Below are 57,671 nucleotides of genomic sequence, written 5' to 3'. Positions count from 1 at the left end.
CAAAGTCACCGACTTCTAAGCCTGATGAGAAGACTTTATAGTTATCCAACTCATTAGCTTGTTTTAAATAATAGTTAGCATATACATTATCAACCAATAAGGCATCAATACGACCATTTTCTAAATCGAGAAAAGCTTGGGTAAAGGTGTCATAAAGCACGGCATCATTATCTTTAACGATATCCTGCAATACTTCTGGTTTATTAACAAATTCGTCATAACCAGATGATCCAGCCTGAACACCAAGAACTTTCTCCTTCATATCAGGTGTTTTTGTAATCCCAGAATCGTTTTTGGTTACTAAAACTTGCTCACTTAGCATGTAAGGATTTGTAAAGAGAACTTTCTTTGCACGCTCTTCAGACATCGTATATCCATTCCAAATGAGGTCAATATTGCCACTATTGAGTTCATTTTCCTTCATTTCCCAGCTGATTGGCTGCCAGTTAACTTTAATGTCGTATTTTTCAAAAACAGCATTGGCAAGATCAATGTCGAAACCTGTGTTTTCACCTTTATCATCTTCAAAGCCCATTGGCACAAAGGTATTGTCAAACCCAATGGTAATTGATTTATCAGCAACATAAGTGTCCCACTTGTCACCTTCAGAAGCTGTTTTTGTGCTATTTGAGCTACATGCAGCCAATAGCAAAGCTGCTGATGCTGCTGCTACAAAACTTGTCATTAGTTTATTCAATTTCATAATATGATACCCCAAAATCTAAGTTTCTATACAGAAGTCTTAAATCTTGTCCTTTCTAACTCTAGTATCTTCTAACATTCCTTGTAAAGCGACTATTATCGCACTACTTTGGATTAACTCTTAAAATGTGATCCGAAATCGTCTCTGCAAAAGCTAGGTCATGCGTCACAACAATTTGTGTCATACCAGCTTCACGATTTTGTAAGATTAATTTTTCCACTTCTTGTCGAAGCTCTGGGTCAAGAGCTGATGTCGGTTCATCATAGCCAATAATCTGCGGATCGATCATCATGGCACGAGCCAGCGCCACACGCTGTTTTTGACCACCAGATAAAGAATGTGGGTAGGCTTTGGCATGGTCTTTTAGCCCTAAGCGTCCCAATAAATCATAAGCTTTTTGCTCTGCTTTTTCCCTAGAAACACCCATTGTCTTAATAGGAGACAGCGTCAAATTTTCTAAAACACTAAGATGTGGGAAAAGCTGAAAATCTTGAAAGACAAAGCCCAATAAATTCAAGGTCTCAAGGTGATCAATAGCAACAGATTGCCCGTTGTAAATAATCTCTCCTGAATCAATGCTCTCAAGACCAGCTAGCATGCGAAGAAGCGTTGTTTTCCCACCGCCTGATGGACCCACGAGTGAGAGAACTTTACCATCTTCTATGGTAAGGTTAAACTGATAAAATATTTTTTTACTTCCAAAACTTTTTGAAATATTTTTTAGTTCAAGCATCATTAACCTCCTATTTGTAATAGCCAAAATATTTTTCAGCCTGTTTAGACAAGAGGGTCGCAAGCCCAACCATAATCAGGTAAATAGCCCCCGCGTAAAACATAGGCATGAGACTTGCTTCACGGTTAGTTGCTGTTTGACTGACACGAAAAAGCTCTGTAATGCCGACAACATGGACTAAAGAAGTATCCTTGACCAAGGTAATCACTTCATTGAAAACACTCGGTAAAACAATCTTAGTCACTTGAGGCAGTATGATATAACGAATGGTCTGGAAAGGTTTTAATTTCAAGACCTTAGCTGCCTCATACTGACCTTTTGGAATAGAAGCTATACCACCACGGAATATTTCCGCAAAATAGGCAGCATAGTTAACCGTAAACGCCAAAATTGCAGAAGGAATTCTATCTAGTTTAATCCCGATATTAGGAAGGACAAAAAAGAAGAAAATCAACTGTAACAAGAGCGGGGTTCCACGCATTATCCAGATGTATAGATGGAGGAACCACTCCAAAGGTTTAAACTTAACTTGCATTAAAAATGCGACAATGATTCCTAAAGGAATCGACAACACTAAGACGACAGCAAAAATTTGTAAGGTAACTTGTGCACCTTCCCAAAGTCTTGGTAAGAGCGTCAAAAAATCGGACATGGTTTCCTCCTTCTATGTATTATGATTTCCAATCTCAATAATCAAAGTCAAAATACCATCATACGTCCACCATTAACCTGTTAAACGCATTAAGGAACTTCTCCTATCAATTAAAAATGGACCAAGAAAATAAAAATCAGTAACATTTCCATATACTATTAATAAATATTAAAAAAATGTTGATTTACTGATCATTTGTAAAATGACTGTTTTATACTTTTATTTTAGTATAAATACAATGCTTTTATTCTATTTTCTTCACTATTTCTATTAACCACTCATAAAAATAGTATGTGTATGATTATAACAAATTTTATAAATTATTGAAACAAATTTAACAAAAAAACTTGGATTCCTCCAAGTTCTAATCTGATTAAAGTTTTTTAACAAATTCAGATTTTAATTTCATCGCACCGAAACCATCAATCTTACAATCAATATTGTGATCTCCCTCAACAAGTCGAATCCCTTTAACACGAGTACCTTGTTTGATATCTTTAGGAGCTCCTTTTACTTTTAGGTCTTTGATTACTGTTACAGTGTCACCATCAGCTAATCGTGTGCCATTGCTATCCAAGACAACCAAGCCATCTTCTTCGACTTCATTTGGATCCCACTCATAGGCACATTCTGGACATACTAGAAGTACTCCATCTTCATAGACATATTCAGAGTTACATTTTGGACAATTTGGTAAATTCATCATTATTCCCTTTCTTTTATAGCATTTTAATTTATGTTTAGTAACATCCCCACCTGATGTGGTTACACGTCACTACGTCATCGCTCATCATTTTGAAATAAACGCTTTAGCGATAATCCTTATAAACTAAAAGACAATTGCTATTTCATTGTACCTTAAAATAGCAAAGCTGACAAGTCAAGGAAAAAGCACATCACCATTTCTAGTCATGTGCTTTTAAAAAATCTAAGTTTTGAGGGAATGAAACTGTTTTTTAGTGAGCTACGATTTCTTGTGCCACATCGTGACCAGTCATACCTGCTGGATAGTATGTTGGCCAGTTTTCAAGCTCGTTCAACAAGTCTTCTTGACTGCTTCCACCAAAGTAAATATGGAAGTGGCCTGCTTCAGTTGGTGCAATACTATGGTCACTGAATTGAACATATTTGAAGTTTCCTGCATTGGCATCATCAGTTTCAAAGAGGAAGCGAACGCCTCGATTTCCTTTTTTGTAGTTCAACACTTTGTAACCAACGTATTTGTAAGTGAAAGTTTGGCTCTTGCCGTTTTGAGTGAACGTCATTGTCTTTTTATCACCGTCAATGGTAATCGCTTCAACATCTGTCTTATAACCGATTGTATAGTAATCCTTATACTCCTTAGCGCTCATTTGACCTTGAGATTTTTTAGCCTTATAATCCCAAATTTCATCAAAAGTACCATCAACTAAGTAAGGGTAAACAGATTGCCATTCACCTGACCAGTCTGTTAAGAGACGATCTTTGATAGCAGAATCTTCAAAATAACCTGCGTAAACTGTTTTTTCTGGCGCTACTTCTGGTTGGATGGTAGCTCCTTCTTTTTCTGTGGTCAATTGCAAAGCTTCTAAGTTAGCTTCCATAACTGAGAAGTAATCTTCACCAGCTTCCATTTGCTTCTTAGTTAAACTTTCCAATGGATTTAAAACAGCTGTTTTAACACCCGCTTCTTTTGCTAGTGTTTCAGAAACGACCGCAGACGCATTTTCTTCAAAGTAAATGTAATTAATACCTTGAGCTTTGACATAAGATGTTAATTCAGCCAATCGTTGCGCTGTTGGTTCACTTTCAGCAGAGACACCTGTAATCGAAATTTGATTCAATCCATAATCTAGAGCCAAGTAGTTGAAAGCTGCGTGTTGTGTTACAAATGATTTTTGTTTAGCTGTTGATAAAACATCACTATATTTAGCATCAAGTGCTTTTAATTTTTCAATATAAGCGTCAGCATTTTTTTCAAAAATCTTAGCTTTGTCAGGATAAGCTGCGCTCAACTCTTTGCTAATGTTTTCAACTAAACGAAGGGCACGGTAAGGAGACACCCAAACATGAGGGTCAAACGCATGGTGATGCCCTTCCTCGCCGTGACCATGGTCATGATCGTGGTCATCACTACCAGCTAGAAGAAGCATGTCTCCTGTCATTTTAATCACTTTTACCTTATCGGTATCAATAGCCTTAGCTAAATTTGGTGCCCAAGTCTCCATGTTGTCATCTGCGTAGACAAACACATCTGACTCTTGGATGGTTGTTAAATTTTTAGTTGACGGTTCAAAACCATGAACTTCTGTTCCTGCTTTGATGAGCAAGTCTACCTCTCCCTCATCACCTAAAACGGCTTTGGTGAACTCATAGACAGGATAGAAAGTCGCTACTGCCTGGATTTTATCTGAAGATTTTTCAGATTTATTTTGTAAGGTAAAAAAAGCTGTCGCAGCAACGATAAGCGCTACCAGACCAACTAAAAGTCCCATTTTTTTGGTATTCATGTTATCTCCTTTTCTTAACCAGTTTAATGTTTACTGGTTAAGTATATCAGAATATATTTTTTTTGCAAGAGTTTTAGCTTATTTTTTTATTTATTATTTCGAAAAGTAAAAAAGTAAAAAAGAGGTTAGATGACCTCTTTTCAGTTTGAAGAAAAAGTCTTTTTTGATACTTTCCTTTGTATCTTTTATCGCTTTCTAATTTCTAAGCTCAAACTTAAAACTGTCCACTGGACAGTTTTAAAGTCAATTAGTTTTTATTTAGTATTTTTGTTAGCACTTCTCCTAATGTGGTGTGGGGCGCTCAAAAGGCCTTTTGAGGTGGGGAATAAGGCGAACGAAGTTCGTCTCAATCGTTAAGGTCTGGGAGACCTTTTGAGGTGGGAAATGAAGCTGACGAAGTTAGTGTCAGAACCTCCCCTCCTACAGAGTTCCATTCCTTCTTGGCAAAGCTAGGTTTCCTTCGCTCCCAGGTTTCTAAGCTCAGGCTGAAACTGTCCACTGGACAATTTCACCCCTACGAGGCTGGGACATAAATATCTCAACCTTCTATTCTTAATGGTATTAACAGATTGACGCAGTGGTTGATTGGAAGTCCTAAACCCTTGCTACGCAATCGTTAGCGACCATCCTAATCAACTGTGCGGAGGTGGGACGACAAAATCGAAATCGTCATTTTTTGACGATTTAACGATTTTTGTCCCACTCTCTATCACCACTGCGGAAAGTGCTAGTTGTGGCGACTTCGTCGCTCGTAATGATTGCAGAAAATACCAACAATAAGATATTATTAAAAAACCATATGTTGACGGGGAATTCATTGTGACTGAGACAGTCTATCTTAAACGAATTTACTATTTTAAAGCTAAAACACGATAACAGACACAAACAGACTTCCTACGGGTATTTGACACAGGCTGTAGCCTGCTTTATTTCCAACCTCAAATAGTCCACTGGACTATTTGAGGTTGACTAATGTTTGAGCCTAATTCAAGATACAAAGCCGTTAAGCAATGCAAAGAATTTTAGGGAGCTTGACGACGATACGATAAGCATTTAGAAAAGTGAGTCTAAATTAATAGCATTGTAGGCGTGTTCAATTAGTCTCAAATATTCCGAGTGTCAGAAATATTGAATTTTATCCATTTCTGAAACTTTCATCACGGCGGAAGTATCTTTTATTTGCTCGCTATCGCTCGTAAAAATAGGAAGCTGATTTAAAATCCGCTAAACCTCTGCGCCTATTCATTATGGATAAATAGATTTACCTTCAATATGAAATCTATTTCTTAATAGTCTCTCTATCTCAGTTAGATTTCTTCTGCTATTTTGTTGATTTTTCTTAGGCGGTGGTTAACACCACTTTTTGTGAGTGGGGGCTCTAAGCTATCGGCTAATTGTTGGATAGTAAAATCGGGATTATTCACGCGGAGTGTTGCGATTTCCTGAAGTTCAACTGGTAAACTCTCTAGTCCTATCGTCCCCATAATTTTAACAATGTTATTGATGGTTTTGACACTGGCATTGACTGTTCTAGCAATATTGGCTGTTTCGGCGTTATTCGCACGATTGATGTCGTTACGTGCTTCTCGCATCACCTTGACTTCTTCAAAGACCTGCTTGGCTGTCATGGCACCGATGACTATCAAGAAATCCATAATGTCCTCTGCCTTTTGCAAATAGGTCACTGCACCGCTTTTCCGCTCAATCACCTTGGCATCTAGCATGAATTTTTGCATGAGAGCGGCTAAATCCTCTGCGTGATCAAGGTAAACAGAGGCGATTTCTAATTGGTATTTTCCTGATTCGGGATTTCGGATGGAACCTGTCGCTAAAAAAGCTCCTCGCAAATAGCTGCGCCCCGCTTCATCATCTTCCAAAACAGAACTTTCAATCCCAGTTTCAAAACCAAAAACAGAATCGGCTAGTTGTAAATCAGAGAGCATGTCATTGACATTTTCTGTAACCACAACGGTGTAAACACGATTTTTACGCAAATTAGCTTTTTGATGATGTCGAATCTCTGGCGTAACAGAATAAAGATTTTCCAAAAGGTTGTAAATATGTCGCGCCATTTTGGCATTTTCTGTGATAATTGAGAGCGTTAAGCCTTGACCTGTTAATCCCAAACTCCCAGACATTTTAATGAGGGCAGATAGTTCATTTTTGTCTAGAAGGGCTTGGCTAAGCAGCTCTTCTTTTGTTTTTGTGGTAAAACTCATTCTTTCACCCCTCTTAATAAGGTAAGGAGTTCCTCAACCACTAAGTCGCCATCGTGGAAAGCTCCGCCATTTTCCAAACGTAAAAAGTTTGAAGAAATCACGCGTTTCGAGAGTTCTGAAAGTCCTTTAAAATCGTGCTCAACCTGAACCAAATACTCGTCAAAATGGTTGCGATTCATGTAACTTTGGGGGACAGGCTCAATATTGACGAGAACCGTATCAATAACATCTGTCCCTAGGTGACGATTTAGTACTGCCACATGATCCGCATCCGTAAAATGCTCTGTTTCACCGTACTGGGTCATGATGTTGCAGACATAGACCACCTGAGCCTTGGTCGCAAGAAGTGCTTCACGAATTTCTGGAATCACCAAATTTGGCAAAATAGAGGTAAAGAGCGACCCTGGTCCAAGGACAATCATATTGCTCTCCATAATCGTCTCAACCACCTTGCGGCTAGCTGTCGGCTCCTCATCGTTATAGGTATTGGTGACAAAAACATGGTCAATCATGCCTTGATAATCTGCTATATGGCTTTCACCAACAACTTCGTGACCATCTTGAAAAACAGCGTGGAGAGTCAAAGCTTGCTCGCTAGAGGGGTAAATTTTCCCTGTGGTATGGAAAAATTTGGTTAAAATCTGCATGGCATTGTAGGTAGAACCTTGCATTTCTGAAATACCAGCGATGATTAGATTTCCCAACGGGTGCCCTGATAAGGGACCATCAGAGTCTTTAAATCGATATTGGAAAATCTGCTCATAGAACTTTGGCATATCAGACATAGCAACCAAAACATTTCTCAAATCACCTGGAGGAGTCAACTGCATGGCTGTGCGCAACTCTCCTGAAGAACCACCATCATCTGCAACCGTCACAATCGCTCTCAGATCCACCTCTTCACGGCGGAGACTATTTAAGATAACAGGAATTCCTGTCCCACCGCCAATAACAGTTATAATGGGTTTTCTCATGAGCGGTTCACCGTTTCCTTACGGCGGTCTTTGTCACGGTGACTTTCATTGACAACCCAATCTTTCTGTAAGTCTTGCGCTAGACGGTGGGCAAAAGCAGTGCTTCTATGCTGACCACCTGTACAGCCTACTGCAATCGTGAGAACTGATTTTCCTTCTTTTTGATAGCCTGGCAAAATAGAAGTCATCAAATGAAGCCATTTCTCGTAGAAGCCATTACTCTCATCAAAGCTCATCACGTAGTCATAAACTGCTTTGTCTAGCCCAGTCTTTTCACGAAGTTCTGGAACATAGTGAGGGTTTGGTAAAAAACGCACATCAAAAACCAAGTCTGCATCCAGTGGCAATCCGTATTTAAATCCAAAAGAGACGACTTCAATACGAAAACCAACTTGACTGTCCTGCGAAGAGAACTGTTCTGATATAGTTTGACGCAGTTGACGAGGCGTTAATTCACTGGTATCAACCACATTTTGACTCATGCTCTTAAGAGGAGACAAGAGTTCACGTTCTAACTTGATACCGTCCAACACGCGCCCATCTGCTGCTAAAGGATGGCTACGGCGTGTTTCCTTGTAGCGTGACACCAGCTCACCATCAGTGGCATCCAAAAATAAAATCTTGAAGTCAAGATCTTCCGCATTTTCCAAATTATCCAAAATACCACTGATTTCTAAAAAGAAGGAACGGCTACGCATATCAATCACTAGCGCAACCTTATCATTATCCTCAGTGTGCATGACTAATTCCAAAAATTTTGGAAGAAGTGCCGGTGGCATATTATCAATGGTAAAATATCCTAAATCTTCAAAAGACTGGATAGCGACTGTTTTTCCTGCACCGCTCATACCAGTCACAATTACAAGGTTAATTTTTTTTGTCATTCTAAATTCTCCTAAGCGTTAACGTCACAAGAAATGTATCGCATCATTCTCATACCCAACGCTCTTCACTTTCTATTTTGATAATGACTAAACACTCTATTCTTCCTAGAGCCACGAAATGCTTATCTGATAAGTCGCTAAAGCATCTTCAGATTCCGCATGTGGTAACAACTCATAAGACAAGGTTAACACATCCTGACTTAATTCAAAGTGATGGGTCTTTGTCACCATTTTTTGCGTTCCCATTGGAGTTGGAATGGAACAAAGAGCTAGCTCATTTGCCACAAAACGCATCAACGACTGCGGTTTTGAAAAACGTGTCATCAAGAGTTCATCCAATTTAAACTTCAGAACAACCTTTTCAGCTTCTTCATTCTGATAAACCAAGTAATGGTAATCCCCTTTTATGGTTAATTCACCCTGATGCTCTTCATGAATTAGTTCTGTCTCACTTCCCATTTGAATCTTATTTTTTATCGTAATTTTCATATACCTCTTCACAAACGGTCATAAGAGTGTTCTTATGCCTGTTTATGGCTTTAACATCCCTTCTTTCGATTACTATAGCCATTTTACCAATTTCTGACAAAATGCACAATTTTTGCTACAATAAATTTGTATCAACTCAAGGGAGCACGGTCATGGACAAGATTTTTAGAGACCCCGTTCATAATGACATTCACATTAATCATCACATCATCTATGATTTAACCAATACTGCTGAATTTCAGCGCTTGCGTCGCATCAAACAGGTACCTACTACCAGTTTTACCTTTCATGGTGCTGAGCACAATCGTTTTTCACACTGCCTCGGTGTTTACGATATTGCAAGACGTATCACTGAGCATTTTGAAACCCATTATTCAAACCTTTGGAATTCAGAAGAATCCCTCTTGACAATGGCTGCTGCGCTGTTGCATGATATTGGTCACGGGGCTTATTCCCATACCTTCGAACTTCTTTTCGAGACGGACCATGAAGCCATGGGACAGGAGATTATCACCAGTCCACAAACGGAAATCAATGCCGTATTACGTCGCGTGTCTCCTGACTTTCCAGACAAGGTCGCTAGTGTCATCAATCATACTTATCCTAATAAACAAGTCGTGCAGCTCATTTCCAGCCAAATTGACTGTGACCGCATGGACTATTTGCTTAGAGATTCTTATTATACAGGAACTAATTATGGGCAATTTGATTTAACGAGAATTTTAACCAGCATGCGACCTAACCCAGATGGTATTGTATTTGATATCACGGGTATGCACGCCGTTGAAGACTATCTTGTCAGTCGTTATCAAATGTATATGCAAGTTTATTTCCATCCTGCCAGCCGTGCCATTGAAGTCCTTTTACAAAATCTTCTCAAGAGAGCTCGCCGTCTCTATACTCAGGAGCCTAGTTTCTTCGCAAAAACATCGCCACTACTTTTACCTTTTTTTGAAGAAACAGCAACACTCTCAGACTACTTGCTTCTTGATGACGGTGTTCTTAACACCTATTTTCAGGCATGGATGACCAGTGAAGATAAGATTTTAGCAGATCTTGCCAGCCGATTTATTAGACGTCAATTATTTGCTTCAGTTACTTTTGACAAAGCTAGCGCAGAGCAGCTTGATTTATTGAGGGAGTTAGTAACAGCTGTTGGTTTTGATTCAGACTACTACACAGCAGAGCACCACAATTTTGACCTTCCTTACGACATTTATCGACCAGAAAGTAAAAAACCTCGAACACAAATTGAAATTCTCCAAAAAAATGGGAAACTTGCCGAACTCTCTAGCCTATCACCACTTGTTTCTGCACTTTCTGGGTCAACATTTGGCGACCAACGTTTCTATTTCCCAAAAGATATGATGATAAAAGACGACCTTTTTATTGCTGACAAAGAAGTTTTTCTCTCCTGTATTTCAGACGGACATTTTTCAAGTTTAAAAATTTCAGATTAAATATCTTTCAGTTAAATCTTAATCGGCTATAAAAACTCCTAAAACCATTCTTTCATTGATATGGTTTTAGGAGTTTTCTATTTATTATCACTGGCGATTCGGCAACATTATTCAATGACAAATATTCTCATTTTTAGTAAAATAGTAAGTTGAAAATATGCTATGTTTATAAGAAGAGGAAATATTATGACAATTCAATTGGTCGCTGTCGACATTGACGGAACATTAATTACTGATGACCGTAAAATCACTCCAGAAGTTTTTGAAGCTGTGCAAGAAGCTAAAAAACAAGGCGTAAAAGTCGTTATCACAACGGGACGCCCAATTGCCGGTGTTCAAGACTTGCTAACCGAACTCAATCTCAAAGATGAGGGAGACTATGTCATTACTTTTAACGGTGCCCTCGTTCAAGATACAGCAACAGGACAAGACATCGTGAAAGATGCTCTGATTTATGAGGACTATTTAGAAATTGAATACCTCAGTCGTCAACTAGGGGTCCACATGCACGCCATTACTAAGGAAGGTATTTACACAGCTAACCGAAATATTGGTAAATACACCATTCATGAAGCGACACTTGTTGGAATGCCAGTCTTTTACCGCACGCCTGAGGAGATGACTGATAAAGAGATTGTCAAAATCATGATGATTGACGAACCTGAAATTCTAGATGCTGCTATTGCTAAAATCCCTCAAACCTTTTACGACAAATACACCATTGTCAAATCTAAACCGTTTTATCTTGAAATTATCAATAAAACTGCCAGCAAGGGCTCTGCTATTATTCACCTCGCTGAAAAATTGGGCATTTCAATGGAAGAAACAATGGCCATCGGCGACGAAGAAAACGATCGTGCCATGCTTGAAGTTGTTGGCATACCTGTTGTCATGGAAAATGGAGTTGACAGTGTAAAAGCTCTCGCTAAACACATCACCAAATCAAATAATGAAAGTGGAGTAGCCTACGCTATTCGTGAGTGGGTGTTGAAATCATGTTAACCTATAAAATTGGCATTTCTGCCCAAGAACATGACGATTTTGTCAAATCAAGTCATCAAGCGAATTTATTGCAGAGTTCAAACTGGGCAAAAATAAAAGATAACTGGGATAACGAGCGTATTGGTTTTTATCGAAATGGAGAATTGGTTGCGTCAGCCAGTATCCTCATCAAGCCACTTCCACTAGGCTTTACCATGCTTTATATTCCTCGTGGTCCTGTTATGGATTACTCAGACAAAGAACTCGTTAGCTTTGTTATGTCATCTCTAAAGGCATTTGGTAAGAAAAAGCGTGCGCTCTTTATCAAGTTTGACCCTAACATCCATCTTCAAGCCTTTCAAGATGACAATAGCCGCCATGACAATATTGACAGTTTAGCCATTGTACAACTTCTGCAAAACCTTGGTGCTGATTGGGGTGGCAGAACTCAAGATATTGCTGAGAATATCCAGCCACGCTTTCAGGCTAATGTTTACGCTAAAAACTTCTCTCTAGATAGTCTTCCTAAACGAACTAAGCAAGAAATTAGAACTGCACGAAATAAGGGACTAGAAGTCATATTTGGTGGTGCTGAATTGCTCCCTACATTTGCAGAACTAATGAAAAAAACAGAGAGCCGTAAGCAGATTAATTTACGTAATCTTACTTATTATGAGAAATTGATTGATACCTATCCAGAAGATTCATTTATTACCCTAGTACAAATTGATGTTTCTAAAAAAATAGAACTTCTTCACACTCAGCTCACTAAAGCTCAAGTAGATTTTTCTAGATTTAGCGAAAAAACATCCCCAGGAAAACTAAAGGAAAATCAAGAGAACCAAAAACGTCTCGAAAAGGAACTTGATTTCTTCCAAAGCTTCTATGAAAAGGGACAAACAACTCTTCCATTAGCAGCAACCCTTTCACTCAATTTCGGGAGCACATCTGAAAATTTATACGCTGGTATGGACGACACCTTTAAACAATTCAACGCTCCTGTTCTCACTTGGTATGAAACCATGAACCATGCCTTTGAATTGGGAATATCTAGCCAAAATATGGGGGGAATTGAAAACCAACTTGAAGGTGGTCTCTATCACTTTAAATCAAAATTCAATCCTACTATTGAGGAATTTATCGGAGAGTTCAACCTTCCTGTTAACACTCTCTTATATCACCTCTCAAATCTTGCCTACAAACTACGTAAGCAATTACGTCGCGGAGGTTAAAAAAGAACCCAAATGCACCAAAATAGGCCTTCACTTATGCTTAGTGAGGGCTTATTTTGCTATATCATATAAAGTCAGTTCTAGCTAGTCTACGACACGTTAGATAAAACTACGGTCACATATCAGTTTTGGGGCACTAAAAAGAAGAGCCTGACCGTTTGGTCAAGCGATTCTTTTTTACTCAAGCTTCCTTTTCTGAGAACTGACTCATATAAAGGTCATGGTAGAAACCTTTATCAGCAAGCAAGCTGTCATGGTTTCCTTGCTCAATAATTTGTCCATCTTTAAGGACCAGAATTTTATCTGCCTCTTGAATGGTAGATAAGCGGTGGGCAATGACAAAGCTGGTGCGACCTTGCATCAAGCGTTTCATGGCTTTTTGAATCAATAATTCCAAGCGTGTGTCTACTGATGATGTGGCTTCATCCAAAATCAAAATTTTCGGATCAGCTAAAAGCGCACGCGCAATGGTCAAGAGTTGTTTTTGTCCAAGTGAAATATTTGATGACTCTTGGTTCATTTCCATATTGTAACCGCCTGGTAGGGTACGGATGAAATGATCCACGTTAGCTGCTTTGGCTGCTTCAATGATTTCCTCGTCAGTTGCTTCAAGATTACCAAAGCGAAGGTTTTCTTTGATACTTCCTTCATAAAGCCAAGCGTCTTGAAGAACCATCCCAAATTGCTGGCGATATTCTTGTCGTGACAGGTTACGAATATCATGTCCATCAACGGTAATCGCACCATCTGTCACATCATAGAAACGCATGAGAAGATTGATCAAAGTAGTCTTACCTGCTCCAGTAGGTCCGACAATAGCGACCATTTCACCAGGCTTAACTTCTAGGTTAAAGTCACGGATGAGAGGTTTGTTTTCAACATATTGGAAGTTAACGTTTTTAAAGCTCACTTGACCTGTCAAGTCCTTAGTCAAGTGCTCGGAAACGGTACTTGCTTCATCAGCTTCATCCAAGACTTCAAAAATACGTTCTAAAGAAGATTTGGCTGATTGGAGAATACCTGCTAGCTGGGTTAAGGTTTGAATCGGTTGTCCGAGTTGGAAGGTATATTGAACAAAGGCTTGAATATTACCAATTGCCATTTTACCAGCCATTACCTGAAGCCCACCAAGGACTGCTACAATCAGATATGCCATATCTGAGATAGCATGAAGGACAGGCATCATGATTCCAGACATGAAACTAGCTTTGAAGCCAACATCCTGTAATTCATCGGTGATTCTTGCAAATTCTGCTGCAGATGCTTCTTCACGCCCGTAAAGTTTTAAGACATTAAAACCTGTCAAATTTTCCTGAACAAATCCGTTCATATCCCCCAAAACCTTGGCCTGTCGCTTGAAATAAGGCTGAGATTTTTTGAGAATGGCTTGCGCAGTCACATAAGTCAAAGGAATGCTAAGGATAACCACAATCGCTAATTGAGCATTGAGGTAAAGCACCATCGCCACAACAAGTGTGATGGAAATCATCGCATTGACAATCTGTAAGAAAGATTGTTGCAAGGCATTTGACACTGTCTCAACATCTGATGTAAAGCGTCCTAGCATGTCTCCAAATTGGTGCTTGTCAAAATAAGAAACAGGAATACGATTGATTTTTTCACTCAAATCATTGCGAAGATCTTTGATACTATTTTGTACCGTTCGAGTGATGTAATAGTTAGAACCGTAGGCACCAATCTCATAGAAAAAGGCACGAATAGCATAGATAACCAGAACCCAGAAAATGTAGGTCGTGTTAATAGCTGCCCCTTCCACACCAGCACTCATATCTAAAAGATTTTGTGTTAATTCTGTAATAACCAGTCCCAATACAAAAGGTTCCAAAACATTCATCACCGCAGCCATGATTTTAAGGAAGACAGCTAGGAAGAGTGAGGTTTTATAAACCTTTAAGTAGCTCCACAAACGTAAAAATACGGATTGATTTTTAGGTGTTTTCATCTTATCCCTCCTCCGTCAATGATTGATTATTCAGCTGTGAATTGGCAATTTCACGGTAGATGTCATTGGTCTGCATGAGCTCATCATGGGTACCACGTCCCACAATCTCACCTTTATCAAGGACAATAATTTGATCGGCATCCATAATGGTTCCGACACGCTGTGCCACGATAAGCACTGTCGCATCTTCGGTCACCTCTTTGAGGCGGCGACGAAGTTCGGCATCCGTCTTATAGTCAAGGGCTGAGAAGGAGTCATCAAAGATATAGATATCTGGCTTTTTAACCACGGCACGTGCGATTGATAAGCGCTGCTTTTGCCCTCCAGATAAGTTACTTCCCCCCTCTGCAAGATGGGTTTCGTAACCTTCTTCACGACTCTCAATAAATTCCTTTGCCTGAGAGACGCTGGTCGCTTCATCAAGTTCAGAAACCGTGGCATCTTGCTTACCGTATTTTAAGTTTTCTTCGATGGTTCCGGTAAATAGCAGAGCTTTTTGAGGGATAAAACCTACTTTCTGACGAAGAGCCTTTAGATTGTAATCCTTAACATTCACTCCATCTACTAAAATTTTCCCTAGTGTTACATCATAAAAACGTGGAATGAGGTTCACCAAACTTGATTTTCCAGAACCCGTTGACCCGATAAAGGCAATGGTTTCACCTGGTTTTGTCTTGAAGGAGATATTGTGTAGCACAGGACTTTCAGTTTCACCTGGATAGGCAAAGGTCACATTATCAAATTCCAAATAACCTTTGGTCTCAGTCTGAGTAACCCCATTAGGATTTTCTGAGATTGAGATTGGCATGTCCATCACTTCTTGAATACGACTCGCTGACACCGCCATACGAGGGTACATGGTAAAGAGGTTAGCAAACATCAAGAATGAAAAGAGGGCATGGAAGGCGTACTCGATAAAGGCAACTAAATCTCCAATTTGTAGCTCTGCCTTTGCCAAAGGAGCCAAAGCAAACCAAACAATCGCTACAATCATGGCAATAATAATCTGCACAAAGAGAGGCTCTGTCAAACCAGTCAGGGTGAATAGCTTTTTAGAAATGGTCGCATATTCGTCATTTTGACCAGCAAAACGCTCCTCTTGAAATTCCTCACGTGAGAAGGCACGAATCACGCGCAAACCCATTAAATTTTCACGAACATACTGATTGATTTTATCTAGTGTCTGTTGCTGCTGTTTAGAAAGCGGGCGAGTTTTAACAGCCACATAAGTCACAACTGCGACTAAAAATGGCAGAAAGACCGCTACCGTCCAAGCCAGACTAGGACTTGTCATCAAAATCATGACAACCGAGAAAATCATCATCATAGGTGTCACGACACCCATTCGCAAGGACATCTCTGCAAACTGCATCAAAACATAAGCATCACTGGTCATACGCGTCACAAGTGATGACACCCCAATCCTTTCATATTCATTGTGGGAATAGCTCTGCAATTTTGCATACATGTCTGTACGCAATTCTTTAATCATCGTCGTGGTGAGTTTTCCAGCCGCATAGGCAAGAATCACACGACCAATAATCCCAAGAACAATAATCACAAACATGACAATCGCCCAGTAGGTGAGCTGATCAGGATTGTTTTTCGTAATCCCATCATCAATCATGCGAGCGAGAATAGTTGGCATTCCCAAGTTAACAACAACAAAAAGGAAGCCTCCTAGCAAATCCAGAGCCAACCACTTGTATTTTGATTTGAGATAAGACCAAATTAACTGCATTCTTATATTACCTATCAAACTTGAACCGATAAGTGCAATATCACAAACTGATTTAAACCATTAGATAGCCCATCACAGTTAGTCACTGGCACTTCCAAAGTTCGTGTTTTTTCCTTTCCTTAAATTATAGTTGTTTAAATATAACTTTTTGTTAGCACTTATCCTAATGTGGTGGGGGCGCTTCAAAGGTCTGGGAGACCTTTGAAGGTGGGAAATGAAGCTGGCCAAGTCAGCATCAAAACCTCCTCCGGAGTTCCATTCCTTTTGGGCAAGTCTAGGTCTCCTTCGCTTCCTAATTTCTAAGCTTAGGCTGAAATTGTCCACTGGACATTTTCACCCCCTTCACACCAACACTTAAAAGTTTTTGTGTTTTCACCACTGCGGAAAGTACTAGATGGGCGACTTCGTCGTCCTACTAATTATTATTTCATATAGCTATACTGTTCAAGAGACACTTATATGATAAACCTAAATAGCTCAGATATTACTAACATGTTATCTTCAAATAATTCTATTATTTGTAAAGTAAATCTATTGAAATAAATTTAACTAGCACAACAGATAAATAACTATAATCTCCTAAATCGTAGACAAGAAAAAGCACAGATTGTGCTTTAATGCTCATTATTATACCAGAAAATTGGGGCTATTTCTAGCTTAAAACATGCCAGTTTGGGTAATGACTAGCCTCAAGATCCGGAGCGAGAATCTTGAGTATCAAAGGCGAAGCATTACTCTCTGTCAGTTCTGAAAGCTTTACCCAAACAATCCCTGCGGAGTCATTTTTATCTCCATCATCAATGGTTTCAGCAATAGTAATAGCAGAGCTGTCATCAAGTTCAACATCATAAACCGCAAAAATATGGTGGGTCACATTTTCTTCTCCCTCAGGCTGTACAAAGGTATCAAAGATACGGTTATTAACAGCAGATAACACCTGAAAACCAGTCTCTTCTAGCATCTCACGTTTTAGAGTATCAAGTAAACTTTCTCCACTATCTTGGCTTCCTCCTGGCAAGTCATATCGCCCCGTATAGGGACCTCGATTTTTACGCACACAGAGTAACTTTCCCTCACGAATACAAATGCCATAAACACCAAAATGTTTTAAATGTACCATTTCTTCTCCTACAAACTTTTTAGCATCCAAATATCCATTGCCGTGTGCCCTGCCTCATTTGGGAGAGGCTTTTCTAAGCGTTTAAATCCAAAATGTTCATAGACGGCAACGGCTGCCGATAATTCATTGGCGGTTTCTAGGTATAGTTTCTGATAACCTTCTTTTTTCGCTTCTGCAAAAATTTTTTTGAGAATACGGCTAGAAATCCCTTTGCCTCTTTGGTTTGAAGCAACATATAATTTCTGAAGCTCTGCGATGTCCCTAGAAATAGGAGCAAAACCTCCCGAACCAACGATTTCTCCAGATTCTTCTATCACAAAATAAGCCGCACGGTCAAGATGAGCATAGTAGGCGCTAAGATTATCCAGCTGTGGATCACAATAAGCCGTTCCAGGTTTATCAAGACCAAACTCTTCAAGGGAGGTACGGATAAGCTGAGCCACCGCAGGGTTATCTTGCACCTCAATCGCTCTTAATACCAGCATTTTATCCCTCCAAGTCGCTTAAATACTCATACCTCTCATATTTTTCAAGCAACTGGTCATTCTTGGCATCCAGTTCCTTTTGCAAATCGCTAAGCCTTGTAAAATCACTGCCACAAGTCTGCATCTCCTCTGAAATCTCCGCAATCCGATTTTCCAAAGCCTCAATCTCAGCCTCAATCCCAGCCCACTCCTGCTTCTCAAAGTAGGACATCCGCTTTTTCTCAGCCTTTGGCTTCTCTTCTTTGATGACTTCTTTCTTTTGGGAAATGGCAGAGCTTTCTTGCTCAAAAGCCTTCTCATCGAGATAATCTGTATAGTTCCCAAAAAATTCTCTAATAGAACCATTTTCAAATGCCAAAATCTTATTGGCCACCTTATCCAAGAAATAACGGTCGTGGCTAACGGTGATAACGGGACCAGCAAATCCAGCTAGGAAACCTTCTAAGACAGTCAAGGTTGCAATGTCTAAATCGTTGGTCGGCTCGTCTAGAAGTAAGACATTTGGTTTCTCAATCAAGATTTTAAGGAGATAGAGACGTTTTTTCTCACCGCCTGACAGCTTAGCAATCTGCGTGCCATGTGTCGAACGTGGGAAAAGAAACTGCTCTAGCAATTCAGAAATACTAGTTGTCCCAACCGTTGTCTTAACTTCATCAGCAACCTCTTGCAAATAAGAAATGACACGCTTGCTTTCATCCATATCCTTAAGATTTTGTGAAAAATAGCCGACACGGATGGTCTCACCAATATCTAATTTCCCAGATGTTGGCAGCAAGTCACCGTTAATCAAATTAAGAAGAGTCGATTTCCCAACACCATTATCTCCAATAATACCGATGCGGTCACGGTTTTGAATAATCAGGTTAAAATCAGTTAAAATCGGTTTGTTTGGATATGAAAAGCTCACATCTTCAAAGTTAACCACCTTTTTACCGATACGACTGGTTTCAAAGGTAATTTCCAAATCCTCAGCACTTGTGCCTTGATGTACCTCTTTTTTCAAATCATGGAAACGATTGATACGAGCTTGTTGCTTGGTCGCACGGGCTTGAGGTTGACGTCGCATCCACTCTAATTCTTGTTTGTAGAGTTGCTTTTTCTTATGAAGAGTTGCACTGTCACGCTCGTCCTGTTCAGCACGCAATCGGACATAGTCCTGATAATTTCCTTGGTACTCTGTCAATTGACTATCAGCCAATTCAAAAATACGGGTCGCCACATTGTCCAAGAAATAGCGGTCGTGGGTGATAAAGAGTACCGTTTTTTTACTATTCTTCAAGAAATTGGTCAACCAAGCAATGGTGTCAATATCCAGATGGTTGGTCGGCTCATCCAATAATAACAAATCAGCATCACCAAGGAGAACCTGTGCCAGTTGAACACGGCGTCTCAAGCCACCCGAAAGGTCTCCAACCTTTGTGGTTAAATCCATAATGCCAAGTTTTGAAAGAACCGTCTTAACTTCGCTCTCAATGGTCCAAGCATCAAGACTATCCATTTCTGCCATAACCTTTTCCAAACGGGCTTGGTTTTCCTCAGAATAAGCCAGCATCAGCTGCTCGTATTCACGAATCAGAGCCATTTCACGCAGGTCTGATGACAGTACCGTATCCAAAACACTCTTGCTATCGTCAAACTCAGGTTCCTGAGTCAAATAAGCAATGCTGTAATCATTACTCTTGATAAAGGGAGAAATATCCCCATCGTAGCCAATACGGTCTGAAATCACATCCAATAAGGTTGTCTTACCAGTCCCATTTACCCCAATAATTCCCACACGGTCTAAATCGTGGAGAATAAAGGAAATTTCTTTAAAGACGGTTTTATCTCCAACAGATTTGGTTAATTTTTCAACAATAAAATCAGACATGCTATCTTCCTATTTTCTTTTATGTCATTTAGTCGTTTATCAATCAGCACTTATCTGGTGCTAAAGGTTTTTGGGAGCAAACTTGTCCAGTGGATAACGCTAGACTGAGCTGGATAATGAGAGAGCTGGATAAGTCAAAACCATGAAAATGTGATTTCTACTCCCCTCTTACAGTTGCTCAATAAAGTCAAAAATAGCCTTTTTCTCATTTGCTAAGTCACCGATGACGATTGCTTTTTCAACGGCAGTCAACAATCGTCCCATATCTGGTCCAGGTTTCAGTCCCAATTCTTTGATCAGCATTCCACCGTTAACCACAATTTCGTGCTTATCATGAATCACAAGCTCTTGATCGAGACTCTCAATTTTCGCAAAATCAACAGGCAGACCTTGGGCTTGACGCAGTTCTTCTGCCAATACAATGACCTTTTTACCATAAGCATAAACTTGTTCTTTCGTTAGCTCATTGTTTAGGCGGTAGTTAAACACTTGGACAATGCGCTCGACATCTTTTTGGAAATTAACTGACGTTTTCCATTTTTTGAGGAAATGCTTTGGTTCTCTAATGGCTAGCGCCAATATCAGAGTTGCCCATGCTTGCTCTGAACTGGTAAAGACAAAGTCCTCAGACATCTTATCCAGTAAGCTCTGCCATTTTTCAAACGTATCAGCCAAATCAGGAAGGTACTGGTAGGCTTTTGTCGCTTGGAGTGCTTCAATGCCTTTGCGCCAATGCGGAGCCATCAACAACTTGTCAAATTCAATGAAGGAACGCTCAATGGAAATCTTTTCAAGCAAGGGTGCATGGGTCGTCATCGCCTGAAAGGTTGCCCTCTCAATGTCAAAATTGAGGGTCGCCGCAAAGCGTAATCCTCGCATAATCCTTAGGGCATCCTCATTAAAACGCTCCTCTGGCTGACCAACAGCCCTTAGCAGCTTGTTATCAAGGTCAGTTAAACCATTAAAAAGGTCAATGACTTTGCCATTTTCATCCAAAGCAAACGCATTGACTGTAAAATCACGGCGCTTGAGGTCCTCTTCTAGCGATCTCACAAAGGACACAGATTGTGGGCGACGGTAATCAACATAAACATCTTCGGTACGAAAAGTTGTTATCTCATACTCACCACCATTTTCAAGTACCAAAACCGTTCCGTGTTCAATCCCAATATCAACGGTACGTTCAAAAATCCGCTTCGTTTCTTCAGGATAAGACGATGTGGCGATATCCACATCATGAATGTCACGACCTAACAAGACATCACGCACACTCCCACCCACAAAATAGGCTTCAAACCCTGCTTCTTTAATCTTATTTAATAAGGGTAAAGCCTTCTGAAAGTCAGAAGGCATTGTTTCTAATTTCATGATAATAACTTTTCCAATCCGTAAACAAGTTCTTTGCGCTTGACCACTTCTTTGATGCCCAAATTGACCCCACTCATAAAGGAACTGCGGTCATAAGAATCATGACGAAGCGTCAACCCTTCACCTTGGGCACCAAAAATAACTTCTTGGTGGGCCACAAGACCTGGGAGGCGCACACTATGGATGCGAAAACCGTCAAATTCTGCTCCTCGCGCTCCTTCAATGAGTTCTTCTTCGTCAGCAACACCCTGTGTTTTATAAGAACGTGCCTCACGAATCAATTCTGCAGTTTTTATGGCTGTTCCAGAAGGCGCATCTTTTTTCTTATCATGATGCAGTTCAATGATTTCAAGGTCAGGAAAATATTTGCTGGCTTTAGCTGCAAATTCCATCAGAAGAATTGCACCAATGGCAAAGTTAGGAGCAATGAGACCACCCAGCTTTTTCTCTGCGGATAAGGCGATAAGCTCTGCAATCTGTTCCTCCGTAAAACCCGTGGTCCCAACGACTGGAGCAAATCCCTGTTCCAAGGCAAAGCGAGTATTGTCATAAGCAACTTTTGGCATGGTAAAATCCACCCATACGTCTGCTTGCAAGCCAATCAAGTCTTCCTTGGTAGTAAACACTGGAACGCCATTGACATCTTGTTCGGTCGCAAAAGGATCAAGGAGGCCTACTAATTCAAGTTCCTGATCTTGTGTGACCATATCAACCGCAGTTGATCCCATCTTTCCTTTAAAACCAGCAATAATGACCTTGATTTTCATAAACTCTCCTTCTTTTACAATCGAAAGCAACCTAAGAGACTGGGCAAAAAATATCTCAATCTTCTCTTTTTGATAGAAATAGTAGATTTACCTAGGTAAAATGGCTTTATTAGTCAAAGTGTGGTGTCACACCCAGAGCAATAGCGCCCTCACCCAAATGCGTTCCAATCACAGAACCAAAGGTTGCAATTGAAAGATTTGTTACACCATCTGTTGTTAATTGTTCGTAAAGTGAATTCGCCTTTTCAACCGCATTTCCGTGAATAATCATCACATCGTAAGAACCATCTTCAGACAGTTTCACCATCACATCAATCAAGCGTTTAACAGCCTTTTTCTCTGTTCTAACTTTCTCATAAACAACGATTTTCCCTGTTTCATCAAAATAGAGAATCGGTTTAATTGACAAAAGGTTACCGAGAATAGCAGAGCTATTTGACAAGCGCCCACCTTTGACCAAATGATTGAGGTCATCCACCATGATATAAGCAGACGTCTTCTCAATTTGCTGGTGTAAGCGGTCCATAATGGTTTCAAAGCTCAATCCAGCTTCTGCCCAATTAAGTGCGTTCATCACCATCATTCCTAGTGGAGCAGATGTAATCTTTGTATCCGGAAAAGCAATCGTTAAACCTTCATGTTCTTCAATAAGGTATTGGATATTAGCCCAAAAACCTGAAATACCACTAGACAAGAATAACCCGACAACATGCGTATAGTTTTCATTGGCAAGTTTAAACAATAATTCATCTAACTGCGCAACAGAGGGTTGGCTCGTCATTGGTAGATTTTGCGCAGCCGCCATTTTTTCATAAAACTCTGTAGCAGTTAGGTTAACACCTTCGACATAAGTGTCTCCATCAATCGTTACAGGAATGTCCAAAATAAAGAGATTATCAGCTTTTTTAAATTGTTCTGGGAAAAAGACTGACGAATCCGTAATTACAGCTAATTTCATCTTAAAACTCCAAATTAATACCTGGTCGATCCAAGGCGATTTCAGTGACTTCATAAGTCAAGCGTTTTAACATATCCAAAAGAGGAGCTGCCAAATCTTGAACTTCCTCTTGAGAAAGTTCACTTGGTTCTTGTAAGATACGGTTCAAGATGCGATTTCCTTGTGAAATGACTCCTGAAATCACAAATTCTTCCTTGACAATCATGTACTGTAAGCGAGCAACTAAGACTGTTTCATTAGCCTCTGTATCGCGTTTAATCAACTGAAACGTTACCTCTGCCTTAGACTTTGGAGTGCCGTGTTCTTTCTCCCACTCCAAATTGCGGGCATCGTAGTGAAATTGATTGACAAATTCTTTATCGCGAATAATTTCCATTGTTTTCTCCTTGACGTTATTGTTCCCATTATACCACGAATACTTTGAAAATTAAAGCTCAGAATTTTTTCTGCACGACAATCGCATGAAAGATTTTTAGCAAGAAAGCAAAGTTTTTTGTATTTCAATTTTCGGCTTTTTCAAAAATACGTTTTATTATTGAGCTGTTTTGCTATAGGAAAAGCATTGAGAGTATCTACTTTAAACTGTACTATAATTCGGAAATAACTGTTTCATGCGTTTGTCCTGTTTTTTCTGTGGGTGCTTAGCAACAATCTCTGGATGTACTTCTAGAAGGGCTTTGCCTTTTTCGGTCAAAGCATAGCTTCTCAACTCAAATAGGGCAGATAATTCCTTTTCTGTGTACTGCTCTGCCATTTTGTCATCCAAATCGCTACGCTTAAACTTAGATAGTCCTGCCACTCCTTTGGCTTTTAAAAATTCTTTAAGGTCACCGGCAGGCAAGTGACGTAGGGACTCAAAGGCTGTCTCAATCCGAACGTAGCCCGTCTCAATAAGCATATCCAATTCCTTATCCGCATCGATGCCGTAAGTCGTGTAAAAATACTTATGACGAAATGAAGTCGTCAAAAAAGTTCCAAAAGAGATCCGCCACAAGAGAATGATATGACCTGGTAAAAATCCTTCTACAGTGCGTTCCATCTGACGTTTAGTAATCGGCTTTTTCATTAATTCTTCCTCATATTGAGGCGCAATATAAGGCATCTCAGCATGATCTTTGTAAATGTCTTTAACTAATTTTTCCATAGGGAAAATTATAGCAAAAAGTTTCTAGAATTTCCTCTTTAAAGAATCAGTATTCAGTGTTCTTTCTTTTAAGTGCAGTTAGTAAAAATCTATGAAAAGCTTGTCACAAACCAATTTTTCTCTTGACTTAGACCACCTCTAAAGTGTTAAAATGGTAGCGGATTCAAGAAAGGAGAAAATCTCATGAAAACTCTCAATGTTAAACACGGACCTCAAAACGTTTCTAATATTATCCTAGGTTGCATGCGTATGCCTGCTCTCGATGTTGAAGCAGCTGCTAAAATGATTACAACCGCTGTTGAAAATGGTATTAACTTTTTCGATCACGCTACCTGTTATGGTGATGACGGGGAAGCTGAGCGTCGTTTTGGTGATGCCTTTAAATTAACTGGTATCAAGCGCGAAGACATCATCCTGCAATCAAAAGTTGGCCTCCAATTCGAGCGTAATGAATTTGATTGGACAAAAGAAAATATCTTGTCAAACGTTGACCGTATTTTGGAACGCTTACAGACGGATTATCTTGATGCCCTGCTTCTACACCGTCCTGACTTGATTTTTGAGCCAGAGCAGGTAGCAGAAGCCTTTGATCAACTTTATACTTCTGGAAAATTCTTGCCATAATAAATGCAAGAGGCTGGGCAAGACATCCATGATGGCTCCGCCCTCACTAAGATTATACACCTAGTAAGGGCTTTATGTTTGTTTTCATTATTCTGTGGGTGAGGGCGGAGCCATCATGGATGTCTTGCCCAGCCTCTTTTTTTGATGAAACGACTCACGATTGTTTATACAGTTCGCGTCTTATTTGTTATTAATAATCCTTTCAAACCGCTTCTTTTATTGCTCATCATAATCAATTTTATCCGCATGTTTAGCTGAAGCTGTTTTTGGGATACCGATATTCACTAGGCGCTCATCAAATTCTTCTAGCTCCTGATAAGAATCAGTAAAACGCTCGATTTTATCATTAACATTAGGCTGAGACAAAACCACCTTCTTTCCATCCAGCCAAATAGCATAGTAAAAATGCCCCTGACGATTATTCGTGGATAATCGCCAATGTGAAGCACCATACCAAGCTTCAATTTTTTCAACTTCTTCATAGCGATAGTGCTTTCCAGATAAATTTAGGGACGAATAAAGGATAATGTCTTGCTCAGTCACAACTGTCGTATTGGTCAGATACAAAAAGGTCGATAAAAGTATCAAGATAGGTGATCCAAAACGCAAGTACCAGTTATCAAATAAGTCGTAGACTTTAAAGAAATGAAAGAGCCAATAGCCAATACTAGATACTGTCACGCCAATCATCACAAGCCCCCAAAAACGATTGGATTCATAAAAGAACCAATTTTCTGGAAGAAGATAAGTCGTCACAATAGAGATACCTGAAAAAAACAACAAGGCTAAGATAATCCCTAATAACAGAACAGGCAATAATTTCCACTCTCTCCTATCTTTCTTGGTTACCAGAGATTTTTTCGCTTGACGATTTTTAAAATAACGAGACCATATCCAAGCAATCCAAACAGAGGTCAATAAAAGCGTACTCCATAATGAGTTGACACTGCTGTCAACCAAAACTTCCCTCAACTCTTCAAATTCATCTGCTTCTTTGAAATCAATGATGTCATTGAACTCATCAATTTTAGCAGGATTTCCATAGACCTTTGAAAACTTCTGACAGAGTTGACGACGCTCGAAAACCTTTTCTTCTTCAGCATAGAGGCTCTGAACACGGTCTTCCAAAGCTGCCTGAACCCGTGAATTCTCTTGTGTCAGCAGCTCTGCTATGTCACTAAGTGAAAAACCAAAATAGCGAAAAATTTTGATTTTTTTCAAGGTTTGAACATTAGCTTCAGAGTAATCACGATAAGTGTTATTCGCATTTCTCGCAACTTCAAGCAGGCCTTTTTCTTCATAGAAACGGATGGTCTTACTTGACAATCCCGTCAACTTTTCTACATCTTTAATCTGCATAAGAACTCCTTTCTATCTTTGTTATACACCATCCACCTAGGGGAGAGTCAAGGATTTTTTTGATATTTTTGAAAAAACCAAGCTCATATGAACTTGGTTACCTGATATTTTTACAATTGTTCTGCTACTGCATTTAGGAGATTTTGGATACCAGACGCATCGCTACCACCTGCCATGGCCATATCTGGTTTACCACCACCGCGACCTGATACAAGCGGCGCAATTTCCTTAATCACATTACCAGCATGGACCTCTTTAGACTTGCTTGCCACAAGGACATTGACTTTCTCACCGATACTTGCCACAAGAACAAGGACATCTGAGTAATCTTTTTGCTTCCAGTTGTCCGCGAAGGTACGAAGGGCACCTGCGTCAGCCACCTCAACTTGTGTCGCAATGTAGCGGACACCGTTAGCTTCTTTAACATCTTTGAAGACATCACCAGCCTGTGCTGCGGCTGCTTTTTCTTTCAACTCAGCGTTTTCTTTTTGCAAATGGCGGAGCTCCTCAGCAAGAGCCGTTACCTTAGTTGGTACTTGATCCATTTGTGGCACTTTAAGGGTTTGTGCCACAGCTTTAAGCGCATCTTCACGGTCACGGAAGGCTTCAAAGGCTTGTTGACCTGTTACCGCAAGGATACGACGAGTCCCTGAACCAATACCTTCTTCTTTGACAATCTTGAAGAGACCGATTTCAGCAGTGTTTGACAAGTGTGTACCACCACAAAGCTCGATAGAGTAATCCCCGATTTGAACCACACGAACCACTTTACCGTATTTCTCACCAAAGAGCGCCATCGCTCCCATTTCTTTGGCTGTCTCAACATCTGTCTCAGTCGTCACAACTGGTAGAGCTTCCCAGATTTTTTCATTGACTTGTGTCTCGATGGCACGGAGTTCTTCAGCTGTCACTGCTTCAAAGTGCGTGAAGTCAAAACGAAGGAAGCCTTCTTCATTCAATGAACCAGCCTGAGTCGCGTGTTCACCGATGATACGGTGAAGCGCAGCATGAAGCAAGTGTGTCGCTGTGTGATTTTTCTCAACACTGTTACGACGAGCAATGTCAATAGAAAGTGTGTAGCTTGTGCCAACAGAAAGGCTTGCCAAAACTTCTACCGTGTGTAATGGCTGACCATTTGGCGCTTTTTGCACATCTACGACACGCGCAACAGTATCACCCTTATCATTTTTCACCACACCGTGGTCAGCAACCTGCCCACCCATTTCAGCATAGAATGGTGTTTGGTCAAAGACGAGGAGAGCTTGACCTTCAGATACAGCTTCAGTACGCTCGTTATCTGCAATGATAACAGACAAGCTTGCCTCAAGTTCTGTTGCTTCATAGACAAATGTTGAAGGCTCAGTGATACCTGCGAGGGTTTCATTTTGCATACCCATCGAACCACCTTTGACAACAGCAGCACGCGCACGGTCTTGTTGCTCTTTCATGGCTGCTTTGAACCCATCATGGTCAATTTTGTAGCCAGCATCTTCTGCCAACTCTTCTGTCAATTCAACTGGGAATCCGTAAGTATCGTAAAGTTTAAAGATATCTTTTCCTTCAAGCGTATCTTTGCCAGCTGCTTTCAAATCAGCCAATAACTCTTCAAGGTGACCTGAACCAGCATCAATCGTGCGGGCAAAAGTCTCTTCTTCACGTTTAACGATTTTCTCAATAAAGTCACGTTTTTCAAGCACTTCTGGGTAATAGCTTTCCATGATTTGACCAACGATTTGAACCAATTTGTAAAGGAAAGTCTCTGTGATCCCCAAGCGGCGACCGTGCATAACAGCACGACGAAGGAGACGACGAAGGACATAACCACGGCCTTCATTTCCTGGAAGGGCACCATCACCAATGGCAAAGCTAAGCGCACGAATGTGGTCAGCAATGACCTTAAAGCTCATGTTATCGCCATCTTGGTCATAAGTTTTACCAGACAATTTCTCCACTTCACGAATAATTGGCATAAAGAGGTCTGTCTCAAAGTTGGTTTTAGCCCCTTGGAAAATCGCTGCTAAACGCTCTAAACCTGCGCCCGTATCAATGTTTTTGTTAGGTAATTCTTTGTATTCTGAACGTGGAACAGCTGGATCAGCATTAAATTGTGACAACACGATGTTCCAGATCTCGATGTAACGATCATTTTCAATATCTTCTTCCAACAAGCGAATACCAATGTTTTCTGGGTCAAAAGCTTCACCACGGTCAAAGAAGATTTCCGTATCTGGACCTGAAGGACCAGCACCGATTTCCCAGAAGTTATCTTCCAGCGGAATCAAGTGACTTGGCTCAACTCCCAAAGCAATCCAGCGGTTGTAGGAATCCGTATCATCTGGATAGTAAGTCATGTAGAGCTTGTCTTTTGGAAAAGCAAACCAGTCCTCACTTGTCAACAACTCAAAGCCCCACTCAATGGCTTCGTCACGGAAATAGTCTCCGATAGAGAAGTTTCCAAGCATCTCAAACATGGTGTGGTGACGTGCTGTCTTACCAACATTTTCAATATCATTGGTACGGATTGATTTTTGTGCATTGGTAATGCGTGGATTTTCAGGAATCACAGACCCATCAAAATACTTTTTAAGTGTCGCAACCCCAGAGTTAATCCAAAGAAGGGTTGGGTCGTTGACTGGCACAAGATTAGCCGAAGGCTCAACAGAGTGACCCTTTGACTTCCAGAAATCCAACCACATTTGACGAATCTGAGCAGAAGATAATTGTTTCATAAAATAAGATACCAAGAGCGTTAAGAAAGCGAGAGAAAAATAGGAGACCAACGCCGTGTGCTTGCACACAAGGCGGTCTATCTTTTTTCCGATGCTTTTAGCTCGGGTTCAGTTAATTTCCCTAACTGAACTTTCCTTTCATATATTTTTTATTTTGAAGAATAGAAAACCTGATGAAGACACTGGCGTCTAGGAAGTATTCGTCTTTTTGACACAGTCCGTAGCCCGAGTTCTATTTTGCTGAACTCGGATTTAACACCCTACCTTTCATTTAATTTAGTAGGTTTAGGGCAGGTTTAGCTTGACCGAACCTTTCCTTTCATAATGTGTCCATCTGTTTCATTTCACAGATATAGGCTACAATTATTTAACAAAAGAAAACAACAAAGCCAGTAAACGGAGGGCGATTTTACCGCGGTACCACCTCCATTCAATGACCTTGTCATCCTCATTTGTATTCCATTATGAGACTTAGTAGCAAGATAAGGTCATTTTAGTGGCTCACAGCAACCGCCACCTTTCTGAAAAAATATTACCTTATCCATTCTAAATCTTATTTTTGAGTAGTAGCTTCTGAGCTTTCTGTTTCGCTAGCTGTCATTGTTTCACTAACTGTTGTCGTTTCACCTGTCGCTGCATACTGTGACAAGATTGAGGCAAAGCTATCATCTTTGATTTTGACGTTTGATTTTTCAAGAGCCGCAGCGATAATTTTATTTTGGAAAGTGACATCTGCCTTTTTCTCTGCTAGGTAAGTCTCTTTCAGACGGTCTTTATAAGTTTTCCAATCTGCAGATTTTTCAGTTTTAGCAGTCACTTTAACAATATAGTAGCTTGTCGTGTAGTTAGTAGTGTTGACAACAGGAATAACTTCTGATACTGCACCTTTTTCAAGACTTGCTGCAGCTGTCACTACTTCTGTAGGAACATCTTTGGCAGCTGAGTCAAACTTGTACTCCACTTTTTCATCTAGGGATTTATCAGTAGCAATCTTCGTAAAATCAGCACCTTCAGCTTTTACCTCTGCTAAAACACTATTAGCAGTGTCTTGGTTATCCAAGCGGATAAACTCAGCTGTCATTTCTGGTGTGTAAGCCTTGTAAAGTTCCTTGTAGCTATCATCTGTCAGCTCTTTTTCAGCCGCTGCTTTAATGGCATAGTCTAGTAACATTTGCACACGAACTTGTTGCTTATAGGTTTTTTCGGTCATGCCATTCATGGCTAAGACTTGTTGGAAAGAAGTCCCATAGTTTTTAACTTCTTTATCGTAGGCTTCGTCAGTCTCTTTTTGACTAACGTTATCACCGTATTGCTCTTCTAAGACTCTATCCAAGATAAGTGTCAACATGGCACTTTGTGCACCTTGTGTTGATTTAACTTGGTCGTAAAAATCAGTTACGGTAATGTAGTCACCTTTCATCGTCACTAATTTGCTGTCTGTACTTGTCTTGCTCGTACATGCAACCAATGTTGCTACTGACATTAAGGTCACAAGACCTGTAGCGAATTTTTTCTTCATGTTTATAAAATACCATGAGTGCCAAACCGTTCAAATGCTATTTGACATCGGAAAAACAGAACCTTGCTCTGCCTTTTCCCAAAACACTCATTCCTTCTCTATAATTTCATTAACTTTTTTATTATATCATATTTTCTAAAAAATAACTTAATCAAGTTTAATATGCTCTGCATTTTTGCGTAACATCAACAGGCCATCACTAAGTGGAATGAGGCTAGCTGTTAAATCTGGGTGGTTCAATGTCTGTTCAAATAGACGATGTAAACCACGGTAAATGGTTCTTTGCCCACGACGAACTTCTTGAATCGGCTTTGCAATATCGCCCCCTTGGAAAATATCATCAAAAATGATGACACCACCAACTTTCAGGCGCTTGAGAACTTCAGGCAAAAAGACAACATATTTGGACTTTGCTGAATCCATGAATACAAAGTCATAGGTTTCCTCTAAAGTGCCCAACATGTCTACCGCATCCCCTTCAACTAAGGTAATTTGCTGACGCGTGTCATATTTTGCAAAATTTTCCTTTGCAAAAGCTATCATCTCTTCATTGCGATCAATCGTTGTGATTTTAGCATTTGGAGCATATTCTGCCATCAAAAGAGCAGAGAAACCGATTGCTGTCCCGATTTCAAGGATATTTTTCGGTTGCAAGGTCTGCATAAGCAAACGAAAATAAGCGACAACTTCATGCTGAATAATCGGGATATTTTCTTGACGAGCAAAAGCTTCTAGCTCAGCTAGATGGCCTTCGTTTTGTTTTTGCTTTGTCCGCATGTAATGGACAACATCCTCTTTTACAACTGGACGTCGCATATTGTGATTTGCATTTTTTGAATATGATTTTACCATAGGCTCTATTATATAAAAAATCTCTAGTCAGTGCTAGAGATTTTTACTTTATTTTTGTTTATTAAGAATATGTTTCAACCAAATAGCAACAACCAAGGCTAAGGCGTAACAAACCATGAAGACTAACAAGGTAACTGTGTAACTGTCCGTCGCTTCAAATGTCACTGACAATAACATGGGACCTACTAAAGCTGCCATCGCCCAAGCTGTCAAACTGTATCCGTGAAGCGCAGCTAATTCTTTTGCCCCAAAAATATCACTGAGATAAGGTGGAATAAGGCTAAAACCTGCCCCATAGCAAGTCATTAATGCCGCCATTGCCATCGTGAACATTAGCGGTGTCCTAAATAAGATGAGACTAAAAGCCATTAAAATATTAACCACAAGCAAAATGATAAAAGTCAAGGGACGCCCAATATAATCAGAAATCCATGCCCAGATCAGACGCCCAAAGCCATTAAAAATTCCCATAAGTCCCACAACAACTGCTGCTGCTTCTGGAGACATTCCCGTTAAATCCTGAGCCATCGGAGCAATCACTGAAATGATTCCTAGACCGCAAGCAATGTTGATAAATAAGATCATCCAAAGAATGTAAAATTCTCTTGTTTTCAGAGCGTCATTGGCAGTCATGCCTACTGTTAAATCTGCTTTTTTAGCGTCTTTAGCATTAGCAGCGAGTCGTTTAGATTCTTCTTGAGTTGGTCTTTTAATCAATTGAGAAACTGTTATCATCACCACAAAATATAAGCCACCTAACAAATAGAAAGTATTGACCAGACCTTGCGTCTCAATGAGATACTGAGCAACAGGGCTTGTTAACAAAGAAGCAAAGCCAAATCCCATAATAGCAAGTCCAGTAGCCAAACCTCTCTTATCAGGAAACCATTTAATAATTGTCGACACTGGTGTAATATAGCCCGCACCTAAACCAAGACCACCTAAAATGCCATAACCGAGATAAAGTAACCATAATTCTTCTTGAGCAATAGCATAGCCAGTCAAAACATTTCCAAGGGAATAAAGGACTGCTGAAATCGAACCTGTTACGCGAGGTCCAAATTTTTCAACCAGCCGTCCCATAAAGGCAGCTGATAAGCCTAAGCAGAAAATTGCTAGAGAAAAGGCAAACGCTATTGACGATAAGCTCCATCCTGTTTCACTGACAATTGGATTGCGGTACACGCTCCAAGCATAGGTAGAACCTAACATCAAGTGAAGCAAGACCCCACATACAGCCACAACATATCGATTTGTTTTTTTCACAAAAACCTCCATCAACTAAAAAAAGAGTTAAGAACAATATAGCCTAACTCTATCAATATTTAGTCAATTTGCCTAACATTTTGCTCACACGATACATCTAAAGAGGAAATATACGAACAATATCTATTAACTCATCAATCTTTGTATTGAAATCTGAATCTTCTACACGTAAATTGATAGACTTGATACCAGCATTTATAGCGACTTCAGCATCTAAACAACGATCCCCAATGTAGTAGGTGTTGGCTTTATCTAGCTGATATTTTTCCATCAAATAGGTTACAGCTTCTGGATGTGGTTTACGCTTAAAGCCATTAGCTGAGGTGATAACTTCTGTAAAATAGCCATCTATTCCCAAATTGTTGAGCACTGCTCCTGTGGAGGCACCTTTATGGGTATAGATAAAATGTTGAATTCCTACCTCAGAAGTTTGTTCAAGCACCGCTTTAGCCCCAGGCATAAGGGAAATCATATGGTCACGAGCTTCTTGCTCTTTATTAAAAAAGCTAAGCAACTCGTCAAAGGAAATGTTATGCTCTTGAGAAAGATCTCTTAAAAGCTGACCGATTGACGTTTCAATGACATAGGACATCACAAAATCACGATTAAACGGAAAATCGTAAACCTGATACAACAGGGTTAAAACATCTTCAATAGCCTCATACGATTCTACCAAAGTCCCATCAAAATCCCAAATAAAGGTCGTCTTTCCCATCTTATTCTCCTGTCTTTACCCAATACCGTGCGTAGCGATGGCCATTATCCTCAGCAAAACCATCCAATCTCGCTTCAAAATGTTCAATCGTTTTTCTACTAGGGATATTGTCCTCACGCGCCGTAATGAGCACCTCTGTGATACCACGTTTGGCATATTCTTTTAGGGCAAAGGTTACTAGTTCTGCCATGATACCACGCCCACGATAGTCAGTCCTCGTCACATAACCAATATGCCCACCAACGCGAGCTAAGTCACCTTTTAATTCCCAACGACAACCAATTCTTGCCACAATCTCGCCATTCAAAAAGTAATAAAAATTCGTTGACGTCGCCCAGTCAGGATTACCAGTATCCACTTCATTTTGACGGCATTTAGCAAGATAGGCTGCGAAATCGTCCACTTTTTTGGTTTCTACAAAAGGATTACGTTCCTTTTCTTCCAACAAAATCTCCTGAAACCTGCGAAAAGCGGCTTCATCACTAACTTCTAATCGTCTTATCTCGATCATAAATGTACCTCATAGTTAACTGACTGGATTTTTTGTCCTTGATGATTAATATCAAAAGTTCCTAATAGTATTCCACCTGCTTTTTCAGCTGTTTTACGACTAGCTACATTTTTCTCATCCATGGCAATATAGATATTAGAAATTCCTTTTTCACGATAGCGTTCAAGTCCATACTGAACTAACTCAAAAGCCACACCTTGCTTCCTAAAAGCTGGAGCTACCATATAACCTAAATGCCCTAATTTTTGACAATCAGGATGCTGGATTTCCCAAAAACAAATCAACATTCCTAAAATTTGTTCATCCTCAAAAGCAAAATATCGAGTAAAGGTTGACCACGATTGCCCTTCTTTCTTCACCTCAGAAACATCGCTATCTGCAACATAGTTTTCAAAATTAGCAGTCTCCCACCATTCCACAAAAGGGTTGATTTGCTTATCCCTCAACATGGCTTCTTCAAACCTCTGAAATGCATTTTTATCCTCTAGGCTAATCTTCCTTACTTCCACGGGAGTACCTCCTGCTTTTCCCACATTATAGCAAAAAATCGCCAAATAGGCGATTTTCAATAAAGGAACATTTTAACTTGACTCTGATTGAATGTTTTGTGACACTTCTATGAAAGATTCGGGGAGTGAGCAACTATTCTTTAACCACTTTAACCTCTCCCTCTTCTAATAAAAATATCTCATTACACAAGTCTGTGATATTTTCTGAAATATGCGAAGTCAAGATAACTAAACCATTCTTTTTATCTCTATAAGACAAAATCACTTTCTTAGTTAACAAAACACTCTTCTCATCCAAAGCATTCATCGGTTCGTCTAGAAGAAGAACATCTGGTTTGTGTATAAATGCCTGAATTAGCCCCATTTTCTGCTGTGTCCCCAATGAAAGATGATTATATTTTATATTTTCAAAGTCATACAGATTATAATAATCAATCCAGTAATCAATATCATCATTCGTAATATTAGGTGAAAGAAATTTTAACAACTCCAGATTCTCTTTTAATGTAAGGTAGGATAAAAATTCCACCTTTTCAATAACAATTCCAGCATTTTGAATATATCTTAAATTTTTACCATAACTAATCCCATTTTGAAATACATCCCCTCTATCAAGACGGATAGTTCCTGCTAAGAGCTTGAGTAAAACAGTCTTTCCAGAACCATTATCACCTTTTAATCCATAAATATTTTGAGGTTCAAAACGTAAGTTTACGTTATTTAAAATATTCTGTTTATAATAGCACTTATACCCTTTTTTTATTTCTAACATCACATACCATCCTTTTCTAGATATTTTTCTAAGATACCACTCCCCAGTATCACTATAAGAACAGCACCTCCTAAACAACTTATCAGAGCACTAGAGATTATCAACTTTTGAAAAATTAGTAAAACAAAAAATAGTAAAAAAGCTATCGTTGAATTGTTACTGATTAGAGCAATCAAAGTTATAAAAATCAAATAAATTAGCATTAACCTTCCTAGGAGAATGAAAAATTCAGTATTTTTAAAATAGAAATATAGAGGAAGCAAGCCCACCAACCAAACCATTAAATCTTGTAGATAAAATAAAGCCACCAACAATATCCGTTTTTGGGTAAAACATATGTAAGATTGTGATTTGTAAAGGATAAGTGCTCGATAAGAGTTTAACAATTCCCAGACAAACATTAAAGATGACAGACAACCAACTAAAAATATAGAGCTTGTGGTCAACATTTTCGAAATATCTAACTGACTTCTTCCAAACTCGTCATAGGTAAGCAGAGAAAGTAATTCATTTTCAAAAAAAGTCCGAAAATCAATAATATGACTAAAATTCTCAGAGACTCTTTTTAACAACAGCCACGTTAATATGGAAAGAAGAGCCGCTCTTACCATTAAGACAATTATTTTTCGGAAGCAACTCTTAGTAAATTTAAATCTCATCTTCATATTTTTTTAAAATAGCATAGCCACACATATAAAAGCAATAGGGTAAAAGCAGAGTTTGGATATCTAGATTCCCATAACTAGTTATCATAAAAGTCGTCATAGGAACTAAATAAAAAGGCATGAAATGATATAGAATTATGGATCCAAGCCAAATAAACATGAGGTAATCAATCGCAGATTTTATTGGATTTTGTAAAACATCTATTATTTTAAACAGAAATAAACTATTCACAAAAATAGCCACACAAACCAAAATGATTGAAAATATAAACAGAATTAAATCACTATTCAAGAAATAGCGTAAAACACTTGTTTCTGACAGTAAGTGCTCTTTACCAGATAATTGAAAAGTTCCTGCCAGCATGGTAATGATTACAACAATACCAACAATTATTAGATACAGTAGAACTGGAAGACTTGCTAATTGCCAAGAAAGGTGCTTCCGAAATTTAAAATAACAATCGTTCTTGCCAATTGATAATTTTATAAATTTAGTTTTCAGAGTAACATAATTAAATCCCAGTAAAGAAATAATAATTGGCAGAAGAAAGGACTGATAAAATCCTACATTGAATAGTAAAACATTTATATCTAGATTAGAACGTAATAATTCATTTTTTATAGCTATTCCGTCAAAATTAGCTAAATCAGGTGCATTGGCGTCAAAAAATAAATAAGTAGTAATATAATCACGATAGACTAATAAGATAAAAACTAAACCTAGTAAGAAATATAAAAACTTATGTCTTACTAGGTTCAAAAAATTAATTTTCATAAAAGTACCGAACCTCTCAATTATTAGTTTGGCGACCAACTTCCTGTTATAGCTGCTGCGCCATCCCACCAGTTCTGTCTTGCCATATCTGCAGCATAAACATATCCCGCTGTTGCCCAATTCCCATGTGTTGATCGAGTTCCACAGGTTGTCAATGATGTACCGCTACGATCTTCTCCATTCGAATTTACTAAACGATGCTTTACAGTCATTGGATAAAGAAAAGATTAAGACTAAGATTTAAATTCATTATGTACTCAGCCCCTGCATTTTCTTTATTGATATAACCAGTCCTAACATAGGCAGTTGTAATTCTGAAATTAGAAAATTCTCCAATTTCATAGGCACTTGCTACATTTGTCCCTACCATTAACAACAATGCACCTGCACAAATATAAGTTTTCACATTTTTCATATTTAACACACCTTTCTTAAGATACTCTTAGTGATAACGGTAATAGTACTTTTATGAAAATTTTAATTAACATTTAGAATCTTAGCTCATGGGACTTACCTACTATTCTATTTTATTCCTTACTACACTTACCACCACGATGGAATGTCTCCCCAGGGATCTAAATCTTTCACTAAAACAATAGCTAATAGTAAAATACAAATTATAATCCACGACCGTATTTTATTTTTCATACCTTTCTCCTCCAATTTCTGGTATAATGATAGCACATCAAATATCTAAATTTTCAGAATGTGTAACATATTCACATTTTATAGGGAGAATTTATGCGTTGGGATTATGGTCAAGTTTATAAAATGATTCGAAAATCAAAAGGATTAACCCAAAACGATGTTTGTGGAGAAATTATTAGTCGTTCTACGCTAGCAAAAATAGAGAGTGGGAAAGTTATTCCTAACTTTGATAATATGGTCTTTCTTCTTGAACAGATTGATATGAGTCTATCTGAATTTAAATATATTTGTAATGAGTTCAAACCTGATCAACGAGAAAGAATTATCACTACAATTCAAAGCCAAAACTCCACCATAGAGGTACAAGATTTATTACCTTTACTCAAGGACTGCGAAAATTTTCTCAAAACACATCACGATGTTCCTATTCAAAATCTTTATCGTTCATTGCAGGTAATTACAGAAATTCGTATTAAGGGATTAAAGAGTAATGATTATTTACATGGGCTAGCTACATCAATTTGGAAACATTTAGAACCTATGGACTCTTGGTATGGAAATGATTTACGGTTACTGGCAATAATTCTTTTTTATTTTGATATGGAAACATTACCTCACATCACAAAAAGAATTCTTGAAAACTTGGAGCGATACAAAAACTTTCACGATATAAAATCTTTTCAACTTTCTTTACTAGGTAATCTATCGACTATCTATTTTAAAAATCATCATTTTAAACAATGTGAATCAATTACTCTCAAATCTCTTGAAATTGCTCAAGAATTAAAACGTTTTGATGCACTTGGTTTCTCCCAAGTTCGCCTCGGCATCTGCCAAAATGATGATGAGCTTATTTCAAAAGGTATGACCCTTTTGAAATTGACTGGTGAAAATCAATTAGTTACTACTCTTGAAGAAGAGATAGAAGAGTATAATCATTTTAATACTTAACACCAAATTTAAAAATTACTTTCTTGTTTTTTTCTTAAAAGTACGGACGCTCAAAAGGTTCAGGGAACCTTTCGAGGTGGGAAATAGAGTTGACAAAGTCAACATCAAAACCTCCTTTTGAGTTTCACTACTAAGAATACTACTGTAGTGAAAGAAACATTTTTTCTTGCTACGCTTATCATTATTTCAATGATATTAGAGGTTCTAAAATTCTAATTTTGATTTTGAATGAGTATAAAAAACAAAAGAACTTCCAATTGAACAGTTCTTTTGTTGGATTTCGAAAGAGTCTGGGATAATAATCCCAGACTCTTTGATTTATTCTCACCCAAAAGTATTCACCAAACGTTCGCAGGCTTCTGCAATCAATGTTGTTGGTGCTGCTACATTCAAACGGAAATGATTTTTTCCTTCTCTACCAAAGGTCAATCCGTCATTGAGTTGGAGTTTTGCCTTGTCAGCTAAGACTTCTGCCACTTCCTCATGAGAAAGTCCTATTTCGGAGAAATCTAGCCACATCAAGTAGGTCCCTTCTGGTTTCATAACTTTAATTTTCGTTTGGGCTAAGGCGTCACAAACCACGTTAACATTAGTCTCCAAGACTGTTTTTAACTCCTTCAACCAAGGCAATCCTTCTCGCAGAGCCACTTCGGTTGCCAATAATCCAAGACTTGACACCTCGTGCTGGTTATTGGCTAACTGACGCTTTTGGAAAAGCTTGCGCAACACCTCATTTTCAATAAGTGCAAACGAATTTTTTGTTCCTGCAATATTGAAGGTCTTGGTCGCAGAGCTTAGGATAATCGTAAACTCTTTAAAGTCAGGTGAAACCGTATTGAAAGAATGGTTCTGATGTCCAAAAAGTGTTAAATCTTGATGAATTTCATCAGACACTAAGATAACCCCATGTTTTTGGCAAATTTGCCCAACCTGCAGTAGTTCTTCTGCTGTCCAAACACGTCCTCCTGGATTATGAGGACTGCAAAAAACATATAGCTTGACCTCATTGTCAATAATGTCTTTTTCAAGCTGAACGAAATCCAGCTCAAAGTGCCCATCTTTCTCTACTAAGGAATTGTTGATCAACCGACGATTATTAAGGGTCACCGTGCGTGCAAATGGAGGATAGACTGGCGTATTGATAAGAACTGCCTCATCTTCTTTTGTGAAAGCCTGAATAGCTACTGAGATAGCAGGAACGACCCCTTCGATGAGAACCACATCTTCTTTTGCAACCTTGTAACCATGCTGCGTTTCTTCCCAGTCTAAAATGGCTTGATAGAGACTATCCTTTGGTCCATCGTAGCCATAGACTCCTTGCTTTGCAAATGCCTCCAGCGCAGCTGTCATTTCTGGAAAGGTGATAAAGTCCATATCCGCAATCCACAAGGGAATCAAGTCCTTATCAGCGGCAGCTTTTTGCCATTTATAGGCATTGGACAAGGTACGATCTGGAAATTCTGTAAAATGGTAAGTCATAAGTGCCTCCTATCTTTCAAGCGCCTGCTCGAGGTCAGCTAAAAGATCTTCGACATCCTCAATCCCAATAGAAAGTCGCAAGAGGTCATCTGTCAAACCATAGCTGGTACGGACTTCTGCAGGGATATCCGCGTGGGTCTGTGTCGTCGGATAAGTAATCAAGCTCTCCACACCACCCAAACTTTCTGCAAATGTGAAAACCTCTAGGTTATTCAAAATGGTTGGAATTTTCGCTTCATCAGCCACCTTAATCGAAATCATGCCCCCTTTTCCTGTGTAAAGGACTTCTTTGACCGCAGGATTTTGGGACAAGGCTGACGCTAGTTTTTGAGCATTTTCCGTCGATTTTTCCATACGTAGTTTCAAGGTTTTCAAACCACGCATCACCATGTAACTGTCAAACGGTGACAAGACTGGACCACCTGTATTGAGGTTATAATAGAGCTTCTCATAAATCGCTTTATCGTTTGTCATCAAAGCCCCAGCTAAAACATCGTTATGTCCAGCTAAATATTTGGTTGCTGAGTGAATGACAAGGTCAGCTCCTAGCGGAATTGGATTTTGGTAAATTGGGCTATAAAAGGTATTGTCAACCAAAACCTTAGCTCCATGCTCATGAGCCACCTTGGCAATTTTGGCAATATCAAATTCTACCATGAGAGGATTAGTTGGTGTTTCAATGTAAACAATATCTGTCTCATCAGAAATAGCCGCAATCATTTCCTCTTCATCGTTGGCATAAGTAAATCTAAAACGCCCTTGCGCTTCTTGTTGGTTAAACCAGCGAAAAGAACCACCATATAAATCACGCGCAGCTACCACCTTACTACCAACTGGAAAAATTTCCATAGCAAGAACAACCGCACTCATACCAGAACTTGTCGCAATCGCATAATCGGCTTTTTCAATAGCAGCAAGTGTTTCTTCCAAAGTGCTACGCGTTGGATTTTTAGTACGGGTATAATCAAAACCTGTGGATTTTCCAAATTCGGGATGTTGGTAAGTCGTCGAAAAATGAATGGGACTAACCAAGGCTCCCGTAGCTTTATCTGATTTAATCCCCGCATGGGCTAAAATCGTATCAATTTTCAGTTTTTTCACCATAATATTATATCTCCTCATTTCATCTCCTATCCTCTATTTTACCATGAAAACAAGTCTCTAGCGTTAGTTTGTAAACAGATATAGATATAGTTTCAAACTATAGCAAAAAGAAGTTAGGGCATCCCTAACCTCTAGAGGCAATTTTCAATTTACGACGGAAGCTCTCCGCACGGCTATTGCCGATTAATTTATCTGCTTGATTGGTTAAAAGCGCCAGATAACCATAGACAAGCACACCTATTCCTCCACCAACAATAAGATGAATCAGACTACTCACCTTACCAGTGACAGGTAACACTCGCACCAAAGCTAATTCAACGCCACCAACGATGAGAGCCATAACCGCTGTCATCAGAAGAATTAAGATCGCATTTTTGACAAATCGTTTCCAATTAAAGTGAATCATGTCATGAACCTTCTTAGACATTAGATAGGTTGACACGCACAGGCCAATAATTGTTGTAAACAGGGGACCGTAGGCACCGAACAGCCAGATAAAAGGCACTTGAAGAACAAGCTTCACAAGAAAACCATAAAGGAAATACAGCATAGCTTTACGCGTTTCAAACAAGGCCTGAATAACTGGTCCAAACAGAGCATAGAATCCCATGGCAAAAATCTGTAAAAGGTTAACAATAAACAGCTGAATGGCCAACCCCTTAGGAGCTGGATAAAAGACCGTATAGAGTGGACGAGCTAGAATAATTGAGCCAAACACGGCTGGCACTAAGAAAATAGTGAGCATCTGTAAATTATTCAGAATAAGGCTCGCTGTCGCTTTCTGGTCTTTCTTAACAAAATTTTCCGTAATCAGCGGAATAGACACAGACCCCATCGAAACCGTCACCCCAATAATAATCATAATAATTTTATTAGGATTAGAATACATGTAAGCATATAAGGTTAAAAGGGTTTCTTTTGTCGCAGAGGTAAAAAGAGACATGGTGTTGATAAAGGTCATCTGATCCAGTAATTGATAAGTCTGAAAGGCTGTACCAACAACAATAAATGGAATAGCCTCCTTTGTGATTTCAATCACTAACGATAAGGTGTCTGTTTTTTCCTCACCTTTTTTCGCTGTTAGAATCTTCATCAAAACTCCTTCACGATGAAGGCTGAAAATCAATACAGCAAGGCTTCCTAACATTCCGATAAATGCCGCAAAGGTAGATTGAACAACCGCTACTTTATAATCACCCGATCCAAATGTCATGATGTAGAAGGTCGTTAACAAAATCCAAATCACACGAAGAATCTGCTCCACCACTTGGCTTGTTGCATAAGGACGCAAATTATTAGTTCCTTGAAATACTCCTCTTAGAACACTCATCACTGGGAAAAATAGCACCGCCCAAGATAAACTCCTCATAACAGGAATTAAATCAACCTCAGAGCCCGATAACTTAGCTAAAAGCGGAGCAGCAAAATACATCACTCCAGCAAAGAATGCTCCCATTAAAAGCATGAGCTTAAGGAACTCACGAACGAGGTAGTAGCTCGTTTCGATTTTTCCAATCGCATTGTATTTGGCAATTTGTTTAGCAATCGCAACTGGAATCCCAACTGTGGAAACAGACAAAAAAATAGAATAGATATTGTATCCCATTCCCCATAAACCATTGGCAGCATCCGCATGAGGTCCTAGCCACGCCAACCAAGGAATGACATAAATGATACCAATCAACCGACTAATAAAATTACCAGCTGTCAACCATGCCATCCCTCGAACCATTTTCGACTGCTGATTGTCCATTTTTGATTGCTGTGTTTCTGACATAACCTTCTCATTTCTGTACTTGTTTTGCTTCCTATTATAAACTTTTGCCTGCCACTTGTAAATTATGAACATTAGGTCTAAAATAGAGGTATGATTACAATTGAACAAATTCTTACTATCCTTAAAGAAGACCATAATTTTCGAGAAGTTCTGATTGACGGAACCTTTCATTACCACTTAACAGATTTAACCTTTTCAAAGATTAGCTATGATAGTCGCGACGTTGATGCTTCAACCCTTTTCTTCGCCAAAGGCGCTGCCTTTAAACGCGAATTTTTGGAACAAGCTGTGCTACAAGGGTTAAAGTGCTATGTTTCTGAAATTGACTATGAAGTTGGTATTCCTGCTATCATTGTCTCTGATGTCAAAAAGGCCATGAGCCTTATCGGTATGGCATTCTATGATTATCCTCAAAATCAGCTAAAGCTCCTTGCTTTTACAGGAACAAAAGGAAAGACAACAGCAGCCTATTTTGCCTTTAATATTCTAAGGCAAAACCACCAAACCGCTCTGCTTTCTACCATGAATACTACCTTAGACAATGGCAAAACCTTCTTCAAATCTCAATTCTCAACACCTGAAAACCTTGACTTGTTTCGTATGATGCGACAAGCGGTTGATAACGGCATGACTCATCTTGTTATGGAAGTTTCTAGCCAAGCCTACCTAGTTGATCGTGTTTATGGACTGACATTCGATGTTGGTGTCTTTCTCAACATCAGTCCCGACCATGTTGGTCCGATTGAACACCCTAACTTTGCCGATTATTTTTATCACAAGCGCCTTTTGATGGAAAATAGCAGAGCTGTGGTCGTCAACAGCGATATGGATCATTTTGAGATTGTCAAAGAGCAAGTAAAAAATACGCCTCATGATTTCTATGGTTCTCACTCTGAAAATACTATTCTAGACAGTCAAGCCTTTAGCTTTAACCTTAATGGTCAATTATCTGGACACTACGACATTCAACTGATTGGTCATTTTAATCAAGAAAATGCAGTTGCTGCTGGACTAGCAAGCTTACGTTTGGGAGCTAGCTTAGAAGATATCCGAAGAGGAATTGCCACTACAACTGTTCCTGGGCGTATGGAAGTTTTAACCCAGTCAAACGGGGCTAAGGTATTTGTTGATTACGCACATAATGGCGATAGTCTTGAAAAACTTCTTTCTGTCGTTGAAGAACACCAAAAAGGAACCATTCATTTGATTCTCGGAGCGCCTGGCAATAAAGGAGAAAGTCGTCGAGCTGATTTTGGTTATGTGATTAATAAACATCCTCATTTACAAGTGATTTTGACAGCTGACGACCCAAATTTTGAAGACCCTATGGCTATTTCTCAAGAAATTGCTGAGCATATCAACCGCCCTGTCACGATTATTATTGACCGTGAAACTGCTATCAAAGAAGCTCTGCAATTAACACAAAACGGCACCGATGCTGTGATTATCGCTGGAAAAGGAGCCGATGCTTACCAAATCGTAAACGGTGAAAAAACAGCTTACCTAGGTGATTTTGAGATCGCGAAACGCGATTTAGGGTAGCTTATTTGAAACCATTCCAATCTACTCAAAAGCCTTTCTGAGGCTTTTTATTATGGTATAATAGCTCTATCTTGGTTTTCAAAACCACCAGAAAGGAGTATTATGTCACATATTGAGGCAAAACAGATTTCTGTTTCCTATGGCCAGCGCCCTATCATTGATCAGCTGAACTTAGCATTGCCTAGCCAAGCGATTACAACGATCATTGGTAGCAATGGGTCTGGAAAATCGACACTCCTTAAAGCACTGACCCGTATTATTCCTACAAATACAGGACACATTTTTTTAGATGGTCAGTCAATCGCAAAACTACCAACTAAAGAAGTCGCTAAAAAGATAGCCCTCCTTCCCCAAGTTTTAGAAGCAACGCAAGGCATTACCGTCTATGAACTGGTCTCCTACGGCCGCTTCCCTCATCAAAAATATCTAGGAACCCTCACGCCAGAAGACCGTGAAAAAATCTACTGGGCGATGGAAGTTACTGGAGTGGTCAGCTATGCCAATGTAAAGGTAGATAGTTTGTCTGGTGGGCAACGCCAGCGTGTGTGGATTGCTATGGCACTTGCTCAAGATACCGATACGATTTTTCTAGATGAGCCAACGACTTACCTAGACATGAATCATCAGTTGGAAGTCCTAGAATTGCTCAAAAAACTGAATCACGATAACCAGAAAACGATTATCATGGTCCTACATGACCTTAATTTAGCCTCTCGTTTCTCTGATCATTTGATTGCCATGAAAGATGGGACAATTAAGCACCAGGGACCACCTGAAAAGGTGATGACAACAACTATTTTAGAAGAGATTTTTAATATTAAGTCTCATATCGTTTCTGACCCAGACAGTCAGCGTCCTATTTTACTCACCTATCATTTATTAGAAAAGGAAATCCTATGAAAAAAACACTATCACTCTTACTTAGCCTCATGGCTATCTTTGTTCTTGTGGCTTGTTCAACATCATCCAAAGAAAAGGCTGAGCAGTCACAATCAAGTAGCTCTGCTATTTCCAAAATGCCTAAAATCGAAGGTATCAGTTACCGTGGTGAGGTTCCTGAAAGTCCAAAACGTGTCGCAAGCATGGCATCATCTTACACTGGCTATTTGCTCAAACTTGGCTTCAATATCGTAGCAGCAACAACCTATGATCAGAAAAATCCTGTCTTCTCTGATGCTATTAAATCTGCTGAAATCATGTTACCGACGGACCTTGAGGCCCTAGCAGCTACCGAACCCGATGTGATTGTGGTAGGTTCAACCGAACAAAACCTAGATCAACTTGAAAAAATTGCCCCACTTGTCGTTGTTGAATATGGTAAACATGACTACCTCCAAATGATGACTGACTTCGGTCACATTTTTGGAAAAGAAGATGACGCTAAAAAATGGTTAGCCTCTTGGGAGAAAAAAGTTAGCGAAGCCAAAGAAATTGTTCACGATGCCACTGGAAAAGATGCTACCTTTACCGTTATGGGACTTTTTGAAAAACAATTTTACCTCTTTGGCAACAACTGGGGACGTGGTGGTGAGATTATCTATCAAGCCTTTGGCTACCAGGCGCCTGAAGCTGTGGAAAAAGAAGTCTTTCCGACAGGTTACCTCGAAGTCTCACGTGAAGTTCTTCCAAACTACATTGGCGATTATGTGCTTGTAGCCGCTGAAAATGAAGAGACAGGTGCAAGCCTCTACGAAAGTGACCTTTGGAAAAATATCCCTGCGGTACAAAAAAATCATGTCATCAAGGTAGATGCGAATGTCTTCTACTTTACAGATCCTGTTAGCCTTGAACATGAGCTAGAAGTGTTAACCGAAGCAATCTCTAAAACACAACAATAATGACTTAGTTTTAAGTATTCCTAACAACAATAGAAAAGAAAAATGATTTCTCTATACAAAACACTCAATAAGCCAAAACATCTCTTTTGGCTTGTTTTTTTCATCACTAGCCTCTTACTGCTATTAGGCTGCTACGCTAGTTTACGCTTTGGTGCGATTCATTTCTCACACCAAGATCTTCTGACGACCTTTCGGCACCCCTTTACCAATTCTGACCTTCAAGATGTCATGATTGATATCCGACTACCTCGAATTATCGCCAGTCTTTTGATCGGAGCTGCTACTGCTCAAGCTGGTGCTATCATACAAGGCGTTACCAGAAACCCAATCGCCGATCCTGGTCTTTTGGGAATCAATGCTGGCGCTGGATTGGCTTTAGTGATAGCCTATGCCGTTTTCGGACAACTTCATTATACATGGATTGTCCTGATTTGTTTGCTAGGCTCTACACTTGCTACCCTTATGGTTTTCGCACTTTCTTACGATCCCAAAAGAGGCTACAATCAATTACGGTTGATTTTAGCAGGGACAATGATTTCTGCCCTCTTTACAGCACTTGGTCAAATTTTTACCATCACCTTCAACCTTGCTACCACCATTATCGGCTGGCAATCTGGAGGACTTGTTGCTGTCAATTGGAAAATGCTTAGTATTCTCGCTCCTATCATCTTGGTAAGCCTTATCTTAGCGCAGCTATTTTCCCACCAACTAACCATTCTTAGTCTCAATGAGACTGTCGCAAAAAGTCTTGGACAAAAAACTTTTATCATGACCCTTTTCTGGTTAGGGCTCGTTCTCTTATTATCTGCTTCTGCGGTAGCTTTAGCTGGAACTATTGCCTTTGTTGGACTGATTATTCCTCATATTATCAAATTCTTTTGTCCTCGCAATTACCGGCAAATTCTGCCAATGACTGCTTTTTTAGGGGCAACCTTTATGCTTTGGATTGACCTTCTCTGTCGCACCATCAACCCACCCTATGAAACTCCGTTAAGTGCCATGGTTTCACTGATTGGTCTGCCCTGCTTTTTATGGCTGATGAAACGGAGGTCACTATGAATCAGACAACCACTCACTTTAAGCGCATTTTCATTCTCTTAATCCTAGTAACACTCTTTTTAGCCCTCCTCTCCTTATCTCTAGGGAGTAGTCACCTATCTTTAGTAACAGTTATCAAAACCTTGCTAGGACAAACAGACGACAAAACAAGACTAATCATCTTAACTATTCGTCTTCCTCGCATACTCGCTGCTCTAATAGCCGGGGCTTCATTGGCTATCTCCGGTCTATTATTGCAGACACTGACTAGAAATCCTCTTGCCGATTCTGGGATTTTAGGCATAAATGCTGGCGCTGGGCTCATCATTGCCCTTGCCATTTCTATTTTTAAGACAACAGCTCCCCAGTTTATTACCCTCCTGCCATTAATGGCTATGCTAGGAGCATTGACAACTGTTATGATTGTCTATTTCATTAGCCGAAAACCAAATCATGATATTGATCCTATCCGTCTCATTATCACTGGTGTAGGTCTATCCATCATGTTGTCTGGACTTATGGTGTCCATTATTGGAAATATCGACCGTTTCAAAGTTGATTACATCATCAATTGGCTTAGTGGGCAGATTTCTGGCGACAACTGGAAAACCTTAGCACTTCTTAGTCCTTTCCTAATCTTACTTTTGGGGCTCTCTTATAGCCGTAGCCGTTCCCTCAATATCATGACCCTTAACGAACAAACCGCTACCGCACTTGGTCTCAATCTTCAAAAAGAACGGTTGATAACACTCCTTCTCTCAACAGCACTTGCCTCCCTTAGCGTGATTATTGTTGGCAATATCACCTTTATTGGATTGATTTCAGGTCACATCAGTAGACGATTTGTTGGAGGAAATCATCTTATCCTTTTCCCCATAACCTTCTTAATGGGTATGCTTATCCTCTTGATTGCAGATACTATCGGTCGTGTCTTCCTTGTCGGAACAGGTATTCCAACTGGACTCGTTGTCTCCCTCATCGGCGCTCCCTATTTTCTTTATCTTATGAAAACCTCAAAAGAATAAGGATGGGCTTTTCTAAAAATTTTAACACTATAAAATGGCTTAGAATCAACGTTTCTCGATAACGTCACTCTAAGCCATTTTCTGTTTTTAACACTTTTTATTCTTTAAGCATCTGCTTGGTCAAAAACAACCTGACCATTTTCAAATTTAGCAATACGAGCTAATGAAGTCACACGTACACCTTGTTCTTCCAAAAGGCTACGACCATCTTGAAATGATTTCTCAATGACAATCCCAACACCAACAACTTCTGCACCTGCTTGCTGAATAATGTCAATAAGCCCCTTAGCAGCTTGGCCATTTGCCAAAAAGTCATCGACGATAAGCACCTTATCATCAGCTGAGAGAAACTTACCTGCAATTGAAACTGTGCTTGTAACCTGCTTAGTAAAGGAATAAACTTCTGCTGTCAGAATACCTTCTGTCATGGTGATGTTTTTATGCTTTTTCGCAAAAATCATCGGTACATCAAGAGCTTCTGCCACGTACACTGCTGGTGCAATACCAGAGGCCTCAATAGTTACAACCTTAGTAATGCCAGAATCCTTGTAAGCATCTGCAAATACCTTACCCATTTCCTTCATCAATTTATAATCAACTTGATGGGTTAAAAAAGAGTCCACTTTTAAAATATTTTCACCAAGGACATTTCCATCTTTTAAAATACGGTCTTCTAATAATTGCATCATAACTCCTTTTAATATCAATTAGTCAATTCTAACATTAGCCGTAAAAGACAAAGAGATGCTTACACATGGTAAACACCTCCGTAATCTGAATAAAACAGTAAATCTATCCCTTTGGAAACTGAACAAAGTAGACTTATTGTTAGACATTACGGTGTCTTGTAGAAACGTTGTGCCAATTCACAACATAAATAAGTTTTTATTGTTCCTTATTATACCACTTTACTAGGTAATTTCAAGAGATTTAAATAGAATCCCCATTCCAAATAGAGTTCTTCACGATAACATAGTTGACGCGTGTCAAGCTTTCCACATCACGACCACCAGCATATGAAATCGAACTTTGAAGGTCTTGCTCCATCTCAATTAAAGTATCTTTCAAATGGCCTTTTGTTGGCAAGAGGATTTTCTTACCTTCAACGTTTTTGTGCTCACCTTTTTGGTACTCTGAAGCAGAACCAAAATATTCTTTGAAGGTTTCGCCATCGACTTCAACCAATTTCCCTGGGCTTTCGATATGACCCGCAAAGAGAGAACCAATCATAACCATGCTAGCACCAAAACGGATTGACTTAGCAATGTCTCCGTGCGTACGGATACCACCGTCTGCAATAATTGGTTTACGCGCAGCTTTGGCACACCAACGAAGTGCGGCTAATTGCCAACCACCTGTACCAAAACCAGTCTTAACCTTAGTGATACATACTTTACCAGGACCAATCCCTACTTTCGTCGCATCCGCACCAGCATTTTCCAACTCACGGACAGCTTCAGGCGTTCCCACGTTACCAGCAATCACAAAAGTGTCAGGAAGCTCAGCCTTGATGTGTTTAATCATCTTAATAACACTCTCAGCGTGGCCATGTGCAATATCAATCGTGATAAACTCTGGCACATCATCTTTCAAACTCGTCACAAAATCGTACTCATAGTCTTTCACACCTACTGAGATTGAGGCGATAAGCCCTTGCTCATGCATGCGTTTGATAAATGGCTTGCGCGACGCTTCATCAAAACGGTGCATAATGTAGAAATAACCATCCTTAGCCAGCATTTCTGCCACGTCCTCATCAATGATGGTTTGCATGTTAGCAGGGACAACAGGAAGTTTAAACGTATGCTTTCCTAAAGTAACTGATGTATCTGCCTCAGAGCGGCTATTGATGATACATTTGTTAGGAATCAACTGAATATCTTCGTAGTCAAAAACGGGCATATCATTAAACATAAAAATCCTCTTTCTGCCACTGGGACTGAAAAAGGATTTTTTGTGTATCACAAAAGTCATCTCCAGCCGAGCAGCCTTTACTATGATGACCTTCCTATAACTCTGTTTTTAACAGTAATAAACAGAGCATCGCTAAGTGGATTTCCCACCCTTCCATAGATATTCTATACTTTCGTTTTTGTTTTGTCAAATTTTGATTAAAAATATTTTGTTTCGTTCGTTATTTACGAACCTTGTTTTTGGAACTCATTTTTTAGCCAAAGTTTCTTATGGATAACAACCATAATTAGCGAAAGAACCAAAAGACATCCGCGAATCTTAAAATACTAAAATTGTTAATGAACACACAAATGTGACAACGTTTACATTTTATTGTTTGCTTTTTCTAACGAGAACTGATATCCTAAAGATGAAAAATGATTTCAAAATGCTAGAAAGAAGGTGACTCTATGTTAACGCTCAGACAAATAATCAACGACCACTACCGCAGCTATCTACTGTTACTATTGACTGCCTATATTCTCGCTTTCTTTATTCCTTGGGACATCAGTATTCAGACAACCCCACTTCCGTTAATTCTAACACAACAAGTCTTTCCCATTATTGGAATTATAATCATTATCTTCTCTTTTATGACACGAAAAGTGGGGCTCTTCATGACAGGACTTCTCTATCTTTTAGCATTCTGGATTTACATGTCTATGATTTTCAGTGTGCTTCCTGGTTTATTCTGTAATTAATTTAGAGGTTCAACGTTCAAAAAATTAGAATTCTCATTTTGCTATTATTTGTTCTACTAACCTATTTAAAACTTTAGCTATTCACAAACATGAAATCGAGGTGGGACATCTAGTCCTACCTCGATTTCGTTTTCTTATCTACTGTTACGCTTATGAATCAATTTTTCACGTTCTTCTTTTAAGTGTTCGAGCTTTTCTGACAGTTCAGTTATGGCTATATCTAAACTATTGATGGCTAAAGCAATGGCCTCATCAGCTAATTGTTCTCCACCAAGCTCTCTATTGTCATCATCTGTATTTTTAGCCTCAGCCTGTTCAACATGAACCACACCTGACGTTTTATCAAACTGTTTACTGATGAATTTTTTGAGCCAGCCTTCAAGACCTGTGTCTTTTAATTCCTTATCAAGCTCATCCTTGACTTGATTTTTCAACGCTTCTTTTTCGTCTTCACTCAACTTGCGACCAGTTTCATCATACCAGCCATTATTCTTAATATTCATAAAAATCTCCTTATTAGTAGTTATTTTAAGTTAAAATCGTCTTTTAATTTATCAACAACCGCCTGAATTAACTCAGTGTTTGGGTCGTATTTAGTGTGTTTCTCGCTGCTATTAAACAGTAAGAGCTGGGCATTTTGCAGTTTCTGCCTATGGAAGGAGACAGCTGCGCTCGTAATTCCCAAATCTTCAGCAATATCCTTACTCTTAGCATGTGGCTGCGTTAGGGCAACTAAAACCTTGTAACGTGTTAAATCACTTAGTGTTTTCAAGGCTGATGAGAAATTATCTTCATCTAATTCATTGTGGCTATTGAGAACCTCATCAATCTTACAAGATAGAATAAGAAAACTATTGTATTTCTCAAATAAAGGCTCCAAGGTAATCACAGATAGTCGAATAATCCAAGGGCTCACAATATAGAGTTCAAACGATTCCTTCTGCAAGGTTCCCTGAATCATTTTTAAAGCTTGCGTATCTTTAAAAACAGCTTCAAGATTCAAGTTTTTAGCGTAAGTTTCTCGCTCTAACCTAGCTTTTTCAAAATAAGGGACATATAGACTGACCAATTCACGTGACAGTTCTACCATTTTGGTGGCATTCTCTTTTAAATGCTGACTAAAGGTTAGAATGTGCCATTTTTGTTCTGGTTTAAAAGATTTTTCCTCCAAGATTTCCCAGTAGTCCTTATTTTCAGTCTTGCTAGTGGTGTCATCTGTTAAAAAAAGTCGCAAGCAATAATGTAACTCTTCTTCTGAAAGCTCTAGAACCAAGTTATGCAATTCTTCAATAGAAGAAGGCTCCCTCCCCTCATTGAGTAGGTAGAAATAGCAGGTTGTTAGGAATGACCAACCAGCACCCATGAGATAATAGCTACGCAGTTTTTCTTGATAGGGTAAAAAGAGCTGATAGATTTCTTCTAAGGTATCAAGGTCTTTTGCTAAAATGCTGAGCTCCTTTTGCGTAAAATCCCACTCACTCTCATCCCTACTGTAGGACAAGACTGGCAGCATAGTCATTTCAAAAATTTCAGAACGTTGTTGATTATAGGTATAAGCCATTGCTTTCTTCTTTCTAAGAAACAAGTTCAACACTTGCTTCACTTTGTTTAAAGGTTTTTTTAATAGTATAAACCATAAGGGCAAGCGCAATCAAGAGGTAAATGCTTGAAATAACTTGAGCTGGTAAAACCAAAACCATTCCTGATAAGGCGAAACGACTAACAATCATTCCCAGGGTCATCAAGGTGTCAATCCCAGAACCAATTGTCGCCAACTTTTCCTCTGGAATTTCACGGTACATCATGGCACTAAATTTCGGATTAACACCACCTGAAACCACTGCTGCTCCAAAAATGACTACCAAAGCCATATAAATTTGATGAACAACCATTGCTCCAAAGAATCCTGCTAATAGTACCAAGGTCAATTTAATCATTGCTAACAAATCGACTTTTTTGAAAAGTGTTGTGCAAAGTACTGAACCAACAATATTCCCAACAAAGAAAATAATTGATACTGTCGCAATCGTTGTCGCTGGATTGACAATGATAAAATCTTTAAAATCTTTTATAGTAGCCATTATGATAGGATCCAAAGTTGACCCAATAGCATTAATTCCCATAATGGTAATTAAGCTAGCTTTCAAAACCGGAATACCATTGATAACTTCCATTGCTCCCTTAAAAGAAGTTTTTAGTTCTGTAACTAAGCTCTGTGGCGTTTCCACTTCTTCCATTTTAATCGGATTTTCTTTTAGGAGTTTAGATAAAGCAGGGCGTAAAGCTAGCATTATTAACATACTTACAAGAAAAGTGCCTGCATTAAAGAAAGCGAGATTTTGGTAGGTCATAAAAGCGGTAAGTATTACTCCACTCGCTTGGAAACCAATCTGTAAAATGGAGCTTGCTGCTTGACGAAAGGCCATCGCTCCTTCACGATCATCATTTGAAACAACCCGCAAACTAATGGGAGAAAAAAGGTAAGATTCATATTGACCAGAAATATCTGAGAAAAGATTGACGATAACAGCAACTAAAACTACCCAGAGAGCAGGTGCAAAACCCATAGCTACCCCTACAATGATATAGAGTAGGACACGAAAAATCTGAGTTGCCATGATGGTATCCAATTTGTTTTTCGTCTTATCTGCCCAAATCCCCATCACAAACCGTGTTAGAATTGGAAGACTTTCAGATAAGGTTACCAAACTAATCGCAAACTTAGCATTTGGTAAGAGTAAAACATAATTCATCAAAGCCAAATAGTAAAGACTGTCACCAAAATTTGAAATCATGTCAGAAACAAAGGTTGCCAGGAAAAGTTTATTTTTAAGTGCCTTTTTCATATTAGTATCTCCGTTTATATTTTTTTAAGTATTTATTTAACTTTATACACGTAGTATAATACTTTATTTTTGTTAAGTCAATACTTAAATAAATATTTTTTGAAGTTTTTTTAAACAATTACTTAAAAAACGCTTTTTTTGCTATTTCCGATGAAAAAAGTTATCATTTAAATCATGAATTATCTTGATTATTTTCCATATAAGACTGCCTTTTATGATAAGGATTTAAAACTCACCTACAGTAACCATAAGCCTGATGGTACGTTTTTCCCAGAATCTTACGATAGACTGCCCGACTGGATCTGGCAGGAGCTCCGCCATTCCACAGAAAAAAGCCTACATCTGGAAATTCCAAATGAGGCTTTTGGGAAAATTTATATGCAGTCCTACACCATGTTGTATGATGATTCGGGTGATTTCCAAGGAGTCATGGAAATGGTTCAAGATTTAAAGCCACTTCTCTCCTCCTACTTGGAAAATTCTGGGCAAGCCCTAGTCGGCTGGTCAGACGTTACATCTGGTGCTTCCATTTCAAACGATAATTAAAAAGAGAGCGACAAAAATCCATGTTTAAATGAATTGCTGTTGCTCTCTAAATTGTTATCACTATCAAAAATAACTTGACCCATTTCAATAACTCATCATTTTCGCTTAAATTACTCGACTTCGACAAAGCCAAAATCCTCTAAAGGTAAGAGTTTAAATGACACAACTCCTCTAAGTTGAGATTTTTTAATGAGTCCAAACGTTCGACTATCCTGTGTATTTTGACGGTCATCATTCAAAATTAAATATTGGTTTTTAGGAACCTTCTCCTCAGCACCATTAGTTAAACTTTCCAAAGTAAAATCCGCCGTAAAAGGCGTGTCCACAGGATGTAAATCAAAATGAGACTTCCTTAAGTCATCTAAGTAGGACTGACTTTCAACTTGATTATTAAGGTAAAAAATATCATCCATATAGACTGGAACATCACCTTCTTTAGCCACAACACGTCCCATATACTCTTTTCCATCCACTTCATAAAGGACAAAATCTTTGTACTCAGGAGTAGATAATTGACTAGCCACCACATAATCATCTGATTTTAAATAACTATTGGCCTGTTCTTTCGTAACTGTATACGGTTCAAAAACAAAAATCCTCAGACCAACAGCCAATAAGAAGGCTATCATTGTCAGAAAAATCATCGTTATCAAATCACGTTTTACCATCAGTGCCTCCTCTTGTTTATGATACTATCATTATACCATGTTTTCTGTTAAATTATCATGAGAATCTCTGAAAATGACACATTTCTATCTTTGATTCCCATAGTCTTCTCACAAGGTAGTGTGCTAACACAAAAAAACTCAATTACTTCTAACGAGTAATTGAGTTTTTCGTGTAATAACTAATCAGTCAGAACTAGTATTTTTGGAATAGAATGGACTGATTATTTCACAGTGCGGATACGCATTGTGTTAGTTGAACCTGATACACCAACTGGTACACCAGCAACGATAACAATGTTATCACCTGATTCAACAAGACCTTGCTCAAGCGCAACTTTTTCAGCCAATTCAAACATATCATCAGTTGATTTTGGTTTTTCAGTTACGACTGGAATAACACCCCAGTTGATCATCAATGATTTTTGAACTTTTTCTGTAAATGTTACAGCCAAGATATCTGCATCTGGACGGTATTTAGAGATTTGGCGTGCTGAGAAACCTGTTTCAGTTACTGTTACAACCAATTTAATGTCCATTGATTTTGTAGCGTCTTTAACAGCAGAAGCAACAACTTCAGTTTTTGATGTACGTGGGAAGTTATCAGAGTTCAAACGACCATATTCATTAAGAAGAGTTTGAGCGTTTTTACTTGTAGTTGCCATTGTACGAACTGATTCAACTGGGTATTTACCGTTAGCTGACTCACCTGAAAGCATTGTTGCATCAGTACCATCGATAACAGCGTTGAACACGTCAGAGATTTCTGAACGAGTTGCACGTGGTTTATCAGTCATTGTTTCAAGCATGTTAGTTGCTGTGATAACTGCTTTACCAGCTGCGTTCACTTTAGTGATAATCATTTTTTGGTAAACTGGAACCATTTCAAATGGAACTTCGATACCCATGTCACCACGAGCAATCATGATACCATCAGATGCTTCGATGATTTCGTCAATGTTATCGATACCTTGTTGGTTTTCGATTTTTGAGAACAATTGAACGTGTTCATTGCCAGTTTCACGCAAGATGTTACGTACTGATTCAACGTCTTGTGCTGTACGCACGAATGAGATTGCGATAAAGTTAAGACCTTGTTCAAGACCAAAACGAATATCTGCATCATCACGTTCTGCAAGAGCAGGGAAAGGAATTTTAGTGTAAGGAATGTTTACACCTTTTTGTTTACCGATGACACCATCATTTTCAACTTCAACGATGAATTCACGTTTTTCAGCATCTTTTTCAACGACTTTAAGACCAAGTTTACCATCGTCAACAAGAACTTGTTTACCAACTTCAACATCGTCAAAGACATCAAGAGCACCAGCAACGTTCAAGGCAATCACTTCTGGAGTTGATTTAATACCTTGTTTTGTAGCTACACGAAGTTTATCTCCAGTTTTGTAAGTGTGGAAATCAGCTCCATCTTCGAACACTTCTGTACGAATTTCAGGTCCTTTTGTATCCAAAAGGAAACCAACTTTTTGACCAGCAATTTCTTCAGCGCGACGTACAGTTGCCATACGAGCTCCTTGCTCTGCGTGGTCACCGTGTGAGAAGTTAAAGCGGAAAACATTTGCACCTTCTTTAATCAATTGTGCAATTTTTTGAGCTGATGCTTCAACATCAAGTTCTTCACCCCAGTATCCTGGCTCTCCGAACTTTTTACCACCACGGAATTCTACCGCAGGACCAAGTGTTGCAACGATTTTGACACGTTTATTCATTATATGAAACTCCTATTTTTTAAATTGCCGATTACCGGCAGAATTAACTAAATTAATATTGCTTAGTGAGCTAAGTCACGGTTCAAAGCAGCAAAGTCAAGGCGTGCTTTGTGTGGATGATTCACAATAATCTTACCGTTTTCTCCCAAGCTAAAGAGGGCACCTTCTTCTGCAGTTCCAAGAATTGGGCTTTCAACCAATTGCTCATTGTGAATACCAACTGCAAGGCCACCACGACCTTCTTTAAGAAGAGTTACCGCATGAGAACCCATCCAAGATGCTAAGACACGGTCACGAGGAGATGGGGCACCACCACGCAAGATGTGACCTAGGTTAGTTGCACGAAGATCACTTGTATCTCCCGCTTCTTTCATCAGTTCTACAAACTTCTCGGCGTGCATAACACCTTCTGCTAAAACGATCAAGTGACGGAATTTACCTTTTTCTTCGTAACCTTGACGAACTTTAGCAACAACTTCTTCGATGGTGTACTCTTCTTCAGGAATAATGATTTGATCAGCTCCTGCAGCAATACCAGACCAAAGAGCGATGTCACCAGCATTACGTCCCATCACTTCAACGACAAAGGTACGTCCGTGTGAGAATGAAGTATCGCGGATTTTATCCAAAGCATCTGTCGCAGTGTTTACAGCTGTGTCAAATCCGATTGTGTAGTCAGTACCAGCAATATCGTTATCAATAGTTCCTGGGATACCAACAGCTGGGAATCCATGCTCAGTTAGACGCATAGCTCCATGGTAAGAACCGTCTCCACCGATAACAACAACACCTTCAATACCATGTTTTTTCAATTGTTCAATACCAGCTAGTTGTCCTTCCAATGTTGCAAATTCTGGGTAACGAGCTGACTGGAGGAACGTTCCTCCATGTGATAGAGTATTAGATACTGAGTGAGCATCCATTGGGAAAATATCTCCCTCAACCATACCAGCATAGCCTCGGTTGATTCCGAAAACTTCCATGCCTTCTGTGATTGCTTTACGAACAACTGCACGAACAGCAGCATTCATACCAGGGGCATCACCACCACTGGTCAAAACAGCAATACGCTTCATTTTTGGCTTTCTCCTTTTTAATTTCTAACTTCACTATTATATCATAGTTGTTTTTAAATTGCTCTTTTTTCTACTAAGATTTTATCGAAAAATCGTTTTGGTAATTTCCCAAAGTAATTTCCACTTTAGCTTTCGAAGTGGAAATTAGTCTAAAACGGATTTTTATGGTGGAATTAAGTCTGAGACGTTTGTGTTAGAAATGAGTCCTTACTATGACAAAATAT

At 39.2% G+C, this 57,671-nt stretch carries 51 protein-coding genes, 2 pseudogenes and 1 riboswitch (1 of these 54 running past the window's edge); of the genes and pseudogenes, 12 read left to right on the top strand and 41 right to left on the bottom strand.

Annotation, left to right across the window (positions count from 1 at the left end; genetic code table 11):
- The 9 genes from EAF07_RS03585 to EAF07_RS03535 form a co-directional block, all read right to left on the bottom strand.
- Positions 1-703 carry the 5' portion of an amino acid ABC transporter substrate-binding protein gene (locus tag EAF07_RS03585; RefSeq protein WP_121834922.1) on the bottom strand. It extends 146 nt beyond the left edge of the window, so 703 of the gene's 849 nt are visible here — the first part of the coding sequence; the start codon lies at positions 701-703; its stop codon lies beyond the left edge, outside the window.
- 103 nt (positions 704-806) lie between these two features.
- Positions 807-1,436 carry an amino acid ABC transporter ATP-binding protein gene (locus EAF07_RS03580; RefSeq protein WP_121834921.1) on the bottom strand — a complete coding sequence of 210 codons (630 nt, stop codon included), beginning with the start codon at positions 1,434-1,436 and terminating at the stop codon, positions 807-809.
- 10 nt (positions 1,437-1,446) lie between these two features.
- On the bottom strand, positions 1,447-2,088 hold the full coding sequence (locus tag EAF07_RS03575; protein ID WP_121834920.1) for an amino acid ABC transporter permease: 642 nt from the start codon (positions 2,086-2,088) through the stop codon (positions 1,447-1,449).
- 373 nt (positions 2,089-2,461) lie between these two features.
- Positions 2,462-2,791, bottom strand: coding sequence for a zinc ribbon domain-containing protein YjdM (locus EAF07_RS03570; protein WP_121834919.1), 330 nt, complete (start codon positions 2,789-2,791; stop codon positions 2,462-2,464).
- 253 nt (positions 2,792-3,044) lie between these two features.
- Positions 3,045-4,577, bottom strand: a complete 1,533-nt coding sequence (locus EAF07_RS03565) for a metal ABC transporter solute-binding protein, Zn/Mn family (protein WP_245962691.1) — start codon at positions 4,575-4,577, stop codon at positions 3,045-3,047.
- Between the two features lie 1,307 nt (positions 4,578-5,884).
- Positions 5,885-6,796 (bottom strand): DNA-binding protein WhiA, encoded by a 912-nt coding sequence (gene whiA, locus EAF07_RS03550; protein ID WP_121834916.1) that lies wholly within the window; start codon positions 6,794-6,796, stop codon positions 5,885-5,887.
- Positions 6,793-7,770 (bottom strand): YvcK family protein, encoded by a 978-nt coding sequence (locus EAF07_RS03545; protein ID WP_121834915.1) that lies wholly within the window; start codon positions 7,768-7,770, stop codon positions 6,793-6,795. The genes whiA and EAF07_RS03545 overlap by 4 nt, the downstream gene beginning before the upstream one ends.
- Positions 7,767-8,654: an RNase adapter RapZ gene (gene rapZ / locus EAF07_RS03540; RefSeq protein ID WP_121834914.1), complete on the bottom strand. Its 888-nt coding sequence runs from the start codon at positions 8,652-8,654 to the stop codon at positions 7,767-7,769. Before rapZ ends, EAF07_RS03545 begins: the two co-directional genes overlap by 4 nt.
- A gap of 105 nt (positions 8,655-8,759) precedes the next feature.
- Positions 8,760-9,143, bottom strand: coding sequence for a YwiB family protein (locus EAF07_RS03535; RefSeq protein ID WP_121834913.1), 384 nt, complete (start codon positions 9,141-9,143; stop codon positions 8,760-8,762).
- Between the two features lie 152 nt (positions 9,144-9,295).
- Here EAF07_RS03535 and EAF07_RS03530 point away from each other — a divergent pair, with 152 nt between their 5' ends.
- The 3 genes from EAF07_RS03530 to EAF07_RS03520 all read left to right on the top strand — a co-directional run bounded on the left by EAF07_RS03530 (position 9,296) and on the right by EAF07_RS03520 (position 12,816).
- Positions 9,296-10,603 (top strand): HD domain-containing protein, encoded by a 1,308-nt coding sequence (locus EAF07_RS03530; protein ID WP_245962690.1) that lies wholly within the window; start codon positions 9,296-9,298, stop codon positions 10,601-10,603.
- A gap of 186 nt (positions 10,604-10,789) precedes the next feature.
- Entirely contained in the window at positions 10,790-11,605 is an 816-nt protein-coding gene (gene yidA / locus EAF07_RS03525; RefSeq protein ID WP_121834912.1) for a sugar-phosphatase, read from the top strand.
- Positions 11,599-12,816: an aminoacyltransferase gene (locus EAF07_RS03520; RefSeq protein WP_121834911.1), complete on the top strand. Its 1,218-nt coding sequence runs from the start codon at positions 11,599-11,601 to the stop codon at positions 12,814-12,816. Before yidA ends, EAF07_RS03520 begins: the two co-directional genes overlap by 7 nt.
- 181 nt (positions 12,817-12,997) lie before the next feature.
- Here EAF07_RS03520 and EAF07_RS03515 read toward each other — a convergent pair whose 3' ends face one another.
- The 10 genes from EAF07_RS03515 to EAF07_RS03470 all read right to left on the bottom strand — a co-directional run bounded on the left by EAF07_RS03515 (position 12,998) and on the right by EAF07_RS03470 (position 24,232).
- Positions 12,998-14,779: an ABC transporter ATP-binding protein gene (locus tag EAF07_RS03515; protein WP_121834910.1), complete on the bottom strand. Its 1,782-nt coding sequence runs from the start codon at positions 14,777-14,779 to the stop codon at positions 12,998-13,000.
- Position 14,780: 1 nt separating this feature from the next.
- Positions 14,781-16,520: an ABC transporter ATP-binding protein gene (locus tag EAF07_RS03510; RefSeq protein ID WP_121834909.1), complete on the bottom strand. Its 1,740-nt coding sequence runs from the start codon at positions 16,518-16,520 to the stop codon at positions 14,781-14,783.
- A gap of 652 nt (positions 16,521-17,172) precedes the next feature.
- Positions 17,173-17,640: an NUDIX hydrolase gene (locus tag EAF07_RS03505; RefSeq protein WP_121834908.1), complete on the bottom strand. Its 468-nt coding sequence runs from the start codon at positions 17,638-17,640 to the stop codon at positions 17,173-17,175.
- 8 nt (positions 17,641-17,648) lie between these two features.
- Positions 17,649-18,122, bottom strand: coding sequence for a GNAT family N-acetyltransferase (locus EAF07_RS03500; protein ID WP_121834973.1), 474 nt, complete (start codon positions 18,120-18,122; stop codon positions 17,649-17,651).
- Between the two features lie 4 nt (positions 18,123-18,126).
- Positions 18,127-19,995 carry an ABC-F family ATP-binding cassette domain-containing protein gene (locus EAF07_RS03495; RefSeq protein WP_121834907.1) on the bottom strand — a complete coding sequence of 623 codons (1,869 nt, stop codon included), beginning with the start codon at positions 19,993-19,995 and terminating at the stop codon, positions 18,127-18,129.
- Between the two features lie 168 nt (positions 19,996-20,163).
- Complete coding sequence (locus tag EAF07_RS03490) at positions 20,164-21,363, bottom strand: CCA tRNA nucleotidyltransferase (RefSeq protein ID WP_121834906.1); 1,200 nt, start codon at positions 21,361-21,363, stop codon at positions 20,164-20,166.
- Positions 21,360-22,130, bottom strand: coding sequence for a 4-hydroxy-tetrahydrodipicolinate reductase (gene dapB / locus EAF07_RS03485; protein WP_121834905.1), 771 nt, complete (start codon positions 22,128-22,130; stop codon positions 21,360-21,362). The genes EAF07_RS03490 and dapB overlap by 4 nt, the downstream gene beginning before the upstream one ends.
- A 109-nt stretch (positions 22,131-22,239) precedes the next feature.
- Positions 22,240-23,088, bottom strand: coding sequence for a DegV family protein (locus tag EAF07_RS03480; protein WP_121834904.1), 849 nt, complete (start codon positions 23,086-23,088; stop codon positions 22,240-22,242).
- 1 nt (position 23,089) lies between these two features.
- Positions 23,090-23,464 (bottom strand): DUF1149 family protein, encoded by a 375-nt coding sequence (locus EAF07_RS03475; RefSeq protein WP_121834903.1) that lies wholly within the window; start codon positions 23,462-23,464, stop codon positions 23,090-23,092.
- 201 nt (positions 23,465-23,665) lie between these two features.
- Positions 23,666-24,232, bottom strand: coding sequence for a hypothetical protein (locus EAF07_RS03470; protein ID WP_121834902.1), 567 nt, complete (start codon positions 24,230-24,232; stop codon positions 23,666-23,668).
- Between the two features lie 183 nt (positions 24,233-24,415).
- Here EAF07_RS03470 and EAF07_RS03465 point away from each other — a divergent pair.
- Positions 24,416-24,844 (top strand): annotated as a pseudogene (locus tag EAF07_RS03465) (aldo/keto reductase); the annotation flags it as partial.
- A gap of 228 nt (positions 24,845-25,072) precedes the next feature.
- On the opposite strand, the gene EAF07_RS03460 reads toward EAF07_RS03465, so the two are convergent.
- The 11 genes and pseudogenes from EAF07_RS03460 to EAF07_RS10900 form a co-directional block, all read right to left on the bottom strand.
- The gene (locus EAF07_RS03460) at positions 25,073-26,215 is read right to left on the bottom strand and encodes a MerR family transcriptional regulator (RefSeq protein ID WP_121834900.1); all 1,143 of its coding nucleotides are present in this window, start codon (positions 26,213-26,215) and stop codon (positions 25,073-25,075) included.
- A 110-nt stretch (positions 26,216-26,325) separates the two neighbouring features.
- On the bottom strand, positions 26,326-28,944 hold the full coding sequence (alaS, locus tag EAF07_RS03455; RefSeq protein ID WP_121834899.1) for an alanine--tRNA ligase: 2,619 nt from the start codon (positions 28,942-28,944) through the stop codon (positions 26,326-26,328).
- A gap of 553 nt (positions 28,945-29,497) precedes the next feature.
- A complete protein-coding gene (locus tag EAF07_RS03450; protein WP_183121649.1) occupies positions 29,498-30,469 on the bottom strand; it encodes a peptidyl-prolyl cis-trans isomerase in 972 nt (323 codons plus the stop codon).
- A gap of 141 nt (positions 30,470-30,610) precedes the next feature.
- Complete coding sequence (locus tag EAF07_RS03445; RefSeq protein WP_121834897.1) at positions 30,611-31,315, bottom strand: O-methyltransferase; 705 nt, start codon at positions 31,313-31,315, stop codon at positions 30,611-30,613.
- 48 nt (positions 31,316-31,363) lie between these two features.
- Complete coding sequence (locus tag EAF07_RS03440) at positions 31,364-32,581, bottom strand: L-lactate MFS transporter (protein ID WP_121834896.1); 1,218 nt, start codon at positions 32,579-32,581, stop codon at positions 31,364-31,366.
- Positions 32,582-32,678: 97 nt separating this feature from the next.
- Positions 32,679-33,296, bottom strand: a complete 618-nt coding sequence (locus tag EAF07_RS03435) for an HAD-IA family hydrolase (RefSeq protein ID WP_121834895.1) — start codon at positions 33,294-33,296, stop codon at positions 32,679-32,681.
- Position 33,297: 1 nt separating this feature from the next.
- The gene (locus EAF07_RS03430) at positions 33,298-33,804 is read right to left on the bottom strand and encodes a GNAT family N-acetyltransferase (RefSeq protein ID WP_183121648.1); all 507 of its coding nucleotides are present in this window, start codon (positions 33,802-33,804) and stop codon (positions 33,298-33,300) included.
- Entirely contained in the window at positions 33,804-34,316 is a 513-nt protein-coding gene (locus EAF07_RS03425; RefSeq protein ID WP_121834893.1) for a GNAT family N-acetyltransferase, read from the bottom strand. The genes EAF07_RS03430 and EAF07_RS03425 overlap by 1 nt, the downstream gene beginning before the upstream one ends.
- Before the next feature lie 133 nt (positions 34,317-34,449).
- Positions 34,450-35,091: an ABC transporter ATP-binding protein gene (locus EAF07_RS03420; protein WP_121834892.1), complete on the bottom strand. Its 642-nt coding sequence runs from the start codon at positions 35,089-35,091 to the stop codon at positions 34,450-34,452.
- Positions 35,092-35,736: 645 nt separating this feature from the next.
- Entirely contained in the window at positions 35,737-36,528 is a 792-nt protein-coding gene (locus EAF07_RS03410; RefSeq protein WP_121834890.1) for a hypothetical protein, read from the bottom strand.
- A 23-nt stretch (positions 36,529-36,551) separates the two neighbouring features.
- Positions 36,552-36,898, bottom strand: a pseudogene (locus EAF07_RS10900) (hypothetical protein).
- Between the two features lie 371 nt (positions 36,899-37,269).
- Between EAF07_RS10900 and EAF07_RS03400 the strand changes: the two are divergent.
- Positions 37,270-38,127, top strand: coding sequence for an Rgg/GadR/MutR family transcriptional regulator (locus tag EAF07_RS03400; protein WP_121834889.1), 858 nt, complete (start codon positions 37,270-37,272; stop codon positions 38,125-38,127).
- Positions 38,128-38,451: 324 nt separating this feature from the next.
- Here EAF07_RS03400 and EAF07_RS03395 read toward each other — a convergent pair whose 3' ends face one another.
- The 3 genes from EAF07_RS03395 to EAF07_RS03385 all read right to left on the bottom strand — a co-directional run bounded on the left by EAF07_RS03395 (position 38,452) and on the right by EAF07_RS03385 (position 42,487).
- Positions 38,452-39,606, bottom strand: coding sequence for a MalY/PatB family protein (locus EAF07_RS03395; protein ID WP_121834888.1), 1,155 nt, complete (start codon positions 39,604-39,606; stop codon positions 38,452-38,454).
- Between the two features lie 9 nt (positions 39,607-39,615).
- Positions 39,616-40,710, bottom strand: a complete 1,095-nt coding sequence (locus tag EAF07_RS03390; RefSeq protein ID WP_121834887.1) for a cystathionine gamma-synthase — start codon at positions 40,708-40,710, stop codon at positions 39,616-39,618.
- Between the two features lie 124 nt (positions 40,711-40,834).
- Positions 40,835-42,487: a putative polysaccharide biosynthesis protein gene (locus EAF07_RS03385; RefSeq protein WP_121834886.1), complete on the bottom strand. Its 1,653-nt coding sequence runs from the start codon at positions 42,485-42,487 to the stop codon at positions 40,835-40,837.
- A 90-nt stretch (positions 42,488-42,577) separates the two neighbouring features.
- Between EAF07_RS03385 and EAF07_RS03380 the strand changes: the two genes are divergently transcribed.
- From EAF07_RS03380 to EAF07_RS03360, 5 genes are all read left to right on the top strand, one after another.
- The gene (locus EAF07_RS03380; RefSeq protein WP_121834885.1) at positions 42,578-44,029 is read left to right on the top strand and encodes a UDP-N-acetylmuramoyl-L-alanyl-D-glutamate--L-lysine ligase; all 1,452 of its coding nucleotides are present in this window, start codon (positions 42,578-42,580) and stop codon (positions 44,027-44,029) included.
- A gap of 102 nt (positions 44,030-44,131) precedes the next feature.
- Positions 44,132-44,929: an ABC transporter ATP-binding protein gene (locus EAF07_RS03375; protein ID WP_121834884.1), complete on the top strand. Its 798-nt coding sequence runs from the start codon at positions 44,132-44,134 to the stop codon at positions 44,927-44,929.
- Complete coding sequence (locus EAF07_RS03370; RefSeq protein WP_121834883.1) at positions 44,926-45,867, top strand: iron-hydroxamate ABC transporter substrate-binding protein; 942 nt, start codon at positions 44,926-44,928, stop codon at positions 45,865-45,867. The genes EAF07_RS03375 and EAF07_RS03370 overlap by 4 nt, the downstream gene beginning before the upstream one ends.
- Before the next feature lie 42 nt (positions 45,868-45,909).
- Positions 45,910-46,926 (top strand): FecCD family ABC transporter permease, encoded by a 1,017-nt coding sequence (locus EAF07_RS03365; RefSeq protein WP_121834882.1) that lies wholly within the window; start codon positions 45,910-45,912, stop codon positions 46,924-46,926.
- Positions 46,923-47,930, top strand: coding sequence for a FecCD family ABC transporter permease (locus EAF07_RS03360; RefSeq protein ID WP_121834881.1), 1,008 nt, complete (start codon positions 46,923-46,925; stop codon positions 47,928-47,930). Before EAF07_RS03365 ends, EAF07_RS03360 begins: the two co-directional genes overlap by 4 nt.
- Positions 47,931-48,034: 104 nt before the next feature.
- Here the strand turns inward: EAF07_RS03360 and EAF07_RS03355 are convergent, their stop codons facing one another.
- Positions 48,035-48,616 (bottom strand): xanthine phosphoribosyltransferase, encoded by a 582-nt coding sequence (locus EAF07_RS03355; RefSeq protein ID WP_121834880.1) that lies wholly within the window; start codon positions 48,614-48,616, stop codon positions 48,035-48,037.
- A 119-nt stretch (positions 48,617-48,735) separates the two neighbouring features.
- Positions 48,736-48,831, bottom strand: a riboswitch (purine riboswitch).
- Between the two features lie 29 nt (positions 48,832-48,860).
- Positions 48,861-49,844 (bottom strand): GMP reductase, encoded by a 984-nt coding sequence (guaC, locus tag EAF07_RS03350; RefSeq protein WP_121834879.1) that lies wholly within the window; start codon positions 49,842-49,844, stop codon positions 48,861-48,863.
- 449 nt (positions 49,845-50,293) lie between these two features.
- Between guaC and EAF07_RS03345 the strand changes: the two genes are divergently transcribed.
- On the top strand, positions 50,294-50,584 hold the full coding sequence (locus EAF07_RS03345; RefSeq protein ID WP_121834878.1) for a hypothetical protein: 291 nt from the start codon (positions 50,294-50,296) through the stop codon (positions 50,582-50,584).
- Between the two features lie 134 nt (positions 50,585-50,718).
- Here EAF07_RS03345 and EAF07_RS03340 read toward each other — a convergent pair whose 3' ends face one another.
- The 3 genes from EAF07_RS03340 to EAF07_RS03330 are packed head-to-tail and all read right to left on the bottom strand — an operon-like array spanning position 50,719 to position 53,430.
- On the bottom strand, positions 50,719-51,087 hold the full coding sequence (locus EAF07_RS03340) for a hypothetical protein (RefSeq protein ID WP_121834877.1): 369 nt from the start codon (positions 51,085-51,087) through the stop codon (positions 50,719-50,721).
- A gap of 20 nt (positions 51,088-51,107) precedes the next feature.
- A complete protein-coding gene (locus tag EAF07_RS03335) occupies positions 51,108-52,145 on the bottom strand; it encodes an ArsR/SmtB family transcription factor (RefSeq protein ID WP_121834876.1) in 1,038 nt (345 codons plus the stop codon).
- A 13-nt stretch (positions 52,146-52,158) separates the two neighbouring features.
- A complete protein-coding gene (locus tag EAF07_RS03330; protein WP_121834875.1) occupies positions 52,159-53,430 on the bottom strand; it encodes an MFS transporter in 1,272 nt (423 codons plus the stop codon).
- Between the two features lie 174 nt (positions 53,431-53,604).
- Between EAF07_RS03330 and EAF07_RS03325 the strand changes: the two genes are divergently transcribed.
- Positions 53,605-53,976, top strand: a complete 372-nt coding sequence (locus EAF07_RS03325) for a PAS domain-containing protein (protein WP_121834874.1) — start codon at positions 53,605-53,607, stop codon at positions 53,974-53,976.
- A 110-nt stretch (positions 53,977-54,086) separates the two neighbouring features.
- On the opposite strand, the gene lepB is transcribed toward EAF07_RS03325, so the two are convergent.
- The 3 genes from lepB to pfkA all read right to left on the bottom strand — a co-directional run bounded on the left by lepB (position 54,087) and on the right by pfkA (position 57,447).
- On the bottom strand, positions 54,087-54,644 hold the full coding sequence (gene lepB / locus EAF07_RS03320; RefSeq protein WP_121834873.1) for a signal peptidase I: 558 nt from the start codon (positions 54,642-54,644) through the stop codon (positions 54,087-54,089).
- 221 nt (positions 54,645-54,865) lie between these two features.
- Positions 54,866-56,371 (bottom strand): pyruvate kinase, encoded by a 1,506-nt coding sequence (pyk, locus tag EAF07_RS03315; RefSeq protein WP_121834872.1) that lies wholly within the window; start codon positions 56,369-56,371, stop codon positions 54,866-54,868.
- Positions 56,372-56,433: 62 nt separating this feature from the next.
- Complete coding sequence (gene pfkA / locus EAF07_RS03310) at positions 56,434-57,447, bottom strand: 6-phosphofructokinase (protein WP_121834871.1); 1,014 nt, start codon at positions 57,445-57,447, stop codon at positions 56,434-56,436.
- Positions 57,448-57,671 lie beyond the last annotated feature (224 nt).

The organism is Streptococcus hillyeri, from assembly GCF_003686955.1.
Lineage (GTDB): Bacteria > Bacillota > Bacilli > Lactobacillales > Streptococcaceae > Streptococcus > Streptococcus hillyeri.
This window is presented reverse-complemented; position numbering and strand designations above follow the sequence as displayed.

Bases quoted from the DNA above. Each gene is read 5' to 3' on its own strand.
- EAF07_RS03580 (WP_121834921.1), bottom strand. From the start codon at position 1,436: ATGCTTGAACTAAAAAATATTTCAAAAAGTTTTGGAAGTAAAAAAATA.
- EAF07_RS03575 (WP_121834920.1), bottom strand. From the start codon at position 2,088: ATGTCCGATTTTTTGACGCTCTTACCAAGACTTTGGGAAGGTGCACAA.
- EAF07_RS03570 (WP_121834919.1), bottom strand. From the start codon at position 2,791: ATGAATTTACCAAATTGTCCAAAATGTAACTCTGAATATGTCTATGAA.
- EAF07_RS03565 (WP_245962691.1), bottom strand. From the start codon at position 4,577: ATGAATACCAAAAAAATGGGACTTTTAGTTGGTCTGGTAGCGCTTATC.
- whiA (WP_121834916.1), bottom strand. From the start codon at position 6,796: ATGAGTTTTACCACAAAAACAAAAGAAGAGCTGCTTAGCCAAGCCCTT.
- EAF07_RS03545 (WP_121834915.1), bottom strand. From the start codon at position 7,770: ATGAGAAAACCCATTATAACTGTTATTGGCGGTGGGACAGGAATTCCT.
- rapZ (WP_121834914.1), bottom strand. From the start codon at position 8,654: ATGACAAAAAAAATTAACCTTGTAATTGTGACTGGTATGAGCGGTGCA.
- EAF07_RS03535 (WP_121834913.1), bottom strand. From the start codon at position 9,143: ATGAAAATTACGATAAAAAATAAGATTCAAATGGGAAGTGAGACAGAA.
- EAF07_RS03530 (WP_245962690.1), top strand. From the start codon at position 9,296: ATGGACAAGATTTTTAGAGACCCCGTTCATAATGACATTCACATTAAT.
- yidA (WP_121834912.1), top strand. From the start codon at position 10,790: ATGACAATTCAATTGGTCGCTGTCGACATTGACGGAACATTAATTACT.
- EAF07_RS03520 (WP_121834911.1), top strand. From the start codon at position 11,599: ATGTTAACCTATAAAATTGGCATTTCTGCCCAAGAACATGACGATTTT.
- EAF07_RS03515 (WP_121834910.1), bottom strand. From the start codon at position 14,779: ATGAAAACACCTAAAAATCAATCCGTATTTTTACGTTTGTGGAGCTAC.
- EAF07_RS03510 (WP_121834909.1), bottom strand. From the start codon at position 16,520: ATGCAGTTAATTTGGTCTTATCTCAAATCAAAATACAAGTGGTTGGCT.
- EAF07_RS03505 (WP_121834908.1), bottom strand. From the start codon at position 17,640: ATGGTACATTTAAAACATTTTGGTGTTTATGGCATTTGTATTCGTGAG.
- EAF07_RS03495 (WP_121834907.1), bottom strand. From the start codon at position 19,995: ATGTCTGATTTTATTGTTGAAAAATTAACCAAATCTGTTGGAGATAAA.
- EAF07_RS03490 (WP_121834906.1), bottom strand. From the start codon at position 21,363: ATGAAATTAGAAACAATGCCTTCTGACTTTCAGAAGGCTTTACCCTTA.
- dapB (WP_121834905.1), bottom strand. From the start codon at position 22,130: ATGAAAATCAAGGTCATTATTGCTGGTTTTAAAGGAAAGATGGGATCA.
- EAF07_RS03480 (WP_121834904.1), bottom strand. From the start codon at position 23,088: ATGAAATTAGCTGTAATTACGGATTCGTCAGTCTTTTTCCCAGAACAA.
- EAF07_RS03475 (WP_121834903.1), bottom strand. From the start codon at position 23,464: ATGGAAATTATTCGCGATAAAGAATTTGTCAATCAATTTCACTACGAT.
- EAF07_RS03470 (WP_121834902.1), bottom strand. From the start codon at position 24,232: ATGGAAAAATTAGTTAAAGACATTTACAAAGATCATGCTGAGATGCCT.
- EAF07_RS03460 (WP_121834900.1), bottom strand. From the start codon at position 26,215: ATGCAGATTAAAGATGTAGAAAAGTTGACGGGATTGTCAAGTAAGACC.
- alaS (WP_121834899.1), bottom strand. From the start codon at position 28,944: ATGAAACAATTATCTTCTGCTCAGATTCGTCAAATGTGGTTGGATTTC.
- EAF07_RS03445 (WP_121834897.1), bottom strand. From the start codon at position 31,315: ATGGTAAAATCATATTCAAAAAATGCAAATCACAATATGCGACGTCCA.
- EAF07_RS03435 (WP_121834895.1), bottom strand. From the start codon at position 33,296: ATGGGAAAGACGACCTTTATTTGGGATTTTGATGGGACTTTGGTAGAA.
- EAF07_RS03410 (WP_121834890.1), bottom strand. From the start codon at position 36,528: ATGAAAATTAATTTTTTGAACCTAGTAAGACATAAGTTTTTATATTTC.
- EAF07_RS03400 (WP_121834889.1), top strand. From the start codon at position 37,270: ATGCGTTGGGATTATGGTCAAGTTTATAAAATGATTCGAAAATCAAAA.
- EAF07_RS03395 (WP_121834888.1), bottom strand. From the start codon at position 39,606: ATGACTTACCATTTTACAGAATTTCCAGATCGTACCTTGTCCAATGCC.
- EAF07_RS03390 (WP_121834887.1), bottom strand. From the start codon at position 40,710: ATGGTGAAAAAACTGAAAATTGATACGATTTTAGCCCATGCGGGGATT.
- EAF07_RS03385 (WP_121834886.1), bottom strand. From the start codon at position 42,487: ATGTCAGAAACACAGCAATCAAAAATGGACAATCAGCAGTCGAAAATG.
- EAF07_RS03380 (WP_121834885.1), top strand. From the start codon at position 42,578: ATGATTACAATTGAACAAATTCTTACTATCCTTAAAGAAGACCATAAT.
- EAF07_RS03375 (WP_121834884.1), top strand. From the start codon at position 44,132: ATGTCACATATTGAGGCAAAACAGATTTCTGTTTCCTATGGCCAGCGC.
- EAF07_RS03370 (WP_121834883.1), top strand. From the start codon at position 44,926: ATGAAAAAAACACTATCACTCTTACTTAGCCTCATGGCTATCTTTGTT.
- EAF07_RS03365 (WP_121834882.1), top strand. From the start codon at position 45,910: ATGATTTCTCTATACAAAACACTCAATAAGCCAAAACATCTCTTTTGG.
- EAF07_RS03360 (WP_121834881.1), top strand. From the start codon at position 46,923: ATGAATCAGACAACCACTCACTTTAAGCGCATTTTCATTCTCTTAATC.
- EAF07_RS03355 (WP_121834880.1), bottom strand. From the start codon at position 48,616: ATGCAATTATTAGAAGACCGTATTTTAAAAGATGGAAATGTCCTTGGT.
- guaC (WP_121834879.1), bottom strand. From the start codon at position 49,844: ATGTTTAATGATATGCCCGTTTTTGACTACGAAGATATTCAGTTGATT.
- EAF07_RS03345 (WP_121834878.1), top strand. From the start codon at position 50,294: ATGTTAACGCTCAGACAAATAATCAACGACCACTACCGCAGCTATCTA.
- EAF07_RS03340 (WP_121834877.1), bottom strand. From the start codon at position 51,087: ATGAATATTAAGAATAATGGCTGGTATGATGAAACTGGTCGCAAGTTG.
- EAF07_RS03335 (WP_121834876.1), bottom strand. From the start codon at position 52,145: ATGGCTTATACCTATAATCAACAACGTTCTGAAATTTTTGAAATGACT.
- EAF07_RS03330 (WP_121834875.1), bottom strand. From the start codon at position 53,430: ATGAAAAAGGCACTTAAAAATAAACTTTTCCTGGCAACCTTTGTTTCT.
- EAF07_RS03325 (WP_121834874.1), top strand. From the start codon at position 53,605: ATGAATTATCTTGATTATTTTCCATATAAGACTGCCTTTTATGATAAG.
- lepB (WP_121834873.1), bottom strand. From the start codon at position 54,644: ATGGTAAAACGTGATTTGATAACGATGATTTTTCTGACAATGATAGCC.
- pyk (WP_121834872.1), bottom strand. From the start codon at position 56,371: ATGAATAAACGTGTCAAAATCGTTGCAACACTTGGTCCTGCGGTAGAA.
- pfkA (WP_121834871.1), bottom strand. From the start codon at position 57,447: ATGAAGCGTATTGCTGTTTTGACCAGTGGTGGTGATGCCCCTGGTATG.